The 56,470-nt window shown below is 70.6% G+C and carries 51 protein-coding genes and 1 pseudogene (1 of these 52 only partly in view); 22 read left to right on the top strand and 30 right to left on the bottom strand.

From position 1 onward, the window contains the following. From DRB89_RS01390 to mce, 5 genes are all read right to left on the bottom strand, one after another. On the bottom strand, positions 1–408 hold the 5' portion of the coding sequence (locus DRB89_RS01390; RefSeq protein ID WP_112450025.1) for an ABC transporter permease. Its footprint begins 372 nt before the window's first position; the window shows 408 of its 780 coding nt (coding positions 1–408); it begins with the start codon at positions 406–408; its stop codon lies beyond the left edge, outside the window. Between the two features lie 2 nt (positions 409–410). After that, on the bottom strand, positions 411–1,406 hold the full coding sequence (locus DRB89_RS01385; RefSeq protein WP_112450026.1) for an ABC transporter ATP-binding protein: 996 nt from the start codon (positions 1,404–1,406) through the stop codon (positions 411–413). A gap of 91 nt (positions 1,407–1,497) precedes the next feature. Next, positions 1,498–2,436, bottom strand: a complete 939-nt coding sequence (locus DRB89_RS01380) for a cellulose-binding protein (protein ID WP_112450027.1) — start codon at positions 2,434–2,436, stop codon at positions 1,498–1,500. A gap of 202 nt (positions 2,437–2,638) precedes the next feature. Then, positions 2,639–7,228, bottom strand: coding sequence for a polarized growth protein Scy (gene scy, locus DRB89_RS01375; RefSeq protein ID WP_204357788.1), 4,590 nt, complete (start codon positions 7,226–7,228; stop codon positions 2,639–2,641). A 181-nt stretch (positions 7,229–7,409) separates the two neighbouring features. Next, on the bottom strand, positions 7,410–7,838 hold the full coding sequence (gene mce / locus DRB89_RS01370; protein ID WP_112453635.1) for a methylmalonyl-CoA epimerase: 429 nt from the start codon (positions 7,836–7,838) through the stop codon (positions 7,410–7,412). Positions 7,839–7,974: 136 nt separating this feature from the next. On the opposite strand from mce, the gene DRB89_RS01365 reads away from it, so the two are divergent. Beyond that, on the top strand, positions 7,975–9,171 hold the full coding sequence (locus tag DRB89_RS01365; RefSeq protein WP_112450028.1) for an acetyl-CoA C-acetyltransferase: 1,197 nt from the start codon (positions 7,975–7,977) through the stop codon (positions 9,169–9,171). 99 nt (positions 9,172–9,270) lie between these two features. Continuing rightward, positions 9,271–10,266: a methylmalonyl Co-A mutase-associated GTPase MeaB gene (meaB, locus tag DRB89_RS01360; RefSeq protein WP_112450029.1), complete on the top strand. Its 996-nt coding sequence runs from the start codon at positions 9,271–9,273 to the stop codon at positions 10,264–10,266. A gap of 191 nt (positions 10,267–10,457) precedes the next feature. On the opposite strand, the gene DRB89_RS01350 is transcribed toward meaB, so the two are convergent. The 5 genes from DRB89_RS01350 to DRB89_RS01330 form a co-directional block, all read right to left on the bottom strand. Further along, positions 10,458–11,048, bottom strand: coding sequence for a PepSY domain-containing protein (locus DRB89_RS01350; RefSeq protein WP_112450030.1), 591 nt, complete (start codon positions 11,046–11,048; stop codon positions 10,458–10,460). 210 nt (positions 11,049–11,258) lie between these two features. Then, positions 11,259–11,735, bottom strand: a complete 477-nt coding sequence (locus tag DRB89_RS01345) for a MarR family transcriptional regulator (protein WP_112453636.1) — start codon at positions 11,733–11,735, stop codon at positions 11,259–11,261. A 76-nt stretch (positions 11,736–11,811) separates the two neighbouring features. Then, the gene (locus DRB89_RS01340) at positions 11,812–12,615 is read right to left on the bottom strand and encodes an AIM24 family protein (protein ID WP_112450031.1); all 804 of its coding nucleotides are present in this window, start codon (positions 12,613–12,615) and stop codon (positions 11,812–11,814) included. A gap of 11 nt (positions 12,616–12,626) precedes the next feature. Then, on the bottom strand, positions 12,627–13,277 hold the full coding sequence (locus tag DRB89_RS01335) for an AIM24 family protein (RefSeq protein ID WP_112450032.1): 651 nt from the start codon (positions 13,275–13,277) through the stop codon (positions 12,627–12,629). After that, on the bottom strand, positions 13,277–13,915 hold the full coding sequence (locus DRB89_RS01330) for an AIM24 family protein (protein ID WP_112450033.1): 639 nt from the start codon (positions 13,913–13,915) through the stop codon (positions 13,277–13,279). The genes DRB89_RS01335 and DRB89_RS01330 overlap by 1 nt, the downstream gene beginning before the upstream one ends. Positions 13,916–14,064: 149 nt before the next feature. Here DRB89_RS01330 and DRB89_RS01325 point away from each other — a divergent pair, with 149 nt between their 5' ends. The 4 genes from DRB89_RS01325 (at position 14,065) to DRB89_RS01310 (ending at position 18,803) form a co-directional block, all read left to right on the top strand. Next, entirely contained in the window at positions 14,065–14,409 is a 345-nt protein-coding gene (locus DRB89_RS01325) for a DUF3817 domain-containing protein (RefSeq protein ID WP_112450034.1), read from the top strand. Then, positions 14,406–14,702 (top strand): MTH1187 family thiamine-binding protein, encoded by a 297-nt coding sequence (locus DRB89_RS01320; RefSeq protein ID WP_112450035.1) that lies wholly within the window; start codon positions 14,406–14,408, stop codon positions 14,700–14,702. The genes DRB89_RS01325 and DRB89_RS01320 overlap by 4 nt, the downstream gene beginning before the upstream one ends. 255 nt (positions 14,703–14,957) lie before the next feature. Further along, positions 14,958–16,757, top strand: coding sequence for a cellulose synthase catalytic subunit (locus DRB89_RS01315; RefSeq protein ID WP_239515967.1), 1,800 nt, complete (start codon positions 14,958–14,960; stop codon positions 16,755–16,757). A gap of 3 nt (positions 16,758–16,760) precedes the next feature. Next, on the top strand, positions 16,761–18,803 hold the full coding sequence (locus tag DRB89_RS01310; RefSeq protein ID WP_112450037.1) for a kelch motif-containing protein: 2,043 nt from the start codon (positions 16,761–16,763) through the stop codon (positions 18,801–18,803). Between the two features lie 167 nt (positions 18,804–18,970). On the opposite strand, the pseudogene DRB89_RS01305 reads toward DRB89_RS01310, so the two are convergent. Continuing rightward, positions 18,971–19,846, bottom strand: a pseudogene (locus DRB89_RS01305) (glycoside hydrolase family 6 protein); the annotation flags it as partial. Between the two features lie 452 nt (positions 19,847–20,298). On the opposite strand from DRB89_RS01305, the gene DRB89_RS01300 reads away from it, so the two are divergent. Next, complete coding sequence (locus DRB89_RS01300; RefSeq protein WP_112463182.1) at positions 20,299–22,512, top strand: RICIN domain-containing protein; 2,214 nt, start codon at positions 20,299–20,301, stop codon at positions 22,510–22,512. A 23-nt stretch (positions 22,513–22,535) separates the two neighbouring features. Beyond that, entirely contained in the window at positions 22,536–23,339 is an 804-nt protein-coding gene (locus tag DRB89_RS01295; RefSeq protein WP_239516721.1) for an RICIN domain-containing protein, read from the top strand. A 257-nt stretch (positions 23,340–23,596) separates the two neighbouring features. On the opposite strand, the gene DRB89_RS01285 is transcribed toward DRB89_RS01295, so the two are convergent. From DRB89_RS01285 to DRB89_RS43590, 3 genes are all read right to left on the bottom strand, one after another. Continuing rightward, positions 23,597–25,087, bottom strand: a complete 1,491-nt coding sequence (locus DRB89_RS01285) for an oxygenase MpaB family protein (protein ID WP_112446425.1) — start codon at positions 25,085–25,087, stop codon at positions 23,597–23,599. Further along, entirely contained in the window at positions 25,084–25,773 is a 690-nt protein-coding gene (gene uppS / locus DRB89_RS01280) for a polyprenyl diphosphate synthase (protein WP_239516720.1), read from the bottom strand. The genes DRB89_RS01285 and uppS overlap by 4 nt, the downstream gene beginning before the upstream one ends. Positions 25,774–26,177: 404 nt before the next feature. Next, positions 26,178–26,369 (bottom strand): hypothetical protein, encoded by a 192-nt coding sequence (locus DRB89_RS43590; protein WP_204358126.1) that lies wholly within the window; start codon positions 26,367–26,369, stop codon positions 26,178–26,180. A gap of 555 nt (positions 26,370–26,924) precedes the next feature. Between DRB89_RS43590 and DRB89_RS01275 the strand changes: the two genes are divergently transcribed. Together DRB89_RS01275 and DRB89_RS01270 are read left to right on the top strand one after the other, a co-directional pair. Then, a complete protein-coding gene (locus DRB89_RS01275) occupies positions 26,925–27,830 on the top strand; it encodes a universal stress protein (protein WP_112446427.1) in 906 nt (301 codons plus the stop codon). Continuing rightward, complete coding sequence (locus DRB89_RS01270) at positions 27,827–28,012, top strand: hypothetical protein (protein ID WP_112446428.1); 186 nt, start codon at positions 27,827–27,829, stop codon at positions 28,010–28,012. The genes DRB89_RS01275 and DRB89_RS01270 overlap by 4 nt, the downstream gene beginning before the upstream one ends. Before the next feature lie 322 nt (positions 28,013–28,334). On the opposite strand, the gene DRB89_RS01265 is transcribed toward DRB89_RS01270, so the two are convergent. From DRB89_RS01265 to DRB89_RS44120, 4 genes are all read right to left on the bottom strand, one after another. Next, a complete protein-coding gene (locus DRB89_RS01265) occupies positions 28,335–29,246 on the bottom strand; it encodes a universal stress protein (RefSeq protein WP_112446429.1) in 912 nt (303 codons plus the stop codon). Positions 29,247–29,505: 259 nt separating this feature from the next. Continuing rightward, positions 29,506–30,354 carry a universal stress protein gene (locus DRB89_RS01260; RefSeq protein ID WP_239515966.1) on the bottom strand — a complete coding sequence of 283 codons (849 nt, stop codon included), beginning with the start codon at positions 30,352–30,354 and terminating at the stop codon, positions 29,506–29,508. A gap of 113 nt (positions 30,355–30,467) precedes the next feature. Then, positions 30,468–32,057 (bottom strand): oleate hydratase, encoded by a 1,590-nt coding sequence (locus DRB89_RS44125; protein WP_239515965.1) that lies wholly within the window; start codon positions 32,055–32,057, stop codon positions 30,468–30,470. A 305-nt stretch (positions 32,058–32,362) separates the two neighbouring features. Then, on the bottom strand, positions 32,363–32,527 hold the full coding sequence (locus DRB89_RS44120) for a sigma 54 modulation/S30EA ribosomal C-terminal domain-containing protein (protein WP_239515964.1): 165 nt from the start codon (positions 32,525–32,527) through the stop codon (positions 32,363–32,365). A 1,041-nt stretch (positions 32,528–33,568) separates the two neighbouring features. On the opposite strand from DRB89_RS44120, the gene DRB89_RS01250 reads away from it, so the two are divergent. Next, positions 33,569–34,192 carry a hypothetical protein gene (locus DRB89_RS01250; RefSeq protein WP_112446432.1) on the top strand — a complete coding sequence of 208 codons (624 nt, stop codon included), beginning with the start codon at positions 33,569–33,571 and terminating at the stop codon, positions 34,190–34,192. Positions 34,193–34,675: 483 nt separating this feature from the next. Next, entirely contained in the window at positions 34,676–35,044 is a 369-nt protein-coding gene (locus DRB89_RS42645; protein ID WP_162688429.1) for a hypothetical protein, read from the top strand. Between the two features lie 3 nt (positions 35,045–35,047). Here the strand turns inward: DRB89_RS42645 and DRB89_RS01235 are convergent, their stop codons facing one another. Beyond that, positions 35,048–35,623: a CBS domain-containing protein gene (locus DRB89_RS01235; protein ID WP_239516719.1), complete on the bottom strand. Its 576-nt coding sequence runs from the start codon at positions 35,621–35,623 to the stop codon at positions 35,048–35,050. On the opposite strand from DRB89_RS01235, the gene DRB89_RS43585 reads away from it, so the two are divergent. Beyond that, complete coding sequence (locus tag DRB89_RS43585; protein WP_239516718.1) at positions 35,507–35,851, top strand: CBS domain-containing protein; 345 nt, start codon at positions 35,507–35,509, stop codon at positions 35,849–35,851. The genes DRB89_RS01235 and DRB89_RS43585 overlap by 117 nt on opposite strands. A 25-nt stretch (positions 35,852–35,876) precedes the next feature. On the opposite strand, the gene DRB89_RS01225 is transcribed toward DRB89_RS43585, so the two are convergent. The 8 genes from DRB89_RS01225 to DRB89_RS01190 all read right to left on the bottom strand — a co-directional run bounded on the left by DRB89_RS01225 (position 35,877) and on the right by DRB89_RS01190 (position 41,856). Continuing rightward, entirely contained in the window at positions 35,877–36,752 is an 876-nt protein-coding gene (locus DRB89_RS01225; protein WP_112446434.1) for a universal stress protein, read from the bottom strand. 11 nt (positions 36,753–36,763) lie between these two features. Beyond that, positions 36,764–37,216, bottom strand: coding sequence for a DUF4389 domain-containing protein (locus tag DRB89_RS01220; protein ID WP_112446435.1), 453 nt, complete (start codon positions 37,214–37,216; stop codon positions 36,764–36,766). Between the two features lie 14 nt (positions 37,217–37,230). Beyond that, the gene (locus tag DRB89_RS01215; RefSeq protein WP_112446436.1) at positions 37,231–37,887 is read right to left on the bottom strand and encodes a CBS domain-containing protein; all 657 of its coding nucleotides are present in this window, start codon (positions 37,885–37,887) and stop codon (positions 37,231–37,233) included. Between the two features lie 9 nt (positions 37,888–37,896). Continuing rightward, positions 37,897–38,523 (bottom strand): CBS domain-containing protein, encoded by a 627-nt coding sequence (locus tag DRB89_RS01210; protein ID WP_112446437.1) that lies wholly within the window; start codon positions 38,521–38,523, stop codon positions 37,897–37,899. 12 nt (positions 38,524–38,535) lie between these two features. Beyond that, positions 38,536–39,141, bottom strand: coding sequence for a CBS domain-containing protein (locus DRB89_RS01205; RefSeq protein WP_204357611.1), 606 nt, complete (start codon positions 39,139–39,141; stop codon positions 38,536–38,538). A gap of 240 nt (positions 39,142–39,381) precedes the next feature. Continuing rightward, the gene (locus DRB89_RS01200) at positions 39,382–40,068 is read right to left on the bottom strand and encodes a CBS domain-containing protein (protein WP_112446439.1); all 687 of its coding nucleotides are present in this window, start codon (positions 40,066–40,068) and stop codon (positions 39,382–39,384) included. 27 nt (positions 40,069–40,095) lie between these two features. After that, complete coding sequence (locus DRB89_RS01195; protein ID WP_204357612.1) at positions 40,096–40,965, bottom strand: universal stress protein; 870 nt, start codon at positions 40,963–40,965, stop codon at positions 40,096–40,098. Positions 40,966–41,187: 222 nt separating this feature from the next. After that, complete coding sequence (locus DRB89_RS01190) at positions 41,188–41,856, bottom strand: CBS domain-containing protein (protein WP_112446440.1); 669 nt, start codon at positions 41,854–41,856, stop codon at positions 41,188–41,190. 2 nt (positions 41,857–41,858) lie between these two features. On the opposite strand from DRB89_RS01190, the gene DRB89_RS01185 reads away from it, so the two are divergent. Both DRB89_RS01185 and DRB89_RS01180 read left to right on the top strand, forming a co-directional pair. Further along, positions 41,859–42,284, top strand: a complete 426-nt coding sequence (locus DRB89_RS01185) for a pyridoxamine 5'-phosphate oxidase family protein (protein WP_112446441.1) — start codon at positions 41,859–41,861, stop codon at positions 42,282–42,284. Between the two features lie 391 nt (positions 42,285–42,675). Continuing rightward, positions 42,676–43,551 carry a universal stress protein gene (locus DRB89_RS01180; protein WP_112446442.1) on the top strand — a complete coding sequence of 292 codons (876 nt, stop codon included), beginning with the start codon at positions 42,676–42,678 and terminating at the stop codon, positions 43,549–43,551. A 106-nt stretch (positions 43,552–43,657) separates the two neighbouring features. On the opposite strand, the gene DRB89_RS01175 is transcribed toward DRB89_RS01180, so the two are convergent. Next, positions 43,658–44,365, bottom strand: a complete 708-nt coding sequence (locus DRB89_RS01175) for a response regulator transcription factor (protein ID WP_112446443.1) — start codon at positions 44,363–44,365, stop codon at positions 43,658–43,660. 256 nt (positions 44,366–44,621) lie between these two features. Between DRB89_RS01175 and DRB89_RS42640 the strand changes: the two genes are divergently transcribed. Together DRB89_RS42640 and DRB89_RS01165 are read left to right on the top strand one after the other, a co-directional pair. After that, the gene (locus DRB89_RS42640; RefSeq protein ID WP_162688427.1) at positions 44,622–44,948 is read left to right on the top strand and encodes an STAS domain-containing protein; all 327 of its coding nucleotides are present in this window, start codon (positions 44,622–44,624) and stop codon (positions 44,946–44,948) included. Positions 44,949–45,074: 126 nt separating this feature from the next. Continuing rightward, a complete protein-coding gene (locus DRB89_RS01165; protein ID WP_112446444.1) occupies positions 45,075–45,572 on the top strand; it encodes a pyridoxamine 5'-phosphate oxidase family protein in 498 nt (165 codons plus the stop codon). A gap of 14 nt (positions 45,573–45,586) precedes the next feature. On the opposite strand, the gene DRB89_RS01160 is transcribed toward DRB89_RS01165, so the two are convergent. Further along, positions 45,587–47,269 (bottom strand): GAF domain-containing sensor histidine kinase, encoded by a 1,683-nt coding sequence (locus DRB89_RS01160; protein WP_112446445.1) that lies wholly within the window; start codon positions 47,267–47,269, stop codon positions 45,587–45,589. 273 nt (positions 47,270–47,542) lie between these two features. On the opposite strand from DRB89_RS01160, the gene ppk2 reads away from it, so the two are divergent. The 5 genes from ppk2 to DRB89_RS01130 all read left to right on the top strand — a co-directional run bounded on the left by ppk2 (position 47,543) and on the right by DRB89_RS01130 (position 54,603). Beyond that, the gene (gene ppk2 / locus DRB89_RS01155) at positions 47,543–48,337 is read left to right on the top strand and encodes a polyphosphate kinase 2 (protein ID WP_112446446.1); all 795 of its coding nucleotides are present in this window, start codon (positions 47,543–47,545) and stop codon (positions 48,335–48,337) included. Positions 48,338–48,390: 53 nt separating this feature from the next. Beyond that, complete coding sequence (gene sulP, locus DRB89_RS01150; protein ID WP_112446447.1) at positions 48,391–50,091, top strand: sulfate permease; 1,701 nt, start codon at positions 48,391–48,393, stop codon at positions 50,089–50,091. 603 nt (positions 50,092–50,694) lie between these two features. Then, entirely contained in the window at positions 50,695–53,394 is a 2,700-nt protein-coding gene (gene ppdK, locus DRB89_RS01140; protein WP_112446449.1) for a pyruvate, phosphate dikinase, read from the top strand. 84 nt (positions 53,395–53,478) lie between these two features. Beyond that, a complete protein-coding gene (locus DRB89_RS01135; RefSeq protein WP_112446450.1) occupies positions 53,479–53,811 on the top strand; it encodes a BON domain-containing protein in 333 nt (110 codons plus the stop codon). 93 nt (positions 53,812–53,904) lie between these two features. After that, on the top strand, positions 53,905–54,603 hold the full coding sequence (locus DRB89_RS01130) for a response regulator transcription factor (RefSeq protein ID WP_112446451.1): 699 nt from the start codon (positions 53,905–53,907) through the stop codon (positions 54,601–54,603). Between the two features lie 16 nt (positions 54,604–54,619). On the opposite strand, the gene DRB89_RS01125 is transcribed toward DRB89_RS01130, so the two are convergent. Then, the gene (locus DRB89_RS01125; RefSeq protein ID WP_112446452.1) at positions 54,620–56,350 is read right to left on the bottom strand and encodes a GAF domain-containing protein; all 1,731 of its coding nucleotides are present in this window, start codon (positions 56,348–56,350) and stop codon (positions 54,620–54,622) included. Positions 56,351–56,470: the final 120 nt, after the last annotated feature.

Here is a 56,470-nt window from a genome sequence, read left to right as displayed (position 1 = left end):
CAGGATCGCCTGTCCGAGGAAGAAGGACGCGAAGCTGGTGATCAGGCCCACGGCCAGCGCGAGCCCGGTGGCGACGAGCAGCTTTCCGGCCAGGAAGGACCCGCGCCGCGGTACCGCGGCCAGGGAGGTGCGGATCATGCCCGAGCTGTACTCGGTGCCCACGACGAGCACACCGAAGACGATCATCGCGAGCTGGCCCAGGGACATGCCCGCGAAGCTGGCCAGGGTCGGGTCGAAGGTGGCCTGCTCCTGCGGGGGCATGTCCTCGAAGGACGAGTTGATGAAGACGCAGATCAAGGAGCTGATGCCGACCGTGACGAGGGCGGCGGCGGCCAGGGTCCAGAGGGTGGAGGCGACGGAGCGGATCTTGGTCCACTCGGACTGCAGGACGGCGGGGAAGGAGGACATGGTCACTCGCCGCCCTTGTGCTTCGCGTCGAAACCGGCGCCCCAGGCGGGCACGTCGGCCGGCCGGGCCGGGTTGTCGGGAGCCATGCCCGGTGCGTGGGCGTGGTACTCGACGGAGTCCGCCGTCATGCGCATGAACGCTTCCTCCAGTGAAGCCCGTTGCGGGCTGAGTTCGTGCAGCACGATCTGGTGCTGGGCGGCCAGCTCGCCGAGCCGCTCCGCGCCCGCGCCGTCGATCTCCAGCGCGCCGGTGGCCGGGACGCTGATCGCGTCGATCCCGGCGTCGTGCAGGACGTCCTTCAGCCGTTCCTGCTGCGGCGAGCGCATGCGGACGTAACTGCGGGAGTTCTGCTGGATGAAATCGGCCATGGACAGGTCGGCCAGCAGCTTTCCTTGTCCGATGACCACCAAATGCTCTGCGGTCAGCGCCATTTCGCTCATCAGGTGAGAGGAAACGAAGATCGTCCTTCCCTCTGCCGCGAGCCCCTTCATGAGATTGCGGATCCAGAGAATTCCCTCCGGGTCCAGACCATTGACGGGTTCGTCGAACATCAGGATCTCCGGGTCACCGAGCAGCGCGGAGGCGATTCCGAGCCGCTGGCCCATGCCCAGCGAAAATCCTTTCGACTTCTTGTGCGCCACGGCCGTCAGGCCGACCAGGTCGAGCACCTCGGAGACCCGGCTGCGCGGAATCCGGTTCGACTGCGCAAGACAGAGAAGGTTGTTGTACGCGCTGCGGCCGCCGTTCATCGCCTTCGCGTCCAGCAGTGCCCCGATGTACTTCAGTGGCTCCGGCAGGTCCCGGTAGTGCTTCCCGTCGATCCTGACCGTCCCGCTGGTCGGGTTGTCGAGGTCGAGCATCATGCGCATGGTCGTGGACTTGCCCGCCCCGTTGGGGCCGAGGAAGCCGGTCACCACCCCCGGTCTGACCTGGAAGCTGAGGTGGTCCACGGCGGTCTTCGCGCCGAATCGTTTCGTAAGGCCCTCAAGCTCGATCATTCCGCCACGCTAGAACGCCGAAGGGCCCCACGCCACCTCTTGGAGGTGGCGCGGGGCCCCGGGTGTCGAAGCGGAGTACTGCCCTCCGCGACTAGCGGCTCTGCTGCGCGGGAACGCCGCGGGTGACCGGCTCGTCGTCGATCGGCGCGGAGGCGGCCGCGACCGCGGCACCCGTCAGCGTCGCCAGCATCTCGCGGACGTTGGTGAGCTGCGCGTTGATCGAGTCGCGGCGGTTGGTGAGCGCCGCCAGCTCGCGCTCGGACTCGCTGCGGATCCGGTCGGCCTTCGCGTTGGCGTCGGCCACGATGTCCTCGGCCTGGCGCTGCGCGGTCTCCACGGTCTGGCGGGCGCGGCGCTCGGCGTCCGTACGGAGCTTCTCGGCCTCCAGGCGCAGCTGCTCCGCGCGGTGCTCGATCTCCGCCAAGCGCTTCTCGGCCTTGGCCTGGCGGCCCGCCAGGTCGCGCTCGGACTGCTCGCGGCGCTTGGCCAGGTTGGTCTCGAAGTCCGCGGCGGCCTGGGCGGCCTTGGCGCGGGTCTCCTCGAAGAGCGCGTCGGCCTCCTCGCGCTTGGAGGCCGCGTCCTTCTGGGCCTCGTTGCGCAGGGTGGAGGCGTCGCCCTTGGCCTTCTCGACGATCCGGACGCCCTCGTCCTCGGCGGTCGACTTCCGGTCGGCGGCGAACGACTCGGCGTCGTTGCGCACCTGCTGGGCGGCCGACTCGGCGAGCTCGCGGTGCTGCTCGGCCGCGCGACGGGCCTCCTCGCGCAGGTCCTTCGCCTCCTCCTCGGCCAGGCGCAGGATCTTCTCGACCCGGGCGCCGAGGCCGGCGTACGACGGCTCGGCGTCGTTCACCTGGGCCTGGGCGTTCTGCGTCTCGAGGTGCAACTCCTCGATCCGCTTTTCCAGAGAGTTGATTCGTCCGAGGGCGCTGTCACGGTCGGAGACCAGCTTGGTGATGCGGTCGTCCACCTGACCGCGGTCGTAACCACGCCGCACGAGCTCGAAGCCGAAGGGGGAGGAAGTGTCGCTCATGGGGTTCCTGTCGAATGAGACCGATGAGGTACTACGCGAGGTGTTAGGTGTTAAGGGGAATCCTAGGCGCCAGGACGGCGTGTCATCGAGTCAATCCACGTTTGATCTGGACAATGACACCCCTTTTGAGTGGCAAGGCGCCAGAACGCTTGTCACTCGTTCGCCTGAACCTCCATCAGGAGCACACATCCAGGCGCACTGACTAGCCCTCTGACGTCTTGCCACCCGAACGAGTGGAACCCGCTGTCGCACCGGCCTTCACGCCCCCCGCGCCCTGGCCGCCGACCCCGGGCTTCGTGCCACCCGAAGGCGCCTCGAATGATTCCAACGCCTCAAGAACGTCCTGGACACGGGAGATCTCCGCCTGAATGTCCTCACGGCGCCGCACCAGGACTTCGAGCTCGCGCCGGCCCCCGTCGACGAGCCGCTCGGCCTCCGCGGTCGCCTCCGCGAGGCGGCCTTCGGCCACCCGCACCAGCTCGGCCTTCTTCTGCTCGGCCTCCTTGAGCAGCGCCTCCGCCTTGCGCACCGCGGCGATGCGGACCTTGCTCGCCTCGCTGCTCGCGTCCGACACCAGCTCCTTGGCCTTCGCCTCGGCCTCGACGCTCTGCTCGGTCGCCGCCCGCACCAGCTTGTCCACGCGCTCGCCGGCCGACTTCATCTGCTCGGCCGACTCCCGGCGGGCCCGCTCGTGCAGCTCCTCGACCTCCGCCTCGACGCGGCCGCGCAGCTCCTCCGCCCGCTCCCTTATGGCCGACGCGTCGGTGCGCGCCCCCACCAGCAGCTCGTCGGCGTCCGTACGGGCCTTCTCCACCAGGGAGTTGCCCTCGACGGTCGCCTCGGACGTGATCCGCGCGGCTTCCTTGCGCGCCGCGTCGACCATCGCGTCCGCCTGCTCCTCGGCCGCCGTGGTGGCGGCCAGGGCCTGCTTCTGCGCGTCCCCGGTCAGCTTCTCGGCCTCCGAGGAAGCCTCCGTGATGAGCCGGTCGACCTGCGTCGCGGCCTCGCTGCGGCGCTTGTTGGCCTCCTCGCGGGCCTCGTCCAGCAGCCGCTCCGACTCCGCGCGGGCCTCGGCCCGTACGCGCTCCGCCTCGGTGGCGGCCTCCGCCTTGACCCGCTCGGCCCCGGACCGGGTGCGGGTGGCGTGCTCCTGCGCCGAGGACAGTGCCTCGGACGCCTCGGCGCGCAGCCGCTCGGCCTCGTTCGCCGCTTCCGCGACCGTGCGCTCGTTGTCCTTGCGCGTCTGCTCGGTGAGCCGGTCCGTCTCCGCGACGGCCTCCCCGACCAGGTGGTCGGCCTGCTCGGCGGCCTCGGTGCGGATCCGGCCCGCCTCGGCGCGCGCCTCGTCCAGCGTCCGCTCGGACTCCCGCTCGGCGCCCGCCAGCGTCTCGTTGGCCGCGACCGTGACCCGGTCCGCCTCCGCGGTGGCCTCGCCGATGATCCGGCCGCCCTCCGCGCGGGCGTCGTCCAGCACGCCCGCCGCCTCGGCACGCAGCCGGCCCGCTTCCGCCAACGCCTCGCCGACGGTCGCCTCGTTGGCCGCGCGGGTCTCGTCGACCAGCCGGTCGCCCTCGGTCCGCGCGTCGACCAGGATCCCCGTCGCGTCCCGCTCGGCCCCGGCCAGCGTCTGCGCCGCCTGGGCCGTGAGCCGCTCCGCCTCGGCGCGGGCCGTGTCCAGCACGGCCGCCGCCTCGGTGCGCAGGCCCTCGGCCGCGGTCTCGGCCGCGCCGACGGTCAGCGCGTTCGCCGCGCGGGTCTCCTCGGTGTGCCGCTCGGCTTCCGCGGTGGCCTCGGAGACCAGCCGGTCGGCCTGCTCCGCCGCCTCCGTGCGCAGCCGGTTCGCCTCCGACCGGGCCTCGTCCAACGTGCCCGCCGCCTCGGCGCGGGCCGCCTCGGAGGCGGCCTCGGCCTCGGCCGTGAGGCGCGCAGCCTCCTGCTCGGCCGCGGCGACGGTCAGCGCGTTCGCCGCGCGGGTCTCCTCGGTGTGCCGTTCGGCCTCCGCCGTCGCCTCCGCGACGATCCGGCCGCCCTCGGCGCGCGCGGCCTCCAGGGCCTCCGCCGCCTCGCCGCGGATCCGGTTCGCGTCCTCCCGGGCGTCCGCCTTCGTACGGGCGGCGTCGCGCTCGGAGGCGGCCAGCGCGTCCGTGGCCTCCGTACGCACCCGCTGCGCGTACTCCGCGGTGTCGGTGCGCAACTGCTCGGACTCGGCGATCGCGTCGCCGACCGTCCGCTCGGCCAGGGCCTTCGCCGCGTCCGTCTCGGTGCGCGCCTCGCCGCGGATCCGGTTCGCGTCCTCGGTGGCCCGCTCCCGCTCCGCGTACGCGTCGGCGCGCACCCGGTCGGCCTCTTCCCCGGCCTCCGTCTTCGTACGGTCGGCCGCGTGCTCGGCCGCGCTGCGCAGCCCCGCGACCTCTTCCTCGGCCTGCTCGTGCAGCCCGGCCACGGAGTCGTGCACCTGCTGGGCGGTGGCCTCGGCGGCCGCGACCACCTCGGACGCGCGCCGCTCGGCCTCCTCGGTGAGCCAGACCGCCTCGGCCTGGGCCTCCTCGGAGCGCTTGCGCGCCTGGGCGAGGAGCTCCTCGCTCTCCTCCCGGGCCTGCGCCCGCTCGCTCTCCGCGTCCGTGCGCGCCGAGGCCAGGGTCTCCTCGGACTCCCGGCGCCGCCGCGCGGCCTCCTCCTGGGCGGCGGCCAGCGCTTCCGCGGCCTCCTGCCCGACCCGCTCGGCGGCGGCCTTGGCCTCCGCGCGCAGCCGGTCGGCGGTCTCCTGCGCCTCCGTGCGCAGCCGCTCCGCCTCGGCCTCGGCCTCGCCGGTCAGCCGCACCGCGGCCTGCTCGGCCTCGGCGCGGGCCCGGCCGGCGTCCTGCGCCGCGTCCGTGCGCAGCTGGTCGGCTTCCGCCTCCGACTGCGCCTGCAGGGCGCGGATCCGCTCCGCGGACTCCGCGCGCAGCCGGTCGCTCTCCTCGGTGGTCTCCCTGCGGATGTTCTCCGCGGCCGCCCGGGCGTCGCGCAGGGTCTGCTCGGCCGTCGTGAGGCGGCCCTCGGCATCCGTGTGCAGGCGGACGAGCTCTTCGTCGGCCTCGGCCCGCTTCGCGGCCAGCGCCTGCTCGGTCTCCTGGCGCCGCACGGCCGCCGCGGCGTCCGCCTCGGCCCGGACCGACTCGGCCTGCTCCTCGGCCTCCGCGCGCAGCCGCTCGGCTTCGGCGCGGGTCCGCTCCAGGGTCTCCTCGGCCTGCTTGCGCAGCGTGGTGGCCCGCTCGACGGCCTCGCCGCGGACCCGCTCGCTCTCGGTGTTCGCGCTGCCGCGCACCTCGTCGGCGTCGGCCCGGGCCTTGCCCAGCAGCTCCTCGGCGGTGCGGGCCGCCTCCTCGATCTGGTGGACCGCCTCGCGGCGGGCCTCGCCGCGGATCCGCTCGCCCTCGGCGACGGCCTCCGCGCGCAGCTGCTCGGCCTCGCCGCGCAGCCGGCGGGCCTCTTCCTGGAGTTCGACCGTACGGGCCCGGTACTCCTCCGTGTCGTCCTTCGCGGCGCCCTTGAGCTCATCGGCCGTGGCCGCGGCCTGGGCACCCAGCCGCTCGGCCTCCGCCTCGGCCTCGCCGCGGATCCGCTCGGCCTCCTCGGACGCCGCCCGGGTGGTGGCGCGGGCGTCCTCCGAGGCCTTGTTCAGGACTTCCTCGGCGGTGCGGGCGGCCTTCGCCAGCTGGGCCGCCGTGTCCTCGGCAGCCGCCGTACGGGCCTGCTCGCCGGCCTCGGTGCGCAGCCGCTCCGCGGATCCGCGGGCATCGGCCAGCAACTGCTCGGCCTCGGCCTTGAGGACCTCGGCCTCCTTGGTGGCCTGGCCGACGAGCCGGGCCACCTGCTCCTTGGCCGTGCGGGTGCGCTGCTCGTTGACGGATTCCGCGGAGGCGAGCTGCCGTGCGGCGCTCTCCTTGGACTCGGCCAGCAGCTTCTCCGCGGCCGCGCGGGCCTCGCGCAGGGCCGCGTCGGCCTCCTGGGTGCGCTGTTCGGCGACCCGGCCCAGGTCCATCGTCTGCTGCCGGGTCTGCTCGGCCTCGGCGGACGTGGTGGAGCGCAGCCGCTCCGCGTGCTCGGTGGCCTCCTGGGCCTGCGCGGAGGCGGCGGTCAGCAGCCGCTCGGCCTCCTTGCGGGCGCGCAGCAGGGTGGACTCGGCCTCGGCGCGCGTCGCCTCGTTCTCGGCGGCGAGCCGGCGGGTGGCCTCGGAGGCGACCCGGGCGGCCTCGGCGCGGGCGGCGTTCAGGGTCTGCTCGGCCTCGGCGCGGGACTCGTCCATGAGCCGGCGGGCCTGCGACTCGGTGCGGGCGCGCAACTGCTCGGCCCAGGCCACGTTCTCGTTGACGTGGGCTTCCACCGTCTGGCGGCGCTCGCCCAGCTCCTGGTCCAGGCGCTGGCGGCGGTTGACGGCCTCGGCGTGCAGTTCGGCCTGCAGGCGCGCCTGGTGCTCGGCGTGCTCCTGGAGGATGCGCTGGGTCTGCGCCCGTACGTCGCGCAGCTCGCGCTCGGCGTCGGAACGCATCTGGTCGGCCTGGATCTGGGCATTGCGGAGCAGCTGCTCCGCCTGGTAGCCCATGTCCGCGCCGTCGTAGGCGGGGCGGGACGCCAGGTTGCGGCGTACCTCGTGGAGCTTGGCGCGCAGCACTTCGACCTGGTACCCCAGGTCATCGGCGTGCTGGACGGCCTTCCCGCGTTCCTTCTTCAGCCGCTCCATCTCGGCTTCGAAGAGCGAGAGATGGTCGGCCTCGGCCTGATGGCTCTCCTGGCTTTCGTAGCCCCGCACAGCGCGGTCCCATCCGTCCCCTGGTCGCAAGCTCACTCCCAAATGAGCATCGTCCGCCCGCTGAACGACGCCCCCGGGGAATGGTGTCAGATGGCGGGGCTGGGGATACAGGCCCCGACCCCGTCTCCGCACCGAACCCCGGCCGAGCCAGAGCCACTCTACCGGCCGGGGAAACGGGACATCAGTGGTCGGGGTTGCTCGTGACCAGTTCGGTCAGGACTCCGTGGCAGTCCTTGGGGTGCAGGAAGGTGATCTGAGACCCCATCGAACCCGTGCGGGGCTGGTCGTAGAGGACCCGGACGCCCTTGCCGCGGATGGCCTCCGAGTCGCCCTGGACGTCCTCGGTGCCGAAGGCGATGTGGTGGACGCCCTCGCCGTTCTTGGCCAGCCACTTGCCGACCGCGGAGTCCTCGCGGGTGGGCTCGAGGAGCTGGAGGTAGGAGGCGCCGCCGTCGGAGGTCTCGTTGATCTTGAGCATGGCCTCGCGGACGCCCTGCTCCTCGTTGACCTCGGAGTGGAACACCTCGAACCCGTAGGTGGCACGGTAGAACTCAACCGTCTTGTCCAGGTCGAAGCAGGCGATCCCGATGTGGTCGATTCTTGTCAGCATGGACACAGTGCAGCGCTCCGGAGGTGGTTACGCAACGTGCGCGCGATCACACTGACGGGCCGATGACGGCACGGGTACCGCTCAGTACATTCGGGTAAACCCTCGTTCACTCCTCATCTTCAAGGGGCTGTGCTCCATGTCCGGAACGAACAACACCACGTCAGTGATCGTCGCCGGGGCCCGCACGCCCATGGGACGGCTGCTGGGCTCGCTGAAGTCCTTCTCGGGCGCCGACCTCGGCGGCTTCGCCATCAAGTCCGCGCTGGAGCGGGCCGGGATCTCCGGCGACCAGGTCCAGTACGTGATCATGGGCCAGGTGCTCCAGGCCGGCGCGGGACAGATCCCCGCCCGCCAGGCCGCCGTCAAGGCCGGCATCCCGATGAACGTGCCCGCGCTCACCATCAACAAGGTGTGCCTGTCGGGCCTCGACGCCATCGCCCTGGCCGACCAGCTCATCCGCGCCGGCGAGTTCGACATCGTGGTCGCGGGCGGCCAGGAGTCCATGACCAACGCCCCGCACCTGCTGCCGAAGTCCCGCGAGGGCTTCAAGTACGGCGCCATCGAGATGCTCGACGCGATGGCCTACGACGGCCTCACCGACGCCTTCGAGAACATCCCGATGGGCCTGTCCACCGAGACGCACAACACCCGCCTGGGCATCGAGCGGGCCCCGCAGGACGCGTTCGCGGCCACCTCCCACCAGCGGGCCGCCGCCGCGCAGAAGAACGGCGTCTTCGAGGCCGAGATCACCCCGGTCGAGATCCCGCAGCGCAAGGGCGAGCCCGTGGTGTTCTCGCAGGACGAGGGCATCCGTGCCGAGACGACGGTGGAGTCCCTCGGCAAGCTGCGTCCGGCCTTCGCCAAGGACGGCACCATCACCGCCGGCACCTCCTCGCAGATCAGCGACGGCGCGGCCGCCGTGGTCGTGATGAGCAAGGCCAAGGCCGAGGAGCTGGGCCTGGAGTGGCTCGCCGAGATCGGCGCCCACGGCAACGTGGCCGGCCCGGACAACTCGCTCCAGTCGCAGCCGTCCAACGCGATCCTGCACGCCCTGAAGAAGGAGGGCCTGGGCGTCGAGGACCTGGACCTGATCGAGATCAACGAGGCCTTCGCGGCGGTCGCCGTGCAGTCAATGAAGGACCTCGGCGTGACCCCGGAAAAGGTGAACGTCAACGGCGGCGCCATCGCCCTGGGCCACCCGATCGGCATGTCCGGCGCCCGCGTGGTGCTGCACCTGGCGCTGGAGCTCAAGCGCCGCGGCGGCGGGGTCGGCGCGGCCGCGCTGTGCGGCGGCGGCGGGCAGGGCGACGCCCTGATCGTCCGCGTCCCCTAGTGGACGGGCGGCCGGACGGCCGGCCGCCCGACCGCACCCGTACCCGTACGAGACCCGCGGGACCCGCGGGACCCGCGAGAACGAAGGAGCGCAGCACGTATGACGGCGGTGGACGTCCCCCAGCTGGTGGCCCAGGCCCGTGAGGGCAGGCCGCGAGCGGTCGCCCGGCTGATCTCGCTGGTCGAGGGGGCGTCCCCGCAGCTGCGCGAGGTGATGGCGGCGCTGGCGCCGCTCACGGGCAACGCGTACGTGGTGGGCCTCACGGGCTCCCCGGGCGTCGGCAAGTCCACGACCACCTCGGCGCTGGTGTCCGCCTACCGGCAGGCCGGCAAGCGGGTCGGCGTGCTCGCCGTCGACCCGTCCTCGCCGTTCAGCGGGGGCGCGCTGCTCGGCGACCGGGTGCGGATGTCCGACCATGCCTCCGACCCGGGGGTGTACATCCGCTCCATGGCCACCCGCGGGCACCTGGGCGGCCTGGCCTGGGCCGCCCCGCAGGCGATCCGGGTGCTGGACGCGGCCGGCTGCGAGGTGATCCTGGTCGAAACGGTCGGGGTCGGGCAGTCGGAGGTGGAGATCGCCGCGCAGGCCGACACCTCGGTGGTGATGCTGGCCCCCGGGATGGGCGACGGGATCCAGGCCGCGAAGGCGGGCATCCTGGAGATCGGCGACGTCTACGTGGTGAACAAGGCCGACCGGGACGGCGCGGACGCCACCGCCCGGGAGCTGAACCACATGCTGAGCCTGGGGGAGTCCCGGGGCAAGGGCGACTGGCGGCCGCCGATCGTGAAGACGGTCGCGGCCCGGGGCACGGGCATCGACGAGCTGGTCGAGGCGCTGGAGAAGCACCGGGCGTGGATGGACGAGCGCGGGGTGCTGGCGGAGCGCCGCACGGCCCGGGCGGCGCGCGAGGTCGAGACGATCACGATCACCGCTCTGCGGGCGCGGCTGGCGGACCTGCGCGGCGACGCCCACCTCGACGCCCTGGCGGCGCGGGTCGCGGCGGGCGAGCTCGATCCGTACGCGGCCTCGGACGCGCTGCTCGCGACCCTGACGGAACCGGCGGAACCGGATGCGGAGCCCGCGGGCCGGTCATAGACTGGCGAACGCCCGGAATGCCCCGACGCAGGGAGGTTTCATGGCGAAGCGCGGCAACAAGAAGCGAGCCCGCAAGAAGAAGAAGGCCAACCACGGAAAGCGTCCCAACGCCTGACCGTGAGGACTGACCACACACGGAAGCCGCACCCCGTCCGCGGGGTGCGGCTTCCGTGTGCGGGGCTCAGCGGGGCTCAGTTGTTCCCGTCGTTGTCGTTCTCGTCGCTGTTGTCGTCCGAGTCGGACTGGGTCGCGGTGGCCTTGCCCGAGGTCGGGTCCACGTGCACGTTCTGCGTCCCGGAGGCGGTCTTGACCTCGACGTTCCAGTAGCGCTCGGTGCCGCTGCCGTTGTTGTCGTCGTCGTCCCAGCTCACCGACCAGACGGTGCCCGCGTGGGCCGCGAGGGCGGCCTTCATGGCCTCCTGGGCGGTGAACTTCGCGGCGATCAGGGCGGCGTCCTCGGCGCCGTCGTCATCGTTCTGGTCGGTGTTCTCGACGGTGACCGTGCCGCTGGGTTCGTCGACGAGCAGCTCCGTGTTGCTGCCGTCCTTGCCGATCACGTTCACGTGCCAGACCGAGCCGTCCTTGTCGAGGGACTCGATGACTCCGGGATGGCTCTTGAGGGCCGCTGTGGCGGCCCCGTCGGCATCGACCGCGGCGCGCAGGAGCGCGGAGACGGAGACGGCACCAGCTCCGGTGGTGGACGCGACGGCGGCCGCCACCGGCCCCGCCACCAGCAGGACCGCGGCGGCCGCGGCCGCCGAGACGTACAGGGTGCGCTTCATGGCTTGACCTCCTCAGGCCGGCCATGGCGCTTACGGTTGCTCGGCGGCGGCCGGCGAGCGAGCGTTACCGCCCATTCTCCGGCCTCCGGCCGAGGACCGCGCCCCGGGCCCGTCCGGGCCCGTCCGGGCCCGGGTTCGGGCCCCGGGTCAGGCCCCGGGTTCGGGCCCCGGGTCAGGCCCCGGGTTCGGGCCCCTGGTTCAGGCTCCCGGTCAGGCCTTGCCGCGGCCCGCGCGCAGATGGTCCGCGACCGGGCCGAGCGCGGCGCGCAGGGCCGCGATGGCGTCCGGCGGGAGCAGGTCGATGAAGTGCCGGCGCACGGACGCCACGTGGTGCGGGGCGACCTTGCGCATCATCTCCATGCCCTCGGGGGTGAGGACGGCGTAGAGCCCCCGGCGGTCGGACTCGCAGTTCATGCGCCGGACCAGGCCCGCGGATTCCATGCGGGTGATCTGGTGGGAGAGCCTGCTCTTGGACTGCAGGGTCGACGTCGCGAGGTCGCTCATCCGCATCCGGTGGTCCTCGGACTCGGAGAGGTTCACGAGGATCTCGTAGTCGTTGTTGGTGAGCCCGAAGGGCTGGAGATCCTTCTCCAGCTGGTGCATCAGCAGTCTGCTGACGTCCAGGTGGGTGCGCCAGGCGCACTGTTCGGCGTCGTTCAGCCAGCTCGTGGCCGTCTCGGTCTCGATGGTCTCCATGAAAGAACTCTACCTAAGAAGTTGAATTGCGTACAAAGCTACGAGCGGCCTGGCACGGGAGGGGCCCCTAGAGGCCGAAGCGGCGCTGGAGATCACCCAGCTGCCCCGGCATCCGCGGAACGCCCAGCTGCCCGAGCGGACCCTGGCCGGCCCCCGGGACGCCCTGGGCGTTGCCCGTGGCCGCTCCGGCGCCCACGGCCCCGACCGCCTGCTCCGCCATCAGCATCTCCGAGGACTGCAGCAGCACGGTCCCGGCCCCGACGAACTCGAACTGGTGCTCCTCGCCCGAGGAGCCCCCGATGCCCGTCAGCGAGCGCAGGCCCCCGATCACGCCCGCCATGTACCCGTGGTCGTAGTGGTGGCAGGGGGAGGGGCAGTCCGCCCACCCCACCAACGCCTGCGGGTCCACGCGCAGCGGCGGCTCCATGAACACCACCGGCCCGTTCGAAGCCGCCACGAACTTCCCGGTCCCGATCAGGGTGAGGAAGCCCGGCACGATCGACTGCTTGAGCGCGAGCGTGGGCTCGTAGGCGAGCAGGTTGCCCGACCTGATGGTCAGGTTCCCCTTGTCCAGGTCGTACGAGTTCACGTCGAAGGCCCGGTCGGCGAGCAGCATCTTGCCCTGGCCCTCGGCGACCACCCAGTCGCTCGCGTGCAGCGGCGAGTGGAAGCTGGTGCGCAGCAGCCGGTCGAAGCGGCCGTGGCCGATGCCGTTGAACTCGATGCGCCCGTAGTAGGCGATCATCTTGCCCTTCTGCAGGAACCACTGGCTCCCCTTGAGCTCCACGCAGAAGGTGTAGGCGTTGACGTTGTCGTCGGACGGCAGGGTGTACGGGTCGAAGACCGTCGGGGCTCCCGGCCCGGCGGTCACGGGGCCAAAGTTCACAGTTTCTCCTCCGAGGCCTGTACGTACACCGCGCCCTGTCCGGACAGCTCCAGCTGGAACGCCTCGCCCGAGCCGCGCCCCACCATGTCGCGCCACCCCAGCGCCGTGGACAGCTTGTTGCGGACCTCGCCGTGGTGGGCGACGTAGGCCTGCGGGTCCACGTGGACGGGCCGCTGCGGGGTGATCGGCAGCTGGATGACCCCGCCGTGGGCCATCACGGCCACCGAGCCGTGGCCCTTGAGGGTGGTGGTGAACAGGCCCTGCCCGCTCACCTGGCCGCGCACCATGCCCATGACCCCGCCCTGCGAGCCCATGAACATCGTGCCCTGCTGCAGGGTGCCGTCGAAGGCGAGCAGCCGGTCCGCCTCCACGTACAGGGTCTCGCCGGTCAGGCTGATCACCTGGATGTGGTGGCCGCCGTGGCCGAACATCACGGTGCCGCTGCCCTCGACCTCCATCAGCGGGGTCTGCTCGTTCGCCACGCGGCGCCCGATCATGCCCATCACACCGCCCTGGCCGCCGGTCAGGCTCGGGGTGAAGGAGACCTCGCCGCGGTACGCGAGCATCGCGCCGCGCTGGCTGTACATCTTCTGCCCGGGTACGACCTGGGCCTCGACCATCTTCGAGTTGATCTCGCGGAACGGCATCAGACGTCGCCCCCGATGGTGTTGCGCTCGCTGGGCTGCACGTACACCAGGCCCTCGCCCTCGAAGCGGATCTGGAAGGACTCGCCCGAGCCCTCGCCGATCAGCGTGCGGAAGTTCACACCGGACTGGAAGGACTGCTGGAGGTTGCCGGTGTGCGCGATGTACGCCCCCGGGTCGACGGAGAGCGGGTACTGGGCGCTGACGCGCAGCACCACCGCCGGGCCGTCGGACACGATCGCCGCCTGCCCGCTGCCCTCGACGGTCGTGGTGAACAGGCCGTTGCCCGTCGTCGCACCGCGCAGGCCGGTGAAGGACGTGCCGGTGCGCAGGCCGGAGTCGGTGCACAGCAGGTTGCTGGACTCGACGTACAGCTTGTCGCCTTGCAGATCGACCAGATTGATCTCGCTCGCCCGGTCGGCGAAGAAGCAGGTGCCGTGACCCTGCACTTCCATCACGGTCATCTGCTCGCCGGTGAGCCGCCGGGTCACCATGCCGCGGAGGCCTTCGCCGCCGCCTGTCATCTTTTTGAAGGCCATCTGGCCGTCGTACGCGACCATGGAGCCGTTTTTCGCTTTCACGGCGTCCCCGGTCAGGTCGACGGCGAGCACCTTGCTGCCTTGAAGTCGGAACTGAGCCACGGGAAGACGTTATCCGCAGCGGGCGGGACCGAACAGGGCCCGTTGGCCGATATCCGTCCCGATCCACCGGGAACGGGCCCCGCCACAAGATCGGCCGGGGCGGCTGAGACACTGGGACGGACCCCCGGCATCCACCCCGAAGGCTCCCCGTGGACATCAAGACCGCTTCCGCCCTGCACCGGCTGCGCCTCATCTCCGTACCGGAGGCGCTGTCGTTCCCGGCGCTGCTGATCTTCGGGTCGGTGCTGAGCCGGATCTCGGACATCGACTACCTGATGATGCCGCTCGGCATCCTCCACGGGATCCTGTTCGTCATCTACGCGGTGCTCCTGCTGGATGTCTGGATCACGGTGAAGTGGCCCCTGAAGAAGGTCGTGCTGTTCTTCCTGCTGGCGCTGGTGCCCTTCGGCGGGCTCTACGGCGACCGGCTGCTCAAGCGCGACGAGGCGGCGGGCGTGCTCGCGGCCCGTGCCCGTGAGGCGGCCCGCGCATGATGATCGCGTTCTCGGTGACCCCGCTGGGCGTCGGCGAGGAGGTCGGCGAGTACGTCGCCGACGCCGTCCGCGTCGTACGGGAGTCCGGGCTGCCGAACCGCACGGACGCCATGTTCACCACCATCGAAGGCGAGTGGGACGAGGTGATGGACGTGGTGAAGCGCGCGGTGGCGGCCGTGGAGGCGCGTGCACCGCGCGTCTCGGTGGTGATGAAGGTCGACATCCGCCCGGGCGTCACCGACGGACTCACGTCGAAGGTCGAAACGGTCGAGCGGCACCTCGCCGCCGGCTGACGCGCTCAGACTGCCTGGACGTGCACATCGGTCGGATTCGGTACGGCCAGATATGCGGCGATGTCCTCCGGGTCGCTGGTGAAGATCACCGCACTCGGGGGCCACACCTGGGCCAACACGGGCCCGAGGCACCCGTACGGCCCTGTGCGGGAGGACACGAAACGGAACCGCCCGCTCGGCCGAATCCAGATCGACACCTTCGCGAAACTCCCCTTACGTGGGGGTATCGCCTCGGTTTCGAGCACTGGAGGGACCGTGCCGCCGGACGCCTTCGACTACGAGACCCACAGCCTCCTCGCCGGCCCGTACGGGGAGCCGGATCCCACGGCCGCCTACCGGGTGGAGTACCGCTCCCTGCTCTCGCGCGAAGAGCTCCGCACCCGAATACGGGCCGTCGTCCTCATGACGCTCGCCCCGCTCGCCGCCGCCGGCCTGCTCCTCTACCTCGTCTGGCCGTCCCACTGGACCGTCCGCGAGGGCGGTGACCGCTGGCTCGTCCGGCTCGACGCCGTGATGCTCGGATCCATCGCCCTGATCATGCTCTTCACGCTGGTCAACGTGGTCTCGATCGCCCACGCCACGATGGTCGCCCGGGACCCGGTCCCCGTCCCCGCCGAACCCGGCACCCGCGTCGCCTTCCTCACCACCTACGTGCCCGGCAAGGAGCCGCTCGCCATGGCGGCCGCCACCTTGCGCGGCGCGGTGGGGATCCGCCACGACGGACCGCTCGACGTCTGGCTGCTCGACGAGGGCGACGACGCCGGGGCCAAGGAGCTGTGCGCGGAGCTCGGCGTGCACCACTTCACCCGCAAGGGCGTCGCCGAGTGGAACACCGCCCGGGGCGCGCACCGGGCGAGGACCAAGCACGGCAACTACAACTCCTGGCTGGCCCGGCACGGCGACGCCTACGACTTCCTCGCCTCCGTCGACACCGACCACGTACCGCTCCCGAACTACCTGGAGCGGATGCTCGGCTTCTTCCGCGACCCCGACACCGCCTTCGTCGTCGGCCCGCAGGTCTACGGCAACTACACCGCCTCCGTGACCAAGGCGGCCGAGTCCCAGCAGTACCTCTTCCACGCCCTGATCCAGCGCGCGGGCAACCGCTACGGCGCCCCCATGTTCGTCGGCACCAACAACGCCGTGCGGATCGCGGCCCTGCAGCAGGTCGGCGGGCTCTACGACTCCCTCACCGAGGACATGGCGACCGGCTTCGAGCTGCACCGCCGCCGCAACCCCGCCACCGGGCGGTTCTGGCGCTCCGTCTACACCCCCGACGTGCTCGCCGTGGGGGAGGGGCCGACCACGTGGACCGACTTCTTCACGCAGCAGCTGCGCTGGTCGAGGGGGACGTACGAGACCCTGCTGAGGCAGTACTGGCGCGGCTGCTTGCGGATGCCTCCGGGCCGCTGGCTCAACTACACCCTGATGCTCGTCTACTACCCGATGACCGCCGTCAACTGGCTGCTCGGCATCCTCAGCTGCGTCCTCTACCTGTGGTTCGGCGCCTCCGGGACCCAGGTCTCCTCCGAGGTCTGGCTGATGCTCTACACCGACGCCGCCGCCCTCCAGGTCGGCCTGTACCTGTGGAACCGCCGCCACAACGTCTCGCCCCACGAGCCCGCCGGATCCGGCGGGCTGGCCGGCATGGCGATGTCCGCGGTCTGCGCGCCCGTCTACCTCAAGTCCCTCGGCTCGGCGCTGCTGCGCACCGAGGGCCGTTTCATCGTCACCCCCAAGGGCGGCGGCGCCAGCACCGACCGCCCGGCGGCCTTCCGCCTCCACCTGCTGTGGGCCGCCGTGCTCGCCGTCTCGCTCGCGGCCTCCGTGCGCTACGACCACACGCACGCGGCCATGCGCGTCTGGGCGGTCCTCGCGCTGGCCGTCGCCCTCGCACCGCCCGCGGTGTGGGCCGCGACGGTGCTGCGGGCCCGGGCGGCCGGGCCCGCGCGGGGCCGGGAGCCCGAGCCGGGCCGGGAGCCCGAGCCGGGCCGGGAGCCCGAGCCGGGCGGGGAGCCGGAGCCGGCGTTCGCGACGGGCACGGGAGGGAACTGAGCCATGGCCCACCGCCCTTCGAAGCAGTTCAGGAAGACGGCCCTGGGCACCGGCGCCGTCGCCCTGCTGGTCGCGCTCAACGCCCCCGCGGCGCTCTCCTTCGCCGAGGGCAGGTACCACTCGTACAAGATCGGACAGTCCAGCTACCGCGTGCAGTACGGCTCGTGGGCACTGGTCGGGCTGCCCGACGAGTACAAGATCAACGCCATGCACGCGGCGCTGCTGCGCACCGGCAAGGTGCTGCTGATCGCCGGCTCCGGCAACGACCAGAGGAACTTCGACAAGGGCACCTTCTCCACCGTCCTGTGGGACCCGGCGGACGACACCTTCAAGAAGATCCCGACCCCGGAGGACTTCTTCTGCTCCGGGCACAGCCAGCTGCCCGACGGACAACTGCTCGTCGCGGGCGGGACCGCGCGCTACGAGGTGCTGGGCGGGAAGGTGACCCGCGGGGGCGGCCGCATGCGGGTCAAGAACGAGAGCCCGGACAAGGCGGTGAGACTGCCGAAGGGGACCGTCTTCCGGTCCCCGTCCGGCGTGGAGTACGTCTCGAAGTTCGAGGTCTCCGTCCCCAAGGCCACCCGGCGGTTCGAGATCGCCTACGGGAGCGGCGGGCGGATGATGCCGTGGCAGACGAAGGTGGTGGCCGCCGAGGCCAGGGTCTTCGTCGAGGCCGTGGAGGAGGGCGCCGCGGGGCTGACGACCCAGGCCGCGCAGTACGCGGTGGCGGGCCTCACCGGCGGGGACGCCCGCAACGTCTACGGGCTCGCCGAGCGGCTCAGCGCCGACAAGCAGGACTTCCAGGGCATCAAGTCCGCCTACGAGTTCGACCCGGTGGCGGAGAAGTACGTCCCCGTCGACCCGATGAGGGACGCCCGCTGGTACCCGACGCTGGTGGGGCTGGAGGACGGGCGGGTGCTCGCCGTGTCCGGGCTCAACGACGTGGGCGACGTCGTGCCGGGCGACAACGAGTACTACGACCCGCGGACGAAGAAGTGGAGCAAGGGGCCCTTCCGCTACTTCCCGACCTACCCGTCCCTCTTCCTCACCCAGGGCGGCAAACTGCTCTACACCGGGTCCAACGCGGGCTACGGCCCCAAGGACAAGGGCCGCGAGCCGGGGGTGTGGGACCTGCGCACGAACGTGTTCCGCAAGGTCGCCGGACTGGCCGACCCGGACCAGCTGGAGACCTCCTCGTCCGTGCTGCTGGCCCCGGCCCAGGACCAGAAGGTGATGGTGCTCGGCGGCGGCGGGGTCGGCGAGTCCGGGCTGGCGACGGCCCGGACGGCGGTCGTGGACCTCAAGCAGGACACCCCGGTCTTCCGCTCGACCGCCCGGCTGCCCCGCGGCGTGCGCTACCTCAACAGCGTGCTGCTGCCCGACGACTCCGTCTTCACCACCGGGGGCTCCGCCGATTACCGGGGCCGCGGCGCGAGCGACATCCGCAAGGCGCAGTTCTACTACCCGCGCACCGACACCTTCGTGCCCGCGGCCGACCCGACGGTGGGCCGCAACTACCACTCCGAGGCGCTGCTGCTGCCTGACGGGCGGGTGGCGACCTTCGGCTCCGACCCGCTCTTCGCGGACAAGGACAACACCAGGCTGGGCAGGTTCGAACACCGGCTGGAGGTGTACACCCCGCCCTACCTCCACCGGGACCCGGCGCTGCGGCCGGTGCTGGGGAAGGGGCCCGAGGAGGTCGGGCTCGGCGGCTCCGCCACCTTCGAGGCGCCGGGGGCGGAGCGGATCGAGCGGGCCCGGCTGATGCGGCCGAGCGCCGTCACGCACACCACGGACGTGGAGCAGCGGTCGGTCGAGCTCGGGCTGGCGAAGACGGCGGGCGCGGTGACGGTCACCGTGCCGAAGGACCCGACGCTGGTTCCGCCCGGCTGGTACATGCTCTTCGTGACCGACGCGGACGGGACCCCGTCGGTGGCCAAGTGGGTCCGGGTGCGGGAGGCTCCCGCACCCGCCGCGGAGCCGGAGTCCGGGGACGGCTGGATGGGCTCGCCGAGGGACCGGTCGCCACGCTCCCCGCAAGGCTAGTGCTGTGACCGGAAAGGTTCACCGGGTCGCGGCGCCCGGCACGGCACCTCGCCGCGTTGTCGGACCACACCGGTACGTCCAGTACGAGGCGTGGTCCTCCGCCTTGCGATGCACCGCACCGAACACCGCGACCCGGCAAACCTTTCCGGCCACAGCACTAGGCCGACTTAGTCCGTGGAGCGGCGGGCCAGGCCGAGGGCGTAGTCCGGCCACCAGGTGCCGGACCGCGGGCCGCCGCGGCACGGGCCGTCGGACTCTCCGGGCCGCTTGATCCAGAGGTACGCGTCCACGAGCGGGTCGCCCGTCACGTCGGTCGGCGGCGTGCCCAGCGCCCGGCCCGGCGGGTTGCACCAGGACTCCTGCCGGCTGCCGCGCAGCGGGCCCTCGCCGTTGCGGCTGGTGTCGATGACGAAGTGCTTCCCCTTGGCGGCCTCGGAGATCGCGGCGCCGTACTCCCGGCCGGCCGCGCTGGGCTGGAAGTTGGAGACGTTGAGGGAGAAGCCGTCGGCGCGCTCCAGCCCGGCCTTGTAGAGGGGGCCGACCAGTTTCCCGGGGTCAGGGATCCAGTCCGGGTTGCCGGCGTCCAGGTAGACCTTGGTGTTCTTGTTGCGCTTGAGCCGGTCGACGGCCTCGGAGAGCAGTTGGAGGCGCTCGCCGTGGTGGCCGGCCGGGGTGCAGCCGTCGACCATGTGCGGGACCGCGTCCGGCTCCAGGATGACCAGGGCCTTCGTGTCCGCGATGTTGTCGGCGAAGGCACCGATCCAGCGGCGGTAGGCGGTGGCGTCCCGGGCTCCGCCGGCCGAGTGCAGGCCGCAGTCGCGGTACGGGATGTTGTACGCGGTGAGGACGAGGGTGCGGCCGGCCGCGCGGGCGCTCGCGCGGGCCCGGCGGATCTCGGGGCCGGGATCGTCCCCGGATCCCCACAGGGCCATCGGCCGGTCCGAGATCCGGCGCAGCACCTGGGCGTCGCTGTTGCGGCCCTGCGCCTCCCAGGCGGCGACCTGCCGGGCGGCGTCGCTCTGGGGGTCCACCCAGAACGGGGACTCGTCGACGATGCCGACGGCCGCGGGGCGGACGGGGGGGGCGGTCCCTCGCCGGCCGGCCGGGCCCTGCCCGCCGTCGCCCCGCTCGTCCCCTCCGGCGCCATGGCCGCCGCCGCCGCCACCCGGGTCAACTACCGGCTCGACGGCGCGCTGAACGCCACGGCCGCGCCCGCGGCGGCTGGTCTCCCCGCCGAGAGCCTCCAGGTGAGCTACGACGACTTCGGTCTGGCGAAGGGTGCCCGTCGAGGACGGCCTGCCGGGCGGTCTCGGCCGGATTGGGATCCGAGGCGAGGTTGTCGCGGTCGCGGTTCTCGATGGCGCGGGCCTCCACCCGGAGCAGGTCACGGGCCCACTCGACACCGACTTGAAGGGTGTGGGCGAGGCGGTTCGGGCTCCAGCCCTGGGCGCTCGCGCAGCGGGTGAGGGTCCTGCGCCCCAGTCGGCTCAGCTGGGTGTCCCGGCCCTGGGTCGCGGCCTTCGTGGTCGCCGCCTCGGCCGCTTCGGTCCTCACCGCCCCTCATCCAAGCCAGGCCGCCACCCCGCGGGCCGCCACCCCGAACGCTTCCGCGAAGGAGGCCGCCGACCTGCCCACGGGCTGGTCCACAGTCGTCAATGCCGGCAGCGGCAAGTGCCTGGACGCGCGGTCGGCCGCGACCGCGAACGGAACGGCGGTGCAGCAGTACTCCTGCAACAACAGCACCGCGCAGCAGTGGAGCTTCACGCCGACCAGCGACGGCTTCGTGCGGATCGGCAACCGCAATGCGAGCAATCAGGTCGTCGACGTGAGCGACACCTCCTCGGCCGACAACGCCGCCGTGCACCTCTGGGCGTACGGCGGCGGCAACAACCAGCAGTGGCAGGCCGTCGACGAGGGTGGCGGCGCGTACCACTTCGTCAACCGCCACAGCGGCAAATGCCTGGACGTCCCGGCCGCCTCGACGGCCGACAGCGTCCAGCTGGTGCAGTACACCTGCAACGGCACGGCGGCCCAGCGCTTCCAGGTGGCGCCCGTGAACACCGCGCCCGGGGATGTCGACCTCGGCCCGAACGTGGTCGTCTTTGACCCGTCGATGCCGTCGTCCACCATCCAGAGCCGGCTGAACTCCGTCTTCCAGCAGCAGGAGACCAACCAGTTCGGCTCCCAGCGTTACGCCGTGATGTTCAAGCCGGGTACGTACAGCAACGACGTCAACGTCGGCTTCTACACCCAGGTCCTCGGCCTCGGCCAGTCGCCCGACTCGGTGACGATCAACGGCGCCGTGCACGTGGAGGCGGACTGGTTCCCTCCGCAGAACGCCACCCAGAACTTCTGGCGCGGCGCAGAGAACCTGTCGGTGAACCCGACCGGTGGCACCGACCGGTGGGCGGTCTCGCAGGCGTCCGGGTACCGGCGCATGCACGTCCGCGGCAACCTCGAGCTGAGCGACGGCGGCTGGGCCAGTGGCGGATTCATGGCCGACAGCAAGATCGACGGACAGGTCCGGTCCGGCACCCAGCAGCAGTGGCTGACCCGCAACTCCCAGCTAGGCAGCTGGACCGGTTCCAACTGGAACATGGTGTTCGTCGGCAGCCAGGGCGTGCCGGGCAACACCTTCCCCAATCCGCCGTACACGACGGTGAACCAGACGCCGACGGTCCGTGAGAAGCCCTTCCTGTACGTGGACAGCGCGGGCGCGTACAAGGTGTTCGTACCGTCCCTGCGAACCAACTCCATGGCCACCAGCTGGGCGAACGGGAGCGCGGCGGGCAGCTCGCTCAGCATGGACCAGTTCTACGTCGTCAAGGCCGGAGCAACGGCCGCACAGATCAACGCCGCACTGGCCGAGGGTAAGAACCTGCTGGTCACCCCCGGTGTCTACCACCTCAGCCAGACCTTGAAGGTAACCCGCCCCGACACCGTCGTCCTCGGTCTCGGCCTCGCCACTTTCATTCCTGACAACGGTGTCACGGCCATGACGGTCGCCGATGTCGACGGCGTGAAGGTCGCAGGTGTCCTCTTCGATGCCGGAACCACCAACTCGCAGACGCTGATGGAGGTCGGCCCGGCCGGCGCTGCCGCGAACCACGCGGCGAACCCCACCTCTCTGCACGACGTCTACTTCCGGGTCGGTGGCGCCGCCGTCGGCAAGGCGACGACGAGCCTGGTGGTCAACAGCGATCACGTCATCGGCGACCACATGTGGATCTGGCGCGGCGACCACGGCAGCGGCATCGGCTGGAACAGCAACACGGCCGACACCGGACTCGTGGTCAACGGCGACAGCGTCACCATGTACGGCCTGTTCGTCGAGCACTACCAGAAGCACCAGACCATCTGGAACGGCAACGGCGGGCGGACGTACTTCTACCAGAACGAGATGCCGTACGACCCACCGAACCAGGCCGCCTGGATGAACGGGTCCACCCAGGGCTACTCGGCGTACAAGGTCGCGAACTCGGTCACCAGCCACCAGGCCTACGGGCTCGGCAGCTACTGCTACTTCAACGTCAATCCGAGCGTGACCGCCGAGCGTGCCTTCGAGGCCCCCAACAACCCGAACGTGCGCTTCCAGAACATGGTGACCGTCTCGCTCGGCGGCACCGGGACCATCCGGCACGTCATCAACGATCGGGGCGGACCCTCCAACGCGTCCACCAACGTGGCCAACCTGGTGAGCTACCCGTGAGGCGGTTCGCGGCACGGCTGCTGATCCCGTTGGCCTTGGCGCTGGGGCTGACCGCCCCGGCTCACGCCGGACTCAAGGCCTCCGCGAACGGAGGCGTGAACGACTACCAGGTCGTCCTGTTCCTGGACGACGCACCCAAGACCAACACCTGGGGGCCGACCACGGCGGTGCTGCGCGCGGAGGACCGGACGCACCCCTCGACCACCGGGCTGCCCGCGACGTTCACCTCGGCGGTCAGCGAGTGGTACGGCTGGTCGAACGACCTGCGCGCCAACGCGAACATCAAGGTCCTGGCATCGGTCGACCCGACGAGCTTCCCCCTGGGCACGGACCCGAACCAGTCCTGGTACAGCGGCTACTACCCGATACTCTGGACCAACACCCAGTACAAGATGTTGTACGCCAACTTCGGGCACAACGCCATGGACTACGGCTCCAACACCCGGCTGTCCTCGACCTTCGCGAGCCCCACACAGAACGGCTTCCTGATCGACGGGCTCAAGTGGCTCGGCGGAGTGGCCGGCAGTCCTGCGCCGACCGACCCGATCTCAGAGACCACGTGGTACTCACTGGCCGACAGCGCGAACGGCGCCCGCGTCGACGCGCGAGCGGCGGCCACGGCCAACGGCACGGCGATCCAGCAGTACACCTGCAACGGGACCACGGCCCAGCAGTTACGGGAAGCCCCGGGCCGCTACCACTTCACCGCGCGGCACAGCGGCAAGTGCCTGAGCACCACAAGTAGTGCGGCGAACGGCGTGCAGCTGGTGCAGCGCGCCTGCGACAACTCGGCCGCCCAGAGCTTCCACCTGACCGCTCACCCCTGAGGCTCCGCCTCCCCCTGATATCCACGTTCGGAAGTTCAGCTTGCCGCCCGGGGTGTCCCCGGGCGGCACAGGCTCCGCCCTGCCTCCCGTGGCAAGACTCCGCGCAGTGCCGCTGCATCACGGGGCAGCCGCCGGAACCAGGGTCGCTCGCTGGGATGCCCGATGTTGACCACCAAGGTCGACTGCAGGTGTCGGTCTGGGAAGAACTCCGCATCGAGTCCTGCGAAGATCGCGGCAGGATGTGCTGGGGCGGGGCGTCACCCCTGGGCGAGCAGCGGATCGTACGCCCGTGACCGCTGGCGGCCGGTCATGAAGGACAGGAACTCCTTGACGAACGCGCTCCGCGAGTAGGCGGTACTGCCGGGCTCCTCCGGGTCGCGGTGGAATCCGGTACGGAACAGCGCCCGGTACTCGTCGGCGTCGATGGACTGGTCGCCGTCCCTGTCCGTGGCGTCGAACAGGACGTCGGCGAGCCTGATCAGAGCCGCCCCGGCCAGGCCGGGTACGGCTGCCGCGTACTCCTCGGCGCTGACACGGCCGTCACCGTCGCGGTCCAGGGCCGTCTGCAGCTCCTTCCACCAGGCGGCGTACGCGTCGTACAGCCTGGTTTCCTCGGGCTCGTCCAGGTCGAGCCGGTGGGAGAGCTCGCGGGCCATGGCGGCGAGGTCCGGCCACTCCAGATAGCCGTCGCCGGTCTGGTCCAGCACCGTACGGAAGAACTCCTCGGCGGTGCGCCCGGGCCGGGGAGCAGCGGCGGGCTCGCGCTGGTCGGGAATCGGCGTGAGTAGCCTGATCAGCGCTCCGGCCCGCTTGACCCCGTCGCGCACGGCGCCTACGGCCCTGGCCCGGGGGTCGTCGCTGTCCGGTGACAGGGTCAACAGACCGGCGATCTCTTCGGCCCGGATCCACCCGTCGGGCAGGAAACGCGCCAGGCCGGCGACCAGGTAGGCCCCCTGTGCCATAGTGCGGGCGCCGGGGAAGTCGGGCAGCCCCGCGCGACGGCGGAGGGATTCGGGGAGCGACGCGACGGTGATGGCCCCGATGACCGGCCCGGCGACCGCCCGACCGGCCGCCCAGACCGTGGGCAGGTCTTCCAGCAGGGCAGGCGCGGGGAGGTGGTCGAACAGCTTGTAGAGGATGATGCGCAGCGCCTCGGTGTTCTCCAGTTCCTCGTCGACCACACGGTCGTAGTAGCCCCAGAACTCCTGCAAGGTGGCCGGGAGGTGACCGGCCTCGTCCCCCATGGCCGCGAGGAACTCCTGGAACTCGCGGTACAAGCCCTCCATGGTGTCCTGTTCCAGCGGCTGGCCGCCGAGCCGGAACATGGTGACGGCGCTCTCGAAGAGGGTGGCCACCACCCAGGCCCGGACGTGCGGGTCCATGGCGTCGTAGTGCCGGTTACGGGCATCGGTGCCGCTCAGCCGCGCGTGCAGCCGGTTCAGGCGTGCCGCTTCGCGGGCTCGAACCGCGTCATCGGCGCCGCACATGCGCTGCATGCTCAGGAAGGTGTTGTGCAGCCGCCGCCACGGATGTGCCACGAAGGTCGAGTTCTCGATCAGGGCGGCGCCGATCTGCGGATGCGCTGCCTCCAGCACGGTCGCCCGGACCATGGCCAGGGCCCAGCGGGGATCGTTGAAGAACTCGCGGAACCGGGACTCCGGGCCGGATGCGGCCTGCTCGCCGCCAGGTAAGGCGAATTCGGAGTCGGCGGTGGAGTCGGTGGGGGACGGCGAGCCGGTAGTGGTCACGCTGTGGGAGCTCCGTTCAGGGACGGTGCGACGCCGCCGAACCGGCGGTCGCGCTGCTGGTAGGTGGGCAGGCACTCCACGAAGTGCGCCGCGCGGAAGTCGGGCCACAGGACGGACGGGAAGACCCACTCGGCATAGGCGATCTGCCACAGCATGAAGTTCGAGACGCGCTGCTCGCCCGAGGTCCGGATGGCGAGGTCCACGTCCGGGGTGTCGGGGAAGGGGAGATGGGCGGCGAAGGTCTCCTCGGTCAGGCCGTCGGCCGCCACACCGCTCCGGATGAGCGACCGCGCCGCCTCGACGATGTCCCGGCGCCCGCCGTGATCGAAGGCCACGGTCAGGGTCATGCCCCGGTTGGCCCCGGTGAGCGTCATCAGATCGTCGAAGTCCCGCGCCAGGGCCGCGGGAACCCTCGGGTCCGACAGCCCCAGGACGCGGCAGCGGATGCCCCGGGCGTGCAACAGCGGTGCGTGTTTGCGCACCACCCGCCGCACCAGGTGCATGAGGAAGTCGACCTCCTCGCCCGGGCGTCCCCAGTTCTCCGTGGAGAACGCGTACAGGCTCAGCCACTTCACCCCGGCCGACCGGGCCGCCTCGATGACGTCGATCACCGTCGCCTCCGCCGCACGGTGGCCCGCCGTGCGCGGCAGGGCCCGCTGCGCTGCCCACCGGCCGTTCCCGTCCATCACGCACGCGACGTGCCGCGGCACGCTCCGGCGCCGCCCCCCGCCTTGCGCCGGCAGTGCGGCCGTGCCGCCGACGCCTCCCTCAACCCCCACGCGCCTGCCTTCCGTTGCCGCCGTGCTCACGAACGGCCGTGTGCCCGCACCTGAGCACGGCACGCCCTTGTCCTGAGCATCGACTGATCGACAAGCAGCAGGATGCAGGACCGCGGACCGGGGGGCGCGGGGCTTCCCGCCCGTTCACTCCTACGTGCGCCCGGCCTCCGACGGAGCCGGGGCGGCGGGGATGGCCGGCCACCAAGCGGCTGTCGCTCTCGGGATGTCAGAGGTTGGGCGGCCGCGACGGCTCTCCCGATTGAGTGCACAGGGAGTTCCCACTCCGGTTCCCGTGCTGGTCCGGTGCTGGTTCAGGCGTCCTGTGCACCGAAAAGCTGCAGGTGGTAGCTCTGGTCGGATGAGTTGTCGTACCACTCGATGGTGGTCCCGATGAGACTGGCGGCGACGATCCGCCGGATTCCGGATGGAGCCTGCGGGTCGGTACCGGTGGAGGCCATGTGCACCACTTCCAGGGTGTCTGCGGGAACGTCGGGTGTGGGCACAACGTAGAAGTCCGCAGGTCAGCGGTATATGTGGCGCGTCATCACAATCAACCCCACCTGAGCGTGCCGCACCACCACACGGCCCGAACCGATCCCGTCGGACCACTCCGGACGCGAGTGGGAAGTCCCTGCCGGAATTGCAGAGTTGCGCCTGTTTTGCGGATGCGGTGCTGACTACGCAGCGTTGAACAGGACACGTTTGGGGTCGAGTCGGCGCAAAGTGGAAGCTGCAGAGAAACCACGCCTCTAACGCCGGAGCGGCGTAGTTCGGGGAAGCCCAGGTGCGGTCCTTGAGGCCACTCGACCTACCGGCTGCCACATCCGTTCGTCGATTGGTGACGAGCAACGCCGACGCTGGACGGGGTGATCCGGCGGCGGGCGGACGTTGGGGCGAACGGGCCTGGTGCGAGCAGTTGGCTTTCGCTCGGGGGTGGCCGGCGGGAGCTCTCGGCAGGGACCTTCGGCCCTGATGAGGTCCTGATGGGCCCTCTCCTGTCAGGCGTCGCGGTGTCAGCGTAGAGCTGCCCCCAAGTAAGCAGTCGGCGAGGAGGAATCATGAAGAGCAACACCAGCGGTCCGGAACTCGGGTCGGTCATCGTCGGGGTCGACGGGTCCGAGCCGGCCCGGTGGGCGGCGCTCTGGGCCTCGGACGAGGCCGCTCGGCGCCGGCGCCCCCTGCACATCGTGTACGGGTCCGATGTCGACGGCCGGGTCCTCGGCCTATCGAACGAGGACATGGAGCGGGTCCGCGCCGCAGGGCGTGAACTGCTGGCGGGTACGGCCGAGGCTGTGCAGGCCCGGCATCCCGCGCTCTCGGTCACGACGGAGTTCAGTCGCAGCGGGCCTGCCATGAGCCTGCGCCTGGCCGCAAGTACGCGCGGCACCCTCGTCGTCGGCAATCGGGGACGGGCCGGCTTCAGCTCCTTGGCTCTGGGCTCGGTCGGCCTCAAGGTCGCGGCGGAGGCCCGCACGCCCGTGATCGTCGTCCGGGGGAGCGAGGACGAGCCCCTGCACGGCGTCGTGCTGGCCGCGGTACGCGACGAGCGCGACCTCGATTGCGTCCGTCACGCCGCGCGCGCAGCCGAGCTGCGCAAGGCCTCACTGAGGCTGCTGCACGTACAGGGCGTCCTGGAGTACGTAGGCTCCGCGGCGAGAGCGCTCGACGGCCTGGACAAGGATGCAGGCCGCCCTGCGCAGGCCTTGGCGGCCGTCGCTGAGCGGATCCGGGAGGAGTATCCCTCGCTGACGGTCCACGCCGATGCGGAGAAGAGCGTGTCCGTGGCCGGAGTGCTGGTGGAGGCGTCCCGCCACGCGGACCTGCTGGTCATCGGCGGGCGCCGTTCGCCCGGCCACATCGGCCACACCCTGGGGCGCGTGACGCACAGCCTCGTGCACCATGCGCACTGCCCCGTCGAACTCATCCCCCGGCACGGCGACGAACACAGGAGTGAGGCGTCATGACCACCACCGAAGCCGGCGAAATCCTCGTCCGCATCGACCCGGCGGAGAACTGGTACGTGTCTTTGGCACGGGCTGCCGCCGAGGCCGAACAGCGCGGGCTGGGGCTTCGGCTCGTCTTGACCGCAGCCCCGCAAAAGGATCCGCCCCGCGTTGACGAGAGCCGAGGCGCCACCACCAGCTGACGCGGCCGGTGCCCTCAAGAGGTGGAGCGGTGCGGTGAGGAAGACGTGCACCGCGACGAATGCGACGACGGCTGACCCCAGTAGCACCCCGCGCACGCCGAGCCCGGCCGGTTGTAGTCACCCGGCCGGGCTCAGTGACGCCTTCCGTCTCATTGCGTGGGCAGGTCCACGCGGGAGCGGGAAGGTGGCGAGGGGTGAGTGAGCGCCTGCGTGGTGTCCTCTCTCCGTGGTCCGAGCGGGCAGGTCTTGCAGCGGCACGAGGCCCGTCGCCGCGCCCGCTGCGCCCGCGGGGGCGGCGACGACGGTCTGGTGCGGCTCCGCCTCAGGGGTGCGGTATGACCGCGACCGGCGCTGTGGAGTGGTGGAGGACGGCGTGGGCGACTGGGCCGAGGTGGGTGCCGATGGCCGAGCGGCGGATCCGTCGGCCGACGACCACCAGCGAGGCGTCCGCCGAGGCCTCGACGAGCTGGCCGGCGGCCTGTCCGACGGAGCAGACCTCTTCGACGCGGACCTGGGGGTACTTGCCGCGCCAAGGCCGCAGTGCGTCACCGAGCGCGGTTGCCGTGCCGGCCGCCATGCCGTCCCGTACCTCGGGGGCGAGCAGCGCCGGGTCGAAGGAGAAGGCGGGCGGCATGCTCCAGCCGTGGATCACACGCAGCGGGGCCCGACGTGCGGCCGCCGCGTCGAAGGCGTGGTCGAGGAGCTCGTCACACGGGCGGGAGAGGTCCAGCCCGAGCACGACCGGTCGGTAGGTCCCCTCCTGCGGCCCGTTGCCGTCGGGTGCCTCCTGGTAGGGGGTGTCCATCCAGGTGCCGGACCGCACGACCACGACCGGGCGCTCGGCGTGGGCGAGTACGGCCTGGGACACGGATCCCACGAGGAAGCCGGCCACCGCCCCCAGCCCACGTGAGCCGAGCACCAGAACCTCGGCTTCCTGCGCGGCGGCGGCCAGTACGGTCAGCGGCCGCCCGTCCACCTGCTCCGTGGTGATCTCCAGGCCGGGGTGTCGCTCGGCCAACTGCCGAGAAGTCTCCCGTGGGATGCGCTCGCCCCAGTACTGGGGCGACGGTGTGGCCCCGGTCCGCGACGCGTAGCCGTAGGACGGTACCCATTCCTCCACCGCGTGCAACAGCTTGAGCGGGAGCCGGCGCAGCCGCGCCTCCCGGGCGGCCCACTCGGCGGCGGCAAGCGATGCGGGGGATCCGTCGAGGCCCGCGATGACCTTACGTGACATGGTGTTTCCTCCAGAAACGGGAACGACAGAGAGCGACCGCCGTCGGCGGTGTGTGTTACACCCTTCTGCTCCGGGCAGTGGGGGAGCGATGGTCCAGGTGGCCCCGGGGACTGGGTCAAACGTCCCCTGCCGCCCGGCCGGACGTTGACTTCACGAGGCACGGAGGTGATCACGCCAGTCACCGAGGACCCTCACGCGAAGCTGCCCGTGTCCCCCCGGCGGGAACGCGGGCAACGGCAGTACAGAGCGCCGTGGGTGGTCAGTTGTGCGGGATGAGCGCCACTGGGGTCCGGCAGCGGTGCAGGACTGCGCGGGTCACACTTCCGGTGTGGGGCCCGAGCCTGGAGTCCCGGTTTCGGCGGCCTATGACGACGAGGCCGGCCGCGTGGGAGGCCTCCAGTATCCGCCGGGCGGGGTGGCCGGGGCGGATCTCCCCGGTGACGTGCAGGCCGGGGAACGAAGGCCGCCACTGTTCGAGCACCTGGGCCAGAGTTCGTGCCGTCGCCGCGGCCGCCGCGCCGGGCGCCGTCGCCGCCGCTGCCTCCACCGCATCGGGGCCGTATCCACGCGGGGCATGCGGGCTGTGTACGACGCGAAGGGGTACGCCGAGCCGGTGGGCCTGGGAGAAGGCGTAGTCCAGCACTTCGTCGCACGGATGTGAGAGATCCAGGCCGAGGACGACGTCGCCGCCCGGCATCGGATCGGGACCCGGGACCAGGACGACAGGGTGCCGGGTACGGGCGACCACGGACAGGGCCACCGAACCGACGACGAACCCGGCGACCCCGCCCTGACCGCGGGAGCCGAGCACCAGCAGCTCGGACTCCTCTGCGGCCTCGCACAGCACCGCGGCCGGCTCGCCGCACCGCTGCTGCGCGAGCACATCCAGGCCCGGATGCGTACGCCGTATCCGCTCGGCCGTGGTGCGCGGATCCGACTCGCTCAGGCCGTGTCGGGTGCGGGAGCCGATGAGCGGTGAATGAACGTCCGGTTCCAGGCTCCACACGTGCAGGAGACGCAGTGCGAGATCGCGCCGGTGCGCTTCGACCGCGGCCCAGGTGACGGAGGCGAGGCTCTCGCGGGATCCGTCGAGACCGACGGTGATCACCCGAGGGCGGGAGGGGACCCTGCGCTGGGGCAGGGGAGCTGCCAACGGGTGGGACATGGAGGGGGTCTCCGGATCTGGAAAGGGCGAGTCGTACTCCGCAGGCGGGCGACGGCTCAGGCGAAGACGGCCCTGAGGGCGCGCAGCGCCGTCATCGGGTCGGACAGCGCGTGGTAGACGGCCGGGATCTCCTTGTCGACCCCCAGCAGCCCGTACACCGCGCGCATGGCCCCGCGGACTGCGTACTCGACGGTGAAGACGACGTCCTCGGGGATCTCGGTGAACTGGCCGAGGAAGGCGAAGTTGGCTGACCCGGAGGGGATCACCAGCGGCCGGTCGTGAAGGTCCCGCCGCTCGAACTGGCTGGTGATGTAGGGCATCATCACGGTGGTGACCACAGTGGTGGCGCACACCTCGTCCGCGATGTCACCGAAGCCGAAGTGCCCGAGCAGTTCGGTGAGGATCTCCTGCCCAGTGGCCTCCGACATCTTCTTGCCGGTCACCTCGCCCGGCTCATCCACGAACAGTCCGTACCCCCACAGGGTGTAGACCCCCTCGGGCTGGCCGTCGAAGTGCGGCTGGTGGGGCACGGCCACCGACATCAGCCAGCGGGAGTCCTTGAACGTCATCAGCGCTCCAGTGCCAGGGGCGTTGCCGGAGAACTCCTCGATCCGCTTGAGCAGGGCGGGGCTGCGCATCGTCAGGGTGAACGACTCCCACTTGGCCTCGTCCACGTTGCCGTTGAAGGCGCTGGGACGGCCGAAGTCAGGGGCCTTGCGGGCCAGTGTCTCCCACAGGTTCCAGGCGCCGTCCCGCTTGTCGCGGACGAGCTCGGGAACGCTGTCGTCGCTTCCGTAGGACGCGTCGGCCGTCATGGAGCCGAGGGTGATGAACGCGTAGTCCTGCGGCCCGAGTCCGTAGGTCTCGGGGACGCCGTCCCGCTCGAAGAGGATCCGCTCGGCCCGGCGCCCGCCCCCGTCGACGACGGCGAACTCCACGTCGGTCACCCGGACTCCGTGCTCGATCCGGACACCCTGCCGCTCCAGCCACTCCTGGACCGGCCGGACGATCGAGTCGTACTGGTTCAGTCGAGTGCGCCGCACCCCGGCGAGCGTGTGGATGCGGGGGAGTTCCTGGAGGAAGCGCAGGAAGTAGCGCTTGAGCTCGATGGCACTGTGCCAGTTCTGGAAGGCGAAGGTGGTGCGCCACATCGTCCAGAAGTTGGTGGTGAAGAAGTGTGCGGAGAAGAAGTCCTCGATCCGGCGCGCCCCGATGACGGACTCGGGCAGGGCGAGCAGGCGGGCCATCTCCACCCGGTCCGTGGTGGTGAAGCCCAGCTGGGAGGCATCGAGGATGCGGCCGTCGGCGTCGATGAGCCGGGCGTTGGCGTGCGTGAGCCAGCGGGCGTTGAAATCCTCTGTCTCCTGCAGAACGGACACGGCTTCGTCGTCGAGCGTGGGGATCGACTTCAGGAGGTTCCACAGGCAGACGTAAGCCTCGTCCTCCAGCATCCGCCCGCCCCTGGTGACGTAGCCGTCGCCCGGGGCGCCGCTGCCGTCGAGTGCGCCGCCTGTCTTCGGCAGTTCCTCCAGGATGCGGATGTTCTCGCCAGGCATCCCCACGTCCCGTACGAGGAAGACCGCTGCGGCCAGCGAGGCGATTCCGCCACCGACCACGTACGCCCGGGACTGTGATGCGTTCGCCATGTTCGTGCCCTTCGTCGGGCGGGGGGATTCCTCGCCGCTGAACTCAGTCAACTCCCGTGCCGGCGAAGCTCGCAGGGGCCGACTGGTCCCGCTGCCGGGGCCGTTGGTCCCTGCGACGTGCTCCCCGCCGAGCCGCCTGCCGCCGAGCCGCGCACCGCCGGGAGTGGGACTCCGGCGGTGTGCCGCAGCACGAGAGCCACGGCTCGCGGCGCCCGGCAGGGCGAAACGGAGCTGGGTCCTGTCACTCGCCATCCTGTGGCCGGGACGGCCGTGTTCGGGGTGGCCGCAAAGAGCACGGGGGTGTTCTACCGTGCGGGAGAGGTCAGGCCGTATTGGCCGTCGTGCCTCTGGTAGAGGACACATCCTCGACCCGTGGCCGAGTCGACGAGGAAGACGAAGGCGAGCCCCGTGATACGCAGGCGCTCGACGGCCTCGTCGACGCCGCACTCGGGGGTGGCGGCCGAGCTCACGCTCAACAGGGGGGCCGGCTTCGTACTGCTGGCTGTCCTCGCCTGCCGAGGCCACGCGGTACCCGCGGGTCAGCCCCTGGCGGTAGACGATGCAGTCGGCTCCCGACGTCGTGTCGGTGAACAACCAGAAGTCGTGGTTCATGGCCTCCATGTCGATGACGGCGTCTTCGGGCGTCTGTTGTCCCAGGCTGAATGCCTTCTGCCGCAGGATGTGGGGTTCCTTGATCGGCGGCTGGTGGGGGCCGGGGTGGTGTCCGTGAACGCGGTTCTCCCTCGATGCCACCGCACCGCCGGTACCGGTGCGGTGTTCCCGTCCGCCGTGCTGCCGGGTGCGGACCAGGCGGGCGGCCAGTCGCTCCTGCAGGAGATCGACCGCCTCGAACATGGTCTCCGCGGCACAGCGGGCGCGCACCGGGTGCCCGTTCACGTCCACTACGGCCTGGGCGATGGCAGGGCGGCTCGCCGATGGGTTTGCCGCCTGGGTGAGCTTGGCCCGAACGGCAAGAATCGGCGACCCCACGTGTGCGATCGCCGCCAGCATCTTCGCTTGGGCGTACTCGGACGCGCCCTCAGGCACCGTCCCCGCTCACTCACCAAGACGTCAATGGTTGGAGTGGACCTGAGATGGCTCATGCGAATTCCTCCTTGGTCGGCATCAGCCTCGCTTCGCCCCACCCTCTCCGGGCAGTGCCATCCGTCCCGGCCTGGGGGCCCACCCGTACCTGGGCACAAAGCCGGCAGGACCTACCGGCAGGACCTATCAGCAGGCACCCAGGGCTTCTTCGGTCTGGAGCCGAGGGTATTCACAGGCCGGACATCCCTCCCGTACCGCCGTTCTGACGGTCCAGGCACGTGGTGGCGGTGAACGTGTTCCCCGCCTGACGTCATGTCGCCGCTCCTCGCAGTTGCGTTGAACCACCTTGGCCTGAGGGCCGTTTGGCCCCCCGGTGCGGGCCGTTCGCCCCCGTGGCCCCCGCCCGCCGCGCAGGCACATTGGCCATGGGCAGGCGCACGGCCTGCCGTGAGGAAAGGTTCTACGTCATGGCTCTCCACCAGCACCGTCAGCCGGGGATGCCCTTCGCGGGGTGGCGGAACACCGCCTCGGCCACAGCTTCGTCCGACAGCGCGGCTCATGACCTCGCCGCGCCTGTGACCGTCGCGCGCATCGCGGCAACGACGCGCCTGCTGACCTCGTTCACGTTCCTCTGGGCCTTCGGTGACAAGGCGTTCGGCTGGGGATACGCGACCCCGGCGGGCAAGGGGTGGATCGACGGCGGGTCTCCCACCAAGGGCTTCCTGAGTCATGTCTCCGCCGGACCGCTGGAGGGGACCTTCCATGCCTGGGCCGGGGCAGCCTGGGCCGACTGGGCTTTCATGCTGGGGCTACTCGGCATCGGCATCGCCTTGGCGAGCGGTGTCGCCCTGCGGGCCGCGGCTGCTGCGGGCACCGTGATGATGGCGCTCATGTGGGCTGCGGAGTGGCCCCCGGCCCAGCACCTCTCGGACGGCAGCCTCAGCATGTCGACGAATCCGCTGGTGGACTATCACATCCTGTACGCGGTCGTCTTGGTGATGCTGGCGGTGATCGGCGCCGGGCGCACGTGGGGGCTGGGTACCCTCTGGCAGAGCCTGCCCCTCGTCCGCCGCAACCGGTGGCTCCTGTAACGGATTCGGGGGATCCGGGGCCGCCGCGACCAGCCCGCCCCGGATCGGCGCGGTCCTGAACCGGATAAGAAGGCGTGGCTCTTGAAAGCGGCGACCACCCGGGGTGGTCGTCGAGGGTCTTGCCGAGGTCGATGGCCGAGCGAGGATCGCCCCCCGACCCGTTGCCGACCAGTTCGGTTGTCCCGGCTGTGATCGGGGCATCGAACGTGGTTCAGGTTTGAAGCGGTGGCGCTGAAGCCGCTCGGCGGATTCGCCGGCCACCTCCGCCAGAACCTCGCCGCCGTCACCGCCGGATCGACACCGCCCTGGTCCTCCAGCAGGGCCTTCACTGACGTTGCCGCCACGTCCCCCGTCCACGGATTACCTGCGCCCGTCCAAGGAGTTGCTGACCGCCGTACCCGACCACGCGGCCACGCTCGGGAAGGACTGAACCCCGGCGGACGAAGAAGCGGATTGCCGAGTGGGCCATCAGTGAGGAGCGCGATGCCGCCAAGCGGATGGCAGTCCCTGGCGCCGCCCGAGCTGCGGGGATACCGCCGGTCCTGGCTCGGGCGGGACGCATTGGCGGGTGTCACCGGCGCCGGGCCGGCGCTCGCAGTGTCGGCATGGGGACGCCGACGGGGCCAGGTGGTCGGCGCGACCATCGGGATCGGGGCCGTCAACTTCATCGCCCTGGGTTGGTCTCCGGCAGCGCCGCTTCGCTTCGTCAGCCCGGACCACCAATGCACGCCGGGCGACGCGTTGGCCCGAGGCCAGGTGTTGTGGACGCAGTTGGGTGGCGTGGCCGGGGTCGGGGTGCTGGGGCTCGTACTGGGCCGTGCTCTGCTGGTGGGGCGGGACCTCGCCCCGTAGAGGTCAGGTGGACGGCATGCCTTCGAGGTGGCAGTTCACGCTGACGACGCCCTCGACGGCTTGGGAGAGGCGGGTTGCCACGGGGATGAGTTGGGTGTCGCGGACGCTTCCCGTGAGGGTAGCGACACCATGCGTGACATCGACCTTGACGCCTCGATGCGAGACGGGGAAGAGACGGTCGACGACCTCGCCGCGGATTTCGGCTGCGAGGTCGTCATCGGGACGGAGGAAGACCTTGAGCAGGTCGGCGCGGCTGACGATGCCCCCCAGGGTTCCGTCGGCGTCGACGACCGGCAGGCGCTTGATGTGCCGGCTGACCATGAGGGGGGCGGCCTGGGGGAGCGTGGCGTTGGCGCGGATGGTGACGGCGGGGCTGGTCATCAGTTCCTCCGCGCGGACCGAGCCGGCCTTGGCGGTGTCGCCGAGGCGTCGGAACTGCTCGATCATGCCGGGGCGGTGTTCGTGGAACTCCTCCTTGGGCAACAGGTCGGCTTCGGAGACCACGCCGACGACGCGGCCTTCGCCAGCTTCTCCCAGTTGCGCCGCCGCAGGTCCGCGAAACCCTGGAAGAGACCGCAGTCGACGAGGATCCGGGCGTGGTCGCTCTCGACCAGGAAGCCGATCACGGTCGACGCGGGCGCCGACACGAGCCAGGTGCTGCAGACGATGCAGGATCACCGGATCCGGCGCGTCCCGGTCATCGCCGAACACCGTCTCGTCGGGATGATCGGCGAGGCTGATCTTGCCCGGCACCTGTCCGACGAGCAGGTGGGCCACTTCGTCGAGACGATCTGCGCACAACGTTAGCCGCAGTGGGTCGCCTTGCCGGAGGCTATTCGTGCGCGATGACGGCGACGGGTGCCTTGGCGTGGTGGAGGACCGCGTGGGTGACCGGGCCGATGTGCGTGCCGATCGAGGACCGTCGGATGCGGCGGCCGACGACGATGAGACCCGCTTCGGAGCCGCCGTCGAGGAGCTCCGTAGAGGCGTGGCCCGCGCTCGCTCGAGAGGTGACGTCTACAGCCGGGTACTTGTCCCGCCAGGGCTTCAGGACGTCTTCCATAGACGCCTTCGCGCTCATCTCGAGCTGGGCGTGGACTCTCGGATCGTACGCCGCTCCGTATCCCACCAGCGGAGGCATCGACCAGCTGTGCCGGACACGGAGGGCGCAGGCCCGGCGCGCCGCTTCCTCGAAGGCGAAGGCGAGGAGCGCATCGCAGGGCCCGCCGATGTCGACGCCCACCACCACGTCACGGGGTGCGTGCCGGCCGTCCGGGTGCGGCGCCGTGTCTTCGCTGGCCCGCACCATGACAACCGGCCGCACCGTCGCCTGAATGACAGCCATGCCGACGGATCCGAGGACGAACCCCGTGACGGTGCCCAGTCCCCGAGAGCCGAGGACGATCATGCTGGCACCGGCTGCGACGGCGGCGAGCATGGCGGCCGGCTTGCCGTCGAATGACCGGATGTCGACCTCCAGTTCGCGGTGCCTGGTGCGCAGCTCGTCGGCTGCCTCGTTCAGAAGTGCCTGGGACCAGTGGCGGCGCACATCGTCCGTGGCGACAGGAATGTCGAACGGCGTCGACCATTCCTCGGCGTGGACGAGGTGGAGTGGCACGCCGCGCAGAAGGGCCTCCCGTGCCGCCCAATGGGCGGCCGCGATGCTTTCTGCGGATCCGTCGAGGCCGACGAGGATGCGATCGTTCATGATGACTTCTCTCAGGCAGGGGCCCGCGCGGGCTCGGGATGTTCGTCTCCGCCCATGTCGAGGCGGAACGGCGGGTACGCATCGGTCATGAGACTGGAGTAGGCCGCGACGCGCAGCACCCAGCGGTTCAGCCCGATGATGAGATCGAAGAGGGGTTCGGGGCCGAGGCTGAACGGGGGGTACCGGTCGGTGCCGAGCGCGCCGTACGCGTCGTACGAGACGCGCCACGACCAGCGCAGGACACCAAGGTTGAAATCGAACAGTGCGCGCGGGTAGCGCTCGGTGAAGAGGACGGCGAAGAACGCGATCACGCTGACCACGAGGAAGGCGATCCAGAGGAAGGCCAGCACGATGTAGTGGGGGATCGCCAGCACCCATTTGACCAGCCACAGCCACCGTGACAGGGGACTGTCCAACCGCGCCGACACGATGACCGGTCGCGGGATACCCATGGCACTGGTCATGTACGTCAACTCCTTCAGGCGGAGGTCGTGTCGTCGATCGCGTATCCGAGGTGCTGGGTGACGGATACCACGCCGTCCACGGTGCGGCAGAGCCGTTCGATCAACGGGATGAGGCTCTTGAAGTCGACGGTTCCGTGCAGTTCGACCCGGCCCTCGGTGACCCCTACGGTGATGGCTGTGGGGCTCTGACGCAGGCCGAGGTCGAGTACGTCACCCGTGATCTCGTGACGGATGTCCTCGTCGTCCCGGAGGAAGATCCGCAGCAGGTCCCGTCGGCTGACGATGCCGATCAGTACGTCCGATGCGTCCACGACCAGGAGCCGCTTGACCCCCTGTGCTTCCATCAGCCTGGCGGCTTCGGCGACGGTCCAGTCGGGCCTGGTACACACGGGGGGCGAGGACATCAGCTCCTCGGCGCGCGTACCCGCGGCTTTGTCCTCCTGCCACGCCTCCCGTTCGGGCAGCGACTGGAAATAGTCTCCTTGGCCTGCGGACTTTGGCAGCAGGTCCCGTTCCGAGATCACGCCGAGCGGATGGCCGGCCTGGTCGACGACCGGGACGGCCGACACGTGGTGTTCCGTCAGGGTTCGGGCGATCTCCTTGAAGGGAGCGTTGCTGGGGACGGTGACGACCTCGCGGGTCATCAGCTCGCGAACTTCTCGATGCCTCATGCTCTTCTCCTACCGCTCAGTGGCTGTTCGCGCGTCGACCGACATGTCGTCCTGTTCGTAGTTGAGCCGGTTGACCACGTCCACGACGCCGTCGACGCTCTGACACAGGCGCAGCACGATGGGGATCAGGCTGTGGCGGCTCACGGTGCCGCTGAGGGTCACGAGACCGTCGGTGACCTCGACGGTCAGTGAAGAGGGCCTGAGCCCGAGGGCGCGGGTCAGCACGTCTTCGAGGATTTCCTCCTGGATCGCATGGTCCCTGCGCAGGAAGAGCTGGAGCAGGTCGCTGCGGCTCAGGATGCCGATCAGCCGGCCGGTGGCGTCCACGACGGGCAGTCTCTTGACCTGGTGTTTGCGCATGACGCGTGCCGCACGGACGACACTCCATTCGGGCTGGGCGGTGATGGCGGGGCTGGTCATGACATCGGCAGCGGTGTTCGAGCCATTGCCGGAGCCGGGCCTGCGGAGCAGGTCGGCTTCGGACACGACGCCCACGGGCCGCTCGGCCTCGTCCACGACGGGAACGGCCGAGATGTCGAATTCCTTCAGGAGACGGGCGATTTCCTTGAACGGGGTGCCGCGCCGGACACTGACGGCTGTGGGCGTCATCAGGCCGGCGACGCTGCGGTGCCTCATGGCCGGCCTCCTTCACGCGGGGACTTCTGATCCGAGGCGCATCGCAGTGACGTCCACGACGCCCGGCACGGTGCGTACGACACGCACCAGCACGTCCTTCAGAGGCGGGTCGTGGACGGAACCGTCCAGCTGGACTATGCCGTTGGCCACGTGGACCTGCACCATCGCCGAGCCGGCGGGGATGAGCTCGGCCATGATCAGTTCGCGGAGTTCCTCCGCGATGTCCGCGTCGGGGCGGAGGTAGATCTTGAGGAGGTCGCCCCGGCTGACCACGCCGACGAGGCGGCCGTCGGCATCGATGACGGGGAGCCGCTTGAGGTGACCGCGGGCCATCAGGCGGGCAGCGCTGGCGATGCTGGCGTCCTTGGTCACGGTGACGGCCGGTACGGTCATCAGCTGGCCGGCGGTGACGGCCCGGGACTCGTCCGCGCCCTGGGCCTTGAGCAGCAGATCCGCTTCGGACACCACGCCGGCGACCCGACCTTCCTCCGACAGGACGGGCAGAGCGCTGATCCGCCACTGCCGCATGGCCTCCACGATCTCCTTGAACGGTGCTCCTCGGTCGACCGAGATGACGGCGTGGGTCATCACGTCGTCGACGGTGCGCAGGTGCTTCATGATCCCTCCAGAACGGCGTCCTGATACATCCGAGCGTCGATGTCACCGCCCGTTGGTGGTAGGGCCGTCAGGGGGCCACTGGGGGCTGACCGGCCCTATGGCCCATGAGTAAAGGGTGCTTTCATGCAATTGACGGAAAGAGTCCCTGAGAGGATGCGGAGAAGCGGCTGATGGCCGTGCACCGCGCAATCGGGATCCGCGAGAAGCGGGCGGGCTCTTTCCGCCCTTTGCCGCGAGGGGTCAATGGGTGGCACGGTTCGGACCGCCGGCCGGAGACAGGTCGTCAACGGCGTAACTGAGGACTTGGTCCACGCTGACGACACCGTCGACCCACCGGCACAGTCGTTCGACAACCGGAATGGTGGACCGCTCCTCGACCCGGCCGCTCAAGGAGACGACTCCTTCCCGCACGCCCACCGCAATGGCGCCCGGGGCCATCCGCAGGGTCCGGACCAGTACGTCGTCGACGATTTCATCGCGTATGGCGTTGTCGCGGCGGAGCATGGGGCGTAGCAGGTCTGATCGGCTGACGATGCCCACCAGCGTTCCGGTTTCGTCGATCACCGGCAGGCGCTTGACACCCCGCTCGTGCAGGAAGCGCGCCGTCTCGACGATTCCCCACTCCGGCCGGGCGGTCAGTACGGGGGTGGACATCAGATCGCCGGCCGTGCGGGCATCCAAGGAGGCGCGGTCCATGGACGCCTCAGCGTGCATGGGGTCACGCCCTTCGGAATCCGGCAGGCCGGCCTGCCTGAGGAGCAGGTCGGCTTCGGAGACGATGCCGATCGGATGGTGGCGGGTGTCAACGACGGGCAGGGCCGAGACGCCGTTGTGGTCAAGGCTCCAGGCGACTGCTTTGAGTGACGCTTCGGGGCTGGCGGTGGCCACGGCCCTGGTCATGACGTCCGCGACAGTGCGATGGGACATGGTCCGATCTCCTTGGGGACGAGGCCGTCAGTCGTGAGCGATGACCGCGATAGGAGCCGCGGCATGGTGCAGGACCGCATGGGTCACCGACCCCAGATGCACTCCGAGAGGCGAGCGGCGCAGATGCCGCCCGACCACGACGAGGTCCGCGCCCGCCGCGGCCTGGACGAGCTGTCGGCCCGCAGGCCCCATGAATGCCTTGGTGGTGACGGTCACGGAGGGGAACTTGTGGCGCCACGGCAACAGCATGTCGTCCAGCATCTGGGTGACGCTCAGGCCGACCTCCCGTTCGTTCTCCGGGTCGGAGAAGGGTGCGTACTGGTACATGGAAGGCATCTTCCAGCCGTGGACCGCGCGCAGGCCGCAGCCCCGGCGGGCCGCTTCTTCGAAGGCGAAGGCCAGGACCCTGTCGGCCGCCTCGTGGATGTCGACACCCAGGACGATCTCTCCGTACGTTGTGGGTCCGGGCTCGTCGGGTTCGTCCGGGACCCGGACGAGTGTCACCGGGGTTTTGGTGGCCACGAGCGTCGACATGCTCACCGATCCGATGAGGAAGCCGGCCAGGCCACCCATCCCACGTGAGCCGAGCACGAGCAGCCCGGCGTCGGCCGCCTCAGCGGCCAGGGCTGCCGCAGGCCTGCCGGCGAGGCACCTCGTGGAGACATCCAGGCCCGCGTTCCGACGTCGTACATCCTCCAGGGCCTCGGTGAGCGCTTCGTCGGCCCACCGGTCGGCTCCCTCACGGCCCCACCCTGGAATCGCGGGGCTGATCGGCCAATCGACGGCGTGGACGAGCCGCAGCGGGACCTCCCGCAGGGCCGCCTCCCGGGCTCCCCAGCGGGCCGCTGCCAGGCTCTCGGGAGAGCCGTCGACGCCAACGGTCACATGGTGCTTCATGGTGAGAACCTCCTTGTGCGGCGCGGGGCCGCGGTTCTCTTCCAGCGTTGTCCACGGTGCAGTGCCCGACGAGGGGCCATGTGGCCCCACGTGGGACCGATCAGTCCCGCATAGCCAATGAAATCCGTTGCCCCGGTGTGCCGCCAGAGCAACGGATTCGTGCAGCATTGCCACCGGCTTGCCCGCATTCCGCTCGCGCATCCACGTCGTCGGCCGTGGCGGTCACCAGGACATCCCAAGGGCGCTGCGATGCGATGCAGTGGGCAGGGAGTCATCGACGCGAGCCGTCAGACGGGGGGCGACGGCGATCACGCCATCGAGCCGGCCGGTGAGGCGGATCAGGACCGGAATCTGGCTCTGTGCCTCCAGCCGGCCCTCCAGGGTGACGATGCCGTCGACCACGTGGACGGTTACCGCTTTCGGGCGCAGCCCCATGGTGTCCATGAGTATGTCCTCGACCACGTGGTGTCGTATCTCCGCGTCGGGTCGCAGGAAGAGGCTGAGCAGGTCGCGGCGCGTGACGATGCCTACGAGGCGGGCCTCGTCGTCCACGACAGGCAGGCGCTCGACGCCTCTGCGGGCCATCAGGCGGGCGGCTCCTGCCGCGGCCTCGTCGGCGCGAACGCTGATCGCCGGTGCCGACATGATCTCACCGGCGGTGAAGATCACCTTCGACGGGAACGTGGCTTCCTCCCGGCCGGCGTCAGGCGCATCGCTCACGAGTGGATGCCCCGCGGCTTCTCGGTCGATCAGGTCTCTCTCTGAGACGACGCCCAGGACGTGGTCCTCGTCGTCGAGGACCGGCAGCCTGCTGATGTCGTGCTGTGCGAGCAGCTTCGCGACATCCTTGAAAGAGGTGGAGGTGACGACCGAGACGACCTCGTCGGTCATCAGTGGACCGCAGCGAAGCGCTGAGACTGCTCGGCACGGTATCGCTGGGACGCATCGTCTTCACCGAGCACGCTCTTCCGGCCGTGCGGCCGGTCAACCATCTCGTGGACGGGGAGGGAATCGTCGTCCGCCTGCAGGGTGGCGGAGAGGTCTCTTCGCTCCTGGCGACGCCCGATGCGCCTGCGGTCGTCGTCACCTACTACGAGGCCGATGTCATCGACCCTGAGACCCGCCTCGGCTGGAGCGTCGTCGTCACCGGATACGCCTCTCTGATCGGCGACGGCAACGAGGCGGACGGGTACGAGGCGTTGCTGCTGCCGTCGGTGAGTCAGACGATGACCAAGGCAGTGCGTATCAGGCCCGATCTCGTCACAGGGTTCCGGCTTGAGACCGAGCCCTCACACGCTACCCCCGTCACCTCTCCGTGACGCGCGAAGGCGCCCGGAGTCGACCAAGCCACTGATGACCGCCGTCGCCGTGAATCCGTCGACGGCCGGGAATCCGGGCCGGGGCACCCTCTGCTGCCAGGTAGTTGGCGGCGCGCCAGTGGGCGTCGAGCTCCGGGATCGGGTACGCGGTCCTGTTTCCGCTCCTGCTCGCGGGGGCCGGGACGTTCGTCGGCTGAGCCGATGCCGACACTCTGCGCTCGCCCGGCTGCCGCCGGGAGGGGATGACCGGCCCCCGGGAAGGGACTGTCGGCCCCTATGGGGCAACGCCCGTCGCGACGAAGGTGAGTTCAGCGGCACCGGTCCCCCCGGCCGGTGCCGCTCCCCTGCCGATCGACCCCGATGCTCCGGCATCAGTACGGAGGACAGACTCGTGAAGCGCACCCTGGTGGTCGGAGTGGACGGATCCCCTCAGAGCCGGGCCGCGGCGGACTGGGCCGCACGGGAGGCCGTACGGCGCGACCTGCCCCTGCACGTGGTCCACGCCTGGCTGTGGCAGCCGCTCGCAGCCCCGATCGTCCAGGACCGCGACACCGAAGCCCACCGCGCCGATAACGTTCTGAAGGAGGTCGAGGGCGAGCTCACCCACCGGTACCCGGAGCTGGCCCTCACCGCGGAGGTGCTCTCCGACGCGCCCGTGCCGGCTCTGCTGCGCGCGGCCAAGGACGCGGAGTTGCTGGTGCTCGGCACGCGCGGGCACGGAGCTCTGGTCGGGTTCCTGCTGGGCTCCTACGGGCGGCAGGTGATCGCGGCCGCCGAGTGCCCCGTCGTCTCCGTACGCTCCGCGCACGGCCGGCCGGTGGCCGTACCGGAGGAGGGTGAGGTCGTCGTCGGGCAGCAGGGCGGCGTGCAGGAGTCCGCCGAGGTACTGCGCGTCGCCTTCGAGGCCGCCGCGGCGAGGAAGGTACCGCTGCGTGCGGTCCGAGCCTGGAGCCTGCCCCCGGTCTACGGGTACAGCCCCGGGTCGATGTGGATCGCCGACCAGTTCGGTGGCCTGGAGCCGTACGAGAAGGCCGCGCTGGAGCAGGCGCTGGAGCCGTGGCGGCTGAAGTACCCGGAGGTCGAAGTCGTCACGCACGTGGAGCAGGGCAGTGGCGGCCACGTGCTGCTGACCGCGGCCTCGGACGCGCAGCTGCTCGTCGTCGGCCGCCGGGTCCGCGAATCGGCGGTGGGCGCGCACATCGGGTCCGTGGCCCATGCCGTCCTGCACCACGCGGTCTGTCCTGTCGCCGTGGTCCCGCACGCCTGACCCGGCCTGGGTCAGGAAGGAGGCCGGGCACGCGACTGTACGGCGTGCCCGGCCCCGCCGCGTGCCCAGCCATCGCGTGCCCAGCCACCGGGTGCCCGGTCGCCGACTATTCGGCGGACGGGACGGGGTGCTGCCTCGGCGGGATCAGCGTGTGGCTGGCGATCACCGCTGCCTGGACGCGACGCTCCACCCCCAGCTTGGTGAACAGGCGCGAGATGATGTTCTTGACGGTCTTCTCGGCGAGGTACAGCCGCTGGCCGATCTCCCGGTTGGTGAGCCCCTCGCTGACCATGACGAGGATCTCCTTCTCCCGGTCGGTGAAGCCGGGCAGACCCGGGACCTGGTCTTCCTTGGGTACGTCGCCGCGCATGCGGGCCATCAGCCGGGTCGTGGCTCCCGGATCGAGCATGGACTGGCCGGCCGCGACCGTACGGACGGCGGTGACCAGGTCGGTGCCGGTGATCTGCTTCAGCACGTAACCGGAGGCGCCGGCCATCACCGCGTCCAGGAGGGCCTCCTCGTCGTCGAACGAGGTGAGCATCAGGCAGGCCAGCTCGGGCATCCGCGAGCGCAGTTCGCGGCACACGCTCACGCCGTCGCCGTCCTGGAGCCGTACGTCGAGGATCGCCACCTGGGGACGCAGTGCGGGGATGCGGATCAGAGCCTGTTCCGCCGTGCCCGCCTCACCGATCACGTTCAGGTCCGGCTCCGCGTCCAGCAGATCGTGCACCCCGCGGCGTACGACTTCGTGGTCGTCGAGGAGGAAGACCGTGATCGGCGGCTTGATGGGGGAGGGGGCACCGTTGTCGTTCATGACGCAACTCCTTCGCCTGGGATCGTCCGGGGCGCCCGAACTCCCGCATCCTGCCTGGCGAAGGGGCCGAACGGACAGGGCCGATAGGCCCTCATCCACCTGCTTCCCCGCGGAGGTAGGCACCATGGGAAGGGGACCTTCGGCCCTTCGCGGGGGGCACATGGGCCTTCCCGGGACCGGTCCGTGTCCGGTGAGCTGGTGCCGCACGGGGAAAGGGGCGGCTCGACCGCAGGGCCGCACGCAGCGTGGAGGTTCCATGACGACCACCTTGATCGACTTGAGGGCCGCGGCGAGGAACGACGGCGACGTGCGCGTCACCTTGGCCGGAGAACTCGACTTCCACACGGCGGGGCTGGTGGAGCCCCGCCTCACCCATCTCGCAGCATCCGGTCACCGCAGCCTCGTCCTGGACCTGTCCGGGATCTCCTTCTGCGACAGCTCGGGAATCGACCTCTTCATGCGTGTGCACCACCGCTGCCGCTTGGCCGGAACCCGGCTCCGGCTGTGTGGCGTGCCGCCTCTGGTGGCCAAGTCGATACGGGTGCTCGGCGCCGACCGTGTGCTGCGGCTCGCAGTGGCCTGATCAGGGCGGTAGCCGAAACCGGTCCCCGGGTCGGGACCATCCGGCCCTGGTTCTCGTGGTGCTCGAGAGGGAGGCTGGTGGCCCGGAAGCCGCAAGGACCGATCGATACCGGAGGAGGTGCGCAGCATGGACGAGGACGGCGGCATACGGCGCACTGATGGTCAGGACGGCGATGCGACGGCCACCCGGCGCATGCGGGAGCTCGACAGGGCGGAGGCGCTCAGACTGGTGGCGACGGTGTCCCTGGGGCGCATCGTCTTCACGCAGCACGCTCTGCCGGCGGTCCGTCCGGTCAACCACCTCGTCGAGGGCGAGGACATCGTCGTGCGGATCCACGACGACGGGGCACTCGCCTCCCTCGTGGCTCCGGCCGATGTCCCCGGCGTGGTGGTCGCCTACGAAGCGGACGCCATCGATCCCGTCACCCACCTCGGCTGGAGCGTCGTCGTCACCGGTTACGCGTGCCCGGTGACCGATGCCGATGAGGTGGCCCGGTTCGCTTCCCTGCTGCGTCCCTGGGTGGGACACCCCATGGCCGGAGCCCTGAGGATCCGCCCCGACCTCGTCACCGGATTCCGGCTGGAGGCGGAGCGGACGATGCAGGAGCCGGCCGGCCTGGGGTGATCGCGTCGGGGCCGTCAGCTCCCGGTGGGGAGCGGCGCCCGCCAAACGAGCCGGCTGCCCCCCTCGTCGGGGCTGTCCACGGTGAAGGATCCGCCCAGGCTCTGCGCCCGGTCGTCGAGGTTGCGCAGACCGCTTCTGCGGCCCTGGGCCGGGATGCCCCTGCCGTTGTCGGAGACCGTCAGCACGATCTCGCCCGGTTCTGCCTTGAGCGCCACGGCGACCCTGGTCGCCCCCGCGTGGCGCGCGGCGTTGCTCAGGAGCTCGCCCAGCGCCGCCATGGCGTGGTCGGCGATCTCGGACGGGACGTCCGTATCGAGCAGGCCCTCCATGCTCAGGCGCGGCGGATGGCCGAGCGTGGTGGCCGCTTCGCCGACGGCCCGGGCCGCGCGGGCCCGCAGACCCGGTCCGCTCTCGCGGTCCTTGGTGCGCAGACCGAAGATCGTCGAGCGGATGATCTTGATCGTTTCGTCCAGGTCCTCGACGGCGCGGCTGACGCGTTCGGCGGCCCCTTCGTGCTCGACGAGCCGTGCGGCGCTCTGGAGGGTCATTCCGGTGGCGAAGAGCCGCTGGATGGCCAGGTCGTGCAGGTCCCGCGCGATCCGGTCGCGTTCCTCCAGCAGCGCTATCTGCTCCGCGTCCCGGCGCCGCTCCGCCAGCTCCAGGGCGATCGCCGCCTGTCCCGCGAAGGCGACGAGCGGCTCGAGCTCGTGCTCGCCGAAGGCGGGTTCGCCGGCCGGGCGGGCGAGCAGCAGTACGCCCCTGCTCTCCCTGCCGGCGGTGCCCAGCGGGACCGCGACGGCGGGACCCAGCCCGCCCTGTGCCTGGGAATCGGCCGGGTAGCGGTCGTCGTCCGAGGCGTGCAGGACCGTGACGGGTTGCCCGGTCCGGTGCGCGGTCCCCGAGAGGGTTCCCGCGTAGGGCACGACGAGTCCCTGCCTGGCCTTGCTGTCCGCACCGGCGGCGAACTCCACGATCAGCCCCTCGGCGCCGGGAACCGGCATGGAGATGTCCGCGATCCGGGCCCCCGTGATCTCCTGGGCCCGCAGGGCGATGAGCTCCAGCACCGCCGGACGGGAACTGCCCGACAGCAGGCTCTCGGTGATCTCCGCGTTGGCCTTCAGCCATCGCTGCTGCCGCTGCGATCCCTCGTAGAGCCGGGCGTTGTCGATCGCCACGCCCGCCGCCACCGAGAGGGTGGAGATCACCGTCTCGTCCTCGGTGTCGAAATCGAACCCGCCCCGCTTGTCGGTCAGGTAGAGATTCCCGAACACCTCGTCCCGCACCCGGATCGGTACGCCGAGGAACGTGCGCATGGGCGGGTGGTGCGGCGGAAACCCGTACGACGAGGAGTGGGCACCGAGATCAGTGAGGCGCAAGGGCTCCGGGTGGTGGATGACCTCCCCGAGCAGGCCGTGACCGGCCGGCAGGGGACCGATTTCGGCGATGGCCTCCTCGTCGAGCCCCACGGTCAGGAACTGCGACAGGGTGCGGCCGTCGGGGCCGATGACCCCGAGCGCCCCGTAGTCGGCGTCGACGAGCAGGGCCGCGGCCTCCACGATCCGCCGCAGCACTTGGGCCAGATCCAGCTCCCGGCCCACCGAGACGACGGCCTCCAGCAGGCTGTGCACCCGGTCCCGGGTGCCGCGCACGGCGTCGATGCGTACTTGGAGCTCGTCGAGCAGCTCGTCCAGCCGCATCCGAGGCACTTGCGTCAACGGATCCCCCACACCCACGTGTTTCCCCTTCGCTGCCCGCCCCGTCCGGAGCCAGGCTATCGGCACGGCCGGGCCCGATGGGGCATCCACCTGCGGTCACTGCGGACGGGGAGCGCACGTCAGGTGAGAGCTGGCGGTGAGAGCCGTGCCGGCTCCTCGACACACCTGTGCGAAGCGCGACGCATCCTTGCGCGGAGGTGCGTGCCGTGACCGACTTGAACGCAGCACTGGACGGCGAGAGGGACGGTGGCGGCGATGGGTCTCAAGAAGGCGGTCTACGAGAGAGAGCTGCTGCGGCTCCAGACGGAGCTGGTCAAGCTCCAGGAGTGGACTCGCGTGGAAGGTGCCCGTCTGGTCGTCGTCTTCGAGGGCCGTGACGCCGCGGGCAAGGGGGGCACGATCAAGCGCGTCGCCGAGCACCTGAACCCCCGTGTCGCGCGCATCGCGGCCCTGCCCACGCCGACCGGTCGGGAGCGTTCCCAGTGGTACTTCCAGCGGTACGTCGAGCATCTGCCCGCCGCCGGCGAGATCGTCCTCTTCGACCGCAGCTGGTACAACCGCGCCGGAGTGGAGCACGTCATGGGGTTCTGCACGCCCGCCGAACACCAGCGCTTCCTGCGCCAGTGCCCCGTGTTCGAACGGATGCTGGTCGAGGACGGGATCCTGCTCCGCAAGTACTGGTTCTCCGTCAGCGACGCGGTGCAGGAGGAGCGGTTCCGGCGCCGCGCGGAGGACCCGCTGCGCCGGTGGAAACTCTCCCCGATGGATCTGGAGTCCCTCACGCGCTGGGAGGCGTACTCGAGGGCCAAGGACGAGATGCTCGTCCACACGGACACGGCCGATGCCCCGTGGTACGTGGTCGAGAGCGACGACAAGCGCAGCGCGCGGCTCAACATGATGGCCCACCTGCTGGCCTCGGTTCCCTACGAGGACGTGGCCGTACCGTCGCTGACCTTGCCGCCGAGGCCGCCGTCCACGGGCTACGAGCGTCCGTCCAAGGACCTGCAGACCGCCGTACCCGACCACGCGGCCACCCTCGGGAAGGACTGAACCAAGCCCGGTCACCGGCGGGCGAGGCCGAGCGGACCGTCAGAAGGAGCGCGATGTCGACAAGCGGAAGGCCGTCCCAGGCACCCACGGGCCTCCGGGGGTACCACCGGTCCTGGCTCGGGCGGGACGCCTTGGCGGGTGTCACCGTCGCCGCGTACCTGGTGCCGCAGGTCATGGCGTACGCGGGTGTGGCCGGGCTGCCGCCGGTCGCCGGACTCTGGGCGGTCCTGCCGGCCATGGTCCTCTACGCCCTGATCGGTTCCTCGCGGCTGCTGTCGGTCGGACCCGAGTCGACCACGGCACTGATGACCGCCGTTGCCGTGGGACCGCTCGCCGCCGGCGATCCGGGCCGGTACGCGGTGCTCGCTGCGGCCCTCGCCGTGGTCGTCGGCCTGGTCTCGTTGGCCGCTTGGGCCGTGCGGCTCGGGTTCCTCGCCGGCCTGCTCTCACGGCCCGTGCTCGTCGGCTACCTCGCCGGCGTCGCACTGATCATGATCATTGATCAGCTGCCCCGGCTCACCGGAGTGCGCACGACCAGTTCGGGCTTCTTCCCGCAGCTGTACTCCTTCGTCCGGCACGTCCCGGACGTCGACTGGCCGACCGCCGGGGTGGCCGCTGCTGCTCTCGCGCTGCTCCTGGTGGCGCCGAAGTGCTGGCGCACGGTGCCGCGCCCCTTGTTGGCCCTGGTCCTCGCCACGGCAGCCGTGGCGGCATTCGGGCTGGACGACCGGTACGGGATTTCCGTGATCGGATCCGTGCCCTCCGGCCTGCCGGTGCCCTCGCTGCCACCGCTCGGCGACCTGCCCCGGCTGTTGGTCCCGGCGCTGGGTGTGCTGCTCGTCGGCTACTCGGACGTGATCCTGACCGCCCGAGCCTTCGCCGATCGCGGCGATCCGGTCCCGCTGGACCCCAACCGTGAACTCCTGGCCCTGGGAGCGGCGAACCTGGGGGCAGGTGTCCTGCACGGGTTCCCGGTCAGCAGCAGCGCGAGCCGCACCGCCCTGGCGCAGTCGTCGAAGGCGCGGAGCCAGGCGTACTCCCTGTTCGCCGCGGTCGCGGTACTGATGGTCCTGCTCTTCCTGGGCCCCCTCCTGGCCCACACGCCGAGCGCCGTCCTCGGCGCCATCGTCGTCTATGCCGCCGTCCGGCTGATCGAGGTGGCCGAATTCCGGCGCCTCGCCGCCTTCCGTCGCCGCGAACTCCTGCTGGCCCTGGGCTGTCTCCTGGGCGTCCTGGCGCTCGGCATCCTGTACGGCGTCCTCGTCGCGGTCGCCCTCTCCGTCGTCGAGCTGCTGGCCCGGGTGGCACGTCCGCACGACGCGGTGGAAGGCCTGGTGCCCGGGCTGGCGGGCATGCACGACGTGGACGACTACCCGACGGCGCGGACCGTTCCCGGGCTCGTGGTCTACCGGTACGACTCACCGCTGTTCTTCGCCAACGCGGAGGACTTCCGTCGGCGCGCCCTGGCGGCGGTCGACGAACAGAGCCGTCCGGTCCGCTGGTTCGTCCTCAACGCGGAGGCGAACGTCGAAGTGGACATCACCGCTCTGGACGCCGTCGAAGCACTGCGCCAGGAGCTCGTGCACCGCGGCATCGTCTTCGCCCTGGCCCGCGTCAAGCAGGAACTCCGCGAGGACCTGGACGCGTTCGGCCTGACGACCTCGGTCGGCGCGGAACGCATCTACCCGACCCTGCCCATGGCCCTGGGGGCCTACCGGGCCTGGAGTCACGAGGCGGGGCCCGCGCCGGAATGAACCGAAGCTACCGGTCTGCGTCCGCCTCGCCGTGCACGTAACGCAGTACCCTCCGAGCGCCGTCCCAGCTGCGGCAGACGACGAGGGTCACGTCGTTGCCGGCGATGCACCCCATGACCTCCAGATGCGGGGCCGAGTCGAGCCGTGTGGCCAGGTACCGGGCCCCACCCGCCGGCGTGTGGAGCACCAGGGTCAGACGGGCTTGCTCCGTCCTGGCCCTCTGTCCCTGGGGTTCTCCTGGGGTACATCCGGCGCTCAAGAAGCCCTTCCGGTCCCTTGCTGCTCCAGGGACGTGGCGACGGCGAGCGCCAGCATGCCGACGGCCAGCAAGCCCGCCATGTCATTCACCGACTTTCGTGTCATGCCCGGATCCGTATTTCCGTGCTCGCCCCGACCGTCCCGGCTACCAGGAGTGTCCGAGCAGGTACCCAACGTCCCTTCGGAGAGGCGAACGGCCCCTCGGCGGGATGTGCCCGCTTCGTCGGGGCGCGGAGCAGCGGGCCGACCGGCCCCATGAAGGGCCGTCCGGCCCCTCTCGGACGCGGAGCGGTACAGCCAGTGTGAGAACAGAGCACGGTACCGCCGAGGAGGCTGGTGGCAGTCATGGGTTCCTATGTGTACGACTTCGCCGAGGGCGGCCGGGACATGGCCGATCTACTCGGAGGCAAGGGCGCGAACCTCGCGGAGATGGCACGCATGGGCCTGCCCGTACCGCCTGGTTTCACCATCACGACCGAGGCCTGCCGCGCCTTCCTGGCTACCGGTGAGCTGCCCGCGGGCCTGGACCGCGAGGTCGTCGAGCACCTGGCGGCGCTCGAGCGGGCTGCCGGCAAACGGTTGGGACAGGTGGACGACCCGCTGCTCCTCTCGGTCAGGTCGGGGGCGAGGTTCTCCATGCCGGGCATGATGGAGACCATCCTGGACATCGGTCTGAACGACCTCTCGGTGCTCGGCCTGGCCAAGGTCCCCGACCGGGAGCGGTTCGCGTGGGATTCCTACCGCCGCCTCGTGCAGATGTTCGGGAGTACGGTCATGGGCGTCGACGGTTCGCTCTTCGAAGACGTGCTCCGCCGGGTCAAGGATCAGCACCGCGTCGTAGACGACTCCCAACTGGACGTCTGTGACCTCATGCGGATCGTCGAAATGTTCAAGGACCTCGTCCTCGAACGTACTGGGAGTGAGTTTCCGCAAGACCCGACCGAGCAGCTGCGGCAGGCGATCCTCGCCGTCTTCGCGTCGTGGAACGGTGACCGCGCACGCCTCTACCGTCGCCGCGAGCACATTCCGGACGGTCTCGGGACAGCGGTCAACATCCAGCGCATGGTCTTCGGGAACCTCGGCTCCGATTCCGGCAGTGGGGTCGCGTTCACGCGCGACCCGGCCACCGGGCGCCCCGGCCTGTACGGCGACTACCTTCCCAATGCCCAGGGCGAGGACGTCGTCTCCGGTGTCCGCGACGCCGTACCGCTGCAGGAGCTGGCCACGCTCGACCCGGTCTCGTTCGCCCGGCTGCGCGGCTACATGGGGCAGCTCGAAACGCACTACCGAGACCTGTGCGACATCGAGTTCACGATCGAGCACGGCGTCCTGTGGATGCTGCAGACCCGTGTCGGGAAGCGCACCGCGCAGGCGGCCTTCAGCATCGCCTCCCAACTGGCCGACGAGGGCCTCATCTCCACTGACGAAGCGCTTGCCCGCGTCGACGGCGACATGCTGGCGCGGCTGATGTTCCCCCGGTTCGACGCAGGCGTCGCGGCTCCCGTGCTCACACGCGGTATCCCGGCCTCGCCCGGCGCGGCCGTGGGCGTGGTCGTCTTCGACTCCTCGGAGGCGGTTCGGCGGGCCGCCGCCGGAGAGGAAGTCGTGCTCGTACGGCAGGAGACCACGCCCGACGACCTCCCGGGCATGGTCGCCGCCCAGGCGGTGCTCACGAGCCGGGGCGGCAAGACCAGCCACGCGGCGGTGGTGGCGCGCGGCATGGGCAAGGTCTGCGTCTGCGGGGCCGACGCACTGTCCATCGACCCGGGGGCACGCCGCTTCTCCGTCGGCGACGTCGTCGTCTCCGAGGGCGAGACCATCTCCGTGGACGGCTTCGAAGGCCTCGTCCGCCTCGGCGCGGTACCGCTGGTCGACTCCGCGGTCATGCGCTACTTCGAGGCGGGCTCACCCGCGCCGGACGCCACCGCGCAGGAGGGCGTACCCGAGGTGCACCGCCTCATGGAGCACGCCGATGCCACCCGACGCCTGGAGATACGGGCGAACGCCGACACACCGCAGGACGCGGCTCGAGCCCGCCGATTCGGCGCACAAGGCATAGGGCTGTGCCGTACGGAGCACATGTTCCTCGGGGACCGCCGTCCACTGGTGGAGGCCATGATCCTCGCGCCCACGGACACCGATCGCGAGGCCGCACTGGCCGCACTCCTGCCGTTGCAGCGCGACGACTTCACCGGAATCCTCGCCGCCATGGACGGCCTGCCCGTGACCATCCGGCTGCTCGACCCGCCTCTGCACGAGTTCCTGCCCGACCGGACGGACCTGGCCGTACGCCTTGCCCGGGACGAAGCACTGGGCCGGACACGGACTCCCCACGACACCGAACTGTTGGCGGCAGTCACCCGCATGCACGAGGAGAACCCGATGCTCGGCCTGCGGGGCGTCCGGCTGGGTCTCGTGAAACGGGGCCTGGTAGGCATGCAGGCGCGTGCCATCGCAGAGGCCGTCGTCGCCCGCAAGCGGGCGGGAGGCGATCCGCGTGCCGAGATCATGGTCCCGCTCGTCGGCGCGGTCGAGGAGCTTCAACTCGTCCGGCAAGAAGTGGAGGAGGTGCTGTCCACGGTCGCGCGCGAGACGGGAGTCCCGGTGACCTGCCCGATCGGAACCATGATCGAGCTGCCCAGAGCAGCCCTGACGGCCGGCCGTATCGCGAGCCAGGCGGAGTTCTTCTCCTTCGGAACGAACGACCTGACGCAGACCACATGGGGCTTCTCCCGCGACGACGTCGAGGCGGAGTTCTTCTCCGCCTATCTCGACAAAGGAATCTTCGAGACCTCCCCGTTCGAGACGATCGACCGGGAAGGAGTCGGACGCCTGGTGGAGATCGCGGTCCGTGAGGGGCGTGCGGCTCGACCTGACCTCAAGATCGGCGTCTGCGGCGAGCACGGCGGAGACCCGAATTCCGTGCACTTCTTCCACGAGGCCGGACTCGACTACGTCTCCTGCTCGCCGTTCCGCGTCCCGGTCGCCCGTCTGGAGGCCGGCCGCGCGTCCCTGCCGACACGGTGTGCGGACGCGACGAAATGACACGCTCACCGACCCAGCCGGGGCCTCGCCCTCAAGGTGACAGGGGCGGGCTCGTTGCTTACTCCGCGGAACGAGGAGCACGTCATGTCCGCGCGAGCGCGAGCGGCCCGGGCCCTCACCTCCAGCACCACCTCCGTCGTGAACGCGCTAGGCATGCTGGAAGGCGTGGTCAGCCGCAGCGACCTCCTCAAGATGTTCCTGCGGCCCGACGAGGAGCTCGAGGAGGAGATTCGCCAGACCGCGCTCACCGAACTGGCACCCGGCGTGACCTTGGACTTCGCCGTACAGGACGGCGTCGTCACCCTGCGCGGCCCGCTGCGGGACCGGGCCCTGGTCCCCCTGCTCGCACGGGCGATCCGCACGGTCGAGGGCGTCGTGGACGTCCGGATGGAGCTGGAGGGCACTATCGCTGTCTAGCTTCGCTTCTCGTCGGCCGCAGGGTGTGTTGCGCGTCTTCCTGAGACAATTCGGGTGAAAATGTGCAGCACATGGACCGAGCCAGGGGCGATCATGTCCGACGATCCGAACGCCTCCGCAGAGGCGCCGATCAAGGTGTTCCTCCTCGATGACCACGAGGTGGTCCGGCGCGGGCTGCACGACCTTCTGGACGCAGAGCCGGACATCACGGTCGTGGGTGAAGCCGGCACCGCCGAGCAGGCGCTCGCCCGCGGGCCGGCGCTCCGTCCGGACGTCGCCGTACTCGACGTGCGGCTGCCCGACAGCGACGGCATCACCGTCTGCCGCGAGCTGCGCTCGCGCATGCCGGGGCTGGCCTGTCTGATGCTGACCTCGTTCGACGACGAGGACGCCTTGCTGGACGCGATCATGGCGGGGGCCGCCGGGTACGTGCTGAAGCAGATCAAGGGCGCTGACCTGGTCTCGGCCGTACGCACGGTCGCCACCGGCCAGTCCATGCTGGACCCTGCGACCACCGCCCGTCTGATGCGCTCCCTGCGCGACCCGGAAGCGGCGAGGGCGCCGGAGGACGCCCGCCTGGCGGCTCTGTCCGAACGGGAGCGGGCCGTCTTGGAGCTCATCGGCGAGGGCCTCACCAACCGGCAGATCGCCAAGCAGCTCTACCTGTCCGAGAAGACGGTCAAGAACCACATCTCGCGGTTGCTGGGCAAGCTCGGAGTGGAGCGGCGGGTCCAGGCGGCCGTGATCGCCGCCCAGGTCCACGAGCACGACGCCGGGACGGCGAAGCCGTAGGTACGTCTGACGACGGTCACCGCGCCGGCGGGACCAGAGGTACCTGCCACTGGAGGCGCGTACCCCGCTCCCCGTCGCCCAGCGCCGCAATCTCCATCCGGCCGCTGAGCCTTTCGGCACGCTCCGCCAGGTTCCTCAGTCCGCTGCGCCGACCGCCAACGGGCAAGCCCACCCCGTTGTCAGTGACCGTGATCGTCAGGTTCCCCTCGGCCGCAGCGATCGAGACCTCCACGCGCGTGGCCCCGGCATGGCGCGCGACGTTGGTGAGAGCCTCCCCCACCACGGCGAGGACCTCGTCCGCGACGGCGGACGGTACGTCGGTGTCGATCAGACCTTCCATCCGCAGGGCCGGGGCGAAGCCGAGGGCCGCAGCCGCCTCGTCCAGGGCCTTGACGGCGCGGGAGCGCAGCTTGGACGCCTCACCGGGGGCTTCGTGCTCGCGGAGTCCGAAGATGGTCGATCGGATGATCTTGATGGTCGCGTCGAGGTCGTCCACGGCGCGCGCGAGGCGTTCGGACGCCTGAGGGTGGTCGACGAAGCGCTGGGCGCTCTGGAGGGTCATGCCGGTGGCGAAGAGGCGTTGGATGGCCAGGTCGTGCAGGTCACGGGCGATGCGGTCGTGGTCCTCCAGCAGGCTCATCTGCTCGGCGTCGTGGCGCCGGTCGGCAAGCTCCAGGGCGAGGGCGGCCTGGCTCGCAAACCCCGGAAGTGCGGCGACTTCCGCGGTGGCGAACACGGGGCGACCGTGCCGCCGGGCCAGCATCAGGACGCCGCTCAAGCTTTCCTTGGTGCCGACGGTGACGGCGACCGCCGGGCCGAAGCCCGTCCACCGTTCGGGGTGCACGGTGACGCGCTCGTCGGTCGCCACGTCGGGGACCGTGATGAGGCCGTTGCGGGCCAGTGCGGCCTCGGCGAGCGTGCCCTGGGTACTGGGCAGGACGATCCCCCGGTGCGCCTCTGCTCCTTCCCCTAGGGCGAGGGAGCCTCGCAGTTCACCGGCGGATCCGAGCAGGTAGAAGACGCCCATGTCGGCGCGGGTGATGTCCTTGGCCCGCTCCAGCATGCCCTCGAGGACTTCGTTCTCGGGCGCTCCGGAGAGCAGGGCGCTGGTGATGTCGGCGCTGGCCTCCAGCCAGCGCTCGCGCAGCCGGACCTCCTCGAAGAGCCGGGCGTTCTCGATGGCGATGCCGGCCGCGACGGCGAGGGTGGACAGGACCGCTTCGTCCTCGGCGTCGAAGTCGGCTCCGCCGCGCTTCTCGGTCAGATAGAGGTTGCCGAAGACCTCCTCGCGGACCCGGATCGGGACACCGAGGAAGGAGTGCATCGGCGGGTGGTGGTCGGGGAACCCGTACGAGGCCGGGTGCTCGGACAGCTCCGACAGCCGCAGTGGTTCGGGGTGGCGGATCAGCTCGCCGAGGATGCCGTGGCCGGAGGGCAGGTCTCCGATCTGTGCGCGGAGGGCGTCACTGATGCCGACGGGAAGGAACTCGGCCAGTTTCTTGTCGTTCCCGATGACTCCGAGGGCCCCGTATTCGGCGTCCACGAGCACTACGGCGGCCTCGACGATGCCTTGCAGGACCTGCGGGAGGTCGAGTTCCCGGCCCACGGACATGACGGCTTCGAGCAGACCGTTCAGCCGGTCCCGCGTGCCCCTGACCTCGTCGATCCGCACCTGGAGCTCGTCCAGCAGTTCGTCGAGCCGCAGTCGAGGAACACCGCTCCGAGTGGGCTGTTCCCCTGTGCTCATGCCCGCCTCCGGCAGGAAGGGATGGCGAGACGGCCATCACTTCCACGGTATCTCCGGTCGGGGCGCCCGGCCTTTCCACTCAACGGGAGGCCACTGCCCCGTCCGACTTCTCCCCGTGTC

Source organism: Streptomyces sp. ICC4, assembly GCF_003287915.1.
Lineage (GTDB): Bacteria > Actinomycetota > Actinomycetes > Streptomycetales > Streptomycetaceae > Streptomyces > Streptomyces tritrimontium.
Note: the sequence above shows the minus strand (reverse complement) of the source record. Positions and strands in the feature narration are given on the sequence as shown.

What these genes read in the sequence shown, in the direction of transcription:
- DRB89_RS01205 (WP_204357611.1), bottom strand. Translation starts at nt 39,141, where the DNA reads ATGAAGCACCTGCGCACCGTCGACGACGTGATGACCCACGCCGTCATC.
- sulP (WP_112446447.1), top strand. Translation starts at nt 48,391, where the DNA reads ATGTCGACAAGCGGAAGGCCGTCCCAGGCACCCACGGGCCTCCGGGGG.
- DRB89_RS01125 (WP_112446452.1), bottom strand. Translation starts at nt 56,350, where the DNA reads ATGAGCACAGGGGAACAGCCCACTCGGAGCGGTGTTCCTCGACTGCGG.
- DRB89_RS01165 (WP_112446444.1), top strand. Translation starts at nt 45,075, where the DNA reads ATGGACGAGGACGGCGGCATACGGCGCACTGATGGTCAGGACGGCGAT.
- DRB89_RS44125 (WP_239515965.1), bottom strand. Translation starts at nt 32,057, where the DNA reads ATGGCGAACGCATCACAGTCCCGGGCGTACGTGGTCGGTGGCGGAATC.
- DRB89_RS01265 (WP_112446429.1), bottom strand. Translation starts at nt 29,246, where the DNA reads ATGTCACGTAAGGTCATCGCGGGCCTCGACGGATCCCCCGCATCGCTT.
- ppk2 (WP_112446446.1), top strand. Translation starts at nt 47,543, where the DNA reads ATGGGTCTCAAGAAGGCGGTCTACGAGAGAGAGCTGCTGCGGCTCCAG.
- DRB89_RS01225 (WP_112446434.1), bottom strand. Translation starts at nt 36,752, where the DNA reads ATGAACGATCGCATCCTCGTCGGCCTCGACGGATCCGCAGAAAGCATC.
- DRB89_RS01210 (WP_112446437.1), bottom strand. Translation starts at nt 38,523, where the DNA reads ATGAGGCACCGCAGCGTCGCCGGCCTGATGACGCCCACAGCCGTCAGT.
- DRB89_RS01190 (WP_112446440.1), bottom strand. Translation starts at nt 41,856, where the DNA reads ATGACCGACGAGGTCGTCTCGGTCGTCACCTCCACCTCTTTCAAGGAT.
- ppdK (WP_112446449.1), top strand. Translation starts at nt 50,695, where the DNA reads ATGGGTTCCTATGTGTACGACTTCGCCGAGGGCGGCCGGGACATGGCC.
- uppS (WP_239516720.1), bottom strand. Translation starts at nt 25,773, where the DNA reads ATGGACGGGAACGGCCGGTGGGCAGCGCAGCGGGCCCTGCCGCGCACG.
- DRB89_RS42640 (WP_162688427.1), top strand. Translation starts at nt 44,622, where the DNA reads ATGACGACCACCTTGATCGACTTGAGGGCCGCGGCGAGGAACGACGGC.
- DRB89_RS01160 (WP_112446445.1), bottom strand. Translation starts at nt 47,269, where the DNA reads ATGCGGCTGGACGAGCTGCTCGACGAGCTCCAAGTACGCATCGACGCC.
- DRB89_RS01320 (WP_112450035.1), top strand. Translation starts at nt 14,406, where the DNA reads ATGATGATCGCGTTCTCGGTGACCCCGCTGGGCGTCGGCGAGGAGGTC.
- DRB89_RS01275 (WP_112446427.1), top strand. Translation starts at nt 26,925, where the DNA reads ATGAAGAGCAACACCAGCGGTCCGGAACTCGGGTCGGTCATCGTCGGG.
- DRB89_RS01200 (WP_112446439.1), bottom strand. Translation starts at nt 40,068, where the DNA reads ATGTCCCATCGCACTGTCGCGGACGTCATGACCAGGGCCGTGGCCACC.
- DRB89_RS42645 (WP_162688429.1), top strand. Translation starts at nt 34,676, where the DNA reads ATGCCGCCAAGCGGATGGCAGTCCCTGGCGCCGCCCGAGCTGCGGGGA.
- DRB89_RS01175 (WP_112446443.1), bottom strand. Translation starts at nt 44,365, where the DNA reads ATGAACGACAACGGTGCCCCCTCCCCCATCAAGCCGCCGATCACGGTC.
- DRB89_RS01350 (WP_112450030.1), bottom strand. Translation starts at nt 11,048, where the DNA reads ATGAAGCGCACCCTGTACGTCTCGGCGGCCGCGGCCGCCGCGGTCCTG.
- DRB89_RS01310 (WP_112450037.1), top strand. Translation starts at nt 16,761, where the DNA reads ATGGCCCACCGCCCTTCGAAGCAGTTCAGGAAGACGGCCCTGGGCACC.
- DRB89_RS01215 (WP_112446436.1), bottom strand. Translation starts at nt 37,887, where the DNA reads ATGAGGCATCGAGAAGTTCGCGAGCTGATGACCCGCGAGGTCGTCACC.
- DRB89_RS01130 (WP_112446451.1), top strand. Translation starts at nt 53,905, where the DNA reads ATGTCCGACGATCCGAACGCCTCCGCAGAGGCGCCGATCAAGGTGTTC.
- DRB89_RS01195 (WP_204357612.1), bottom strand. Translation starts at nt 40,965, where the DNA reads ATGAAGCACCATGTGACCGTTGGCGTCGACGGCTCTCCCGAGAGCCTG.
- DRB89_RS01270 (WP_112446428.1), top strand. Translation starts at nt 27,827, where the DNA reads ATGACCACCACCGAAGCCGGCGAAATCCTCGTCCGCATCGACCCGGCG.
- mce (WP_112453635.1), bottom strand. Translation starts at nt 7,838, where the DNA reads ATGCTGACAAGAATCGACCACATCGGGATCGCCTGCTTCGACCTGGAC.
- meaB (WP_112450029.1), top strand. Translation starts at nt 9,271, where the DNA reads ATGACGGCGGTGGACGTCCCCCAGCTGGTGGCCCAGGCCCGTGAGGGC.
- DRB89_RS01135 (WP_112446450.1), top strand. Translation starts at nt 53,479, where the DNA reads ATGTCCGCGCGAGCGCGAGCGGCCCGGGCCCTCACCTCCAGCACCACC.
- DRB89_RS01220 (WP_112446435.1), bottom strand. Translation starts at nt 37,216, where the DNA reads ATGACCAGTGCCATGGGTATCCCGCGACCGGTCATCGTGTCGGCGCGG.
- DRB89_RS01365 (WP_112450028.1), top strand. Translation starts at nt 7,975, where the DNA reads ATGTCCGGAACGAACAACACCACGTCAGTGATCGTCGCCGGGGCCCGC.
- DRB89_RS01335 (WP_112450032.1), bottom strand. Translation starts at nt 13,277, where the DNA reads ATGCCGTTCCGCGAGATCAACTCGAAGATGGTCGAGGCCCAGGTCGTA.
- DRB89_RS01250 (WP_112446432.1), top strand. Translation starts at nt 33,569, where the DNA reads ATGGCTCTCCACCAGCACCGTCAGCCGGGGATGCCCTTCGCGGGGTGG.
- DRB89_RS01380 (WP_112450027.1), bottom strand. Translation starts at nt 2,436, where the DNA reads ATGAGCGACACTTCCTCCCCCTTCGGCTTCGAGCTCGTGCGGCGTGGT.
- DRB89_RS01385 (WP_112450026.1), bottom strand. Translation starts at nt 1,406, where the DNA reads ATGATCGAGCTTGAGGGCCTTACGAAACGATTCGGCGCGAAGACCGCC.